The organism is Roseovarius spongiae (assembly GCF_003651245.1).
In the GTDB taxonomy this organism is placed as follows: domain Bacteria; phylum Pseudomonadota; class Alphaproteobacteria; order Rhodobacterales; family Rhodobacteraceae; genus Roseovarius; species Roseovarius spongiae.
This window is the reverse complement of record NZ_RAPE01000006.1, coordinates 56,731-114,401: the sequence shown is the minus strand read 5'-3', so window position 1 is coordinate 114,401 and position 57,671 is coordinate 56,731. Positions and strand designations below refer to the sequence as shown.

The 57,671-nt window shown below is 68.6% G+C and carries 47 protein-coding genes (2 of these 47 only partly in view); 26 read left to right on the top strand and 21 right to left on the bottom strand.

Going from position 1 to position 57,671, the window contains the following annotated elements; all coding sequences use genetic code 11:
* Both D6850_RS16990 and D6850_RS16985 read left to right on the top strand, forming a co-directional pair.
* Positions 1 to 31 carry the final stretch of a DUF6505 family protein gene (locus tag D6850_RS16990; protein WP_121168806.1) on the top strand. Its footprint begins 440 nt before the window's first position, so the window shows 31 of its 471 coding nt (coding positions 441-471); its start codon lies beyond the left edge, outside the window; the stop codon is at positions 29 to 31.
* 105 nt (positions 32 to 136) lie between these two features.
* Complete coding sequence (locus D6850_RS16985) at positions 137 to 643, top strand: superoxide dismutase family protein (RefSeq protein ID WP_121168888.1); 507 nt, start codon at positions 137 to 139, stop codon at positions 641 to 643.
* A 268-nt stretch (positions 644 to 911) separates the two neighbouring features.
* Here D6850_RS16985 and D6850_RS19565 read toward each other — a convergent pair whose 3' ends face one another.
* From D6850_RS19565 to D6850_RS16970, 4 genes are read right to left on the bottom strand one after another with little or no spacing between them, the layout of a single operon-like run.
* The gene (locus D6850_RS19565; RefSeq protein ID WP_166434105.1) at positions 912 to 1,064 is read right to left on the bottom strand and encodes a hypothetical protein; all 153 of its coding nucleotides are present in this window, start codon (positions 1,062 to 1,064) and stop codon (positions 912 to 914) included.
* A gap of 1 nt (position 1,065) precedes the next feature.
* Positions 1,066 to 2,313 (bottom strand): formate dehydrogenase subunit gamma, encoded by a 1,248-nt coding sequence (locus D6850_RS16980; RefSeq protein WP_121168805.1) that lies wholly within the window; start codon positions 2,311 to 2,313, stop codon positions 1,066 to 1,068.
* Positions 2,310 to 2,906 (bottom strand): formate dehydrogenase FDH3 subunit beta, encoded by a 597-nt coding sequence (fdh3B, locus tag D6850_RS16975; protein ID WP_121168804.1) that lies wholly within the window; start codon positions 2,904 to 2,906, stop codon positions 2,310 to 2,312. The genes D6850_RS16980 and fdh3B overlap by 4 nt, the downstream gene beginning before the upstream one ends.
* 9 nt (positions 2,907 to 2,915) lie before the next feature.
* Entirely contained in the window at positions 2,916 to 6,044 is a 3,129-nt protein-coding gene (locus D6850_RS16970) for a formate dehydrogenase subunit alpha (RefSeq protein WP_245964229.1), read from the bottom strand.
* A 599-nt stretch (positions 6,045 to 6,643) separates the two neighbouring features.
* Here D6850_RS16970 and D6850_RS16965 point away from each other — a divergent pair.
* The 3 genes from D6850_RS16965 to D6850_RS16955 all read left to right on the top strand — a co-directional run bounded on the left by D6850_RS16965 (position 6,644) and on the right by D6850_RS16955 (position 10,984).
* The gene (locus D6850_RS16965) at positions 6,644 to 7,270 is read left to right on the top strand and encodes a BON domain-containing protein (RefSeq protein ID WP_121168803.1); all 627 of its coding nucleotides are present in this window, start codon (positions 6,644 to 6,646) and stop codon (positions 7,268 to 7,270) included.
* A gap of 418 nt (positions 7,271 to 7,688) precedes the next feature.
* Positions 7,689 to 8,657, top strand: coding sequence for a ribokinase (locus tag D6850_RS16960; protein ID WP_121168802.1), 969 nt, complete (start codon positions 7,689 to 7,691; stop codon positions 8,655 to 8,657).
* The gene (locus D6850_RS16955) at positions 8,654 to 10,984 is read left to right on the top strand and encodes a glycoside hydrolase family 65 protein (RefSeq protein WP_121168801.1); all 2,331 of its coding nucleotides are present in this window, start codon (positions 8,654 to 8,656) and stop codon (positions 10,982 to 10,984) included. The genes D6850_RS16960 and D6850_RS16955 overlap by 4 nt, the downstream gene beginning before the upstream one ends.
* Before the next feature lie 124 nt (positions 10,985 to 11,108).
* Here D6850_RS16955 and D6850_RS16950 read toward each other — a convergent pair whose 3' ends face one another.
* Together D6850_RS16950 and D6850_RS16945 are read right to left on the bottom strand one after the other, a co-directional pair.
* Entirely contained in the window at positions 11,109 to 11,612 is a 504-nt protein-coding gene (locus tag D6850_RS16950) for a YciE/YciF ferroxidase family protein (RefSeq protein ID WP_121168800.1), read from the bottom strand.
* Between the two features lie 119 nt (positions 11,613 to 11,731).
* On the bottom strand, positions 11,732 to 11,962 hold the full coding sequence (locus tag D6850_RS16945) for a hypothetical protein (protein ID WP_121168799.1): 231 nt from the start codon (positions 11,960 to 11,962) through the stop codon (positions 11,732 to 11,734).
* 212 nt (positions 11,963 to 12,174) lie between these two features.
* Here D6850_RS16945 and D6850_RS16940 point away from each other — a divergent pair, with 212 nt between their 5' ends.
* From D6850_RS16940 to D6850_RS16930, 3 genes are all read left to right on the top strand, one after another.
* Positions 12,175 to 12,507: a hypothetical protein gene (locus D6850_RS16940; RefSeq protein ID WP_121168798.1), complete on the top strand. Its 333-nt coding sequence runs from the start codon at positions 12,175 to 12,177 to the stop codon at positions 12,505 to 12,507.
* A gap of 67 nt (positions 12,508 to 12,574) precedes the next feature.
* Positions 12,575 to 13,192 carry a hypothetical protein gene (locus D6850_RS16935; protein WP_121168797.1) on the top strand — a complete coding sequence of 206 codons (618 nt, stop codon included), beginning with the start codon at positions 12,575 to 12,577 and terminating at the stop codon, positions 13,190 to 13,192.
* Positions 13,193 to 13,307: 115 nt separating this feature from the next.
* On the top strand, positions 13,308 to 13,949 hold the full coding sequence (locus D6850_RS16930; RefSeq protein ID WP_121168796.1) for a BON domain-containing protein: 642 nt from the start codon (positions 13,308 to 13,310) through the stop codon (positions 13,947 to 13,949).
* Between the two features lie 435 nt (positions 13,950 to 14,384).
* On the opposite strand, the gene D6850_RS16920 is transcribed toward D6850_RS16930, so the two are convergent.
* Complete coding sequence (locus D6850_RS16920) at positions 14,385 to 15,188, bottom strand: Crp/Fnr family transcriptional regulator (protein ID WP_121168794.1); 804 nt, start codon at positions 15,186 to 15,188, stop codon at positions 14,385 to 14,387.
* Positions 15,189 to 15,424: 236 nt separating this feature from the next.
* On the opposite strand from D6850_RS16920, the gene D6850_RS16915 reads away from it, so the two are divergent.
* Entirely contained in the window at positions 15,425 to 16,063 is a 639-nt protein-coding gene (locus D6850_RS16915) for an HhH-GDP family DNA glycosylase (protein WP_121168793.1), read from the top strand.
* Positions 16,064 to 16,157: 94 nt separating this feature from the next.
* Positions 16,158 to 17,261, top strand: a complete 1,104-nt coding sequence (locus tag D6850_RS16910; RefSeq protein WP_121168792.1) for a S1C family serine protease — start codon at positions 16,158 to 16,160, stop codon at positions 17,259 to 17,261.
* A gap of 23 nt (positions 17,262 to 17,284) precedes the next feature.
* Here the strand turns inward: D6850_RS16910 and D6850_RS16905 are convergent, their stop codons facing one another.
* The 5 genes from D6850_RS16905 to D6850_RS16885 form a co-directional block, all read right to left on the bottom strand.
* Positions 17,285 to 18,250 (bottom strand): YihY/virulence factor BrkB family protein, encoded by a 966-nt coding sequence (locus D6850_RS16905; protein ID WP_121168791.1) that lies wholly within the window; start codon positions 18,248 to 18,250, stop codon positions 17,285 to 17,287.
* Positions 18,251 to 18,376: 126 nt separating this feature from the next.
* The gene (locus D6850_RS16900) at positions 18,377 to 19,159 is read right to left on the bottom strand and encodes a ZIP family metal transporter (protein WP_121168790.1); all 783 of its coding nucleotides are present in this window, start codon (positions 19,157 to 19,159) and stop codon (positions 18,377 to 18,379) included.
* A gap of 224 nt (positions 19,160 to 19,383) precedes the next feature.
* Complete coding sequence (locus tag D6850_RS16895) at positions 19,384 to 20,139, bottom strand: Crp/Fnr family transcriptional regulator (RefSeq protein ID WP_245964228.1); 756 nt, start codon at positions 20,137 to 20,139, stop codon at positions 19,384 to 19,386.
* 136 nt (positions 20,140 to 20,275) lie between these two features.
* A complete protein-coding gene (locus D6850_RS16890; RefSeq protein ID WP_121168789.1) occupies positions 20,276 to 21,202 on the bottom strand; it encodes a complex I NDUFA9 subunit family protein in 927 nt (308 codons plus the stop codon).
* A 280-nt stretch (positions 21,203 to 21,482) separates the two neighbouring features.
* On the bottom strand, positions 21,483 to 22,412 hold the full coding sequence (locus D6850_RS16885) for a LysM peptidoglycan-binding domain-containing protein (protein WP_166434103.1): 930 nt from the start codon (positions 22,410 to 22,412) through the stop codon (positions 21,483 to 21,485).
* A 319-nt stretch (positions 22,413 to 22,731) separates the two neighbouring features.
* Here D6850_RS16885 and D6850_RS16880 point away from each other — a divergent pair, with 319 nt between their 5' ends.
* From D6850_RS16880 to malQ, 7 genes are all read left to right on the top strand, one after another.
* Positions 22,732 to 23,610, top strand: a complete 879-nt coding sequence (locus tag D6850_RS16880) for a DMT family transporter (protein WP_121168787.1) — start codon at positions 22,732 to 22,734, stop codon at positions 23,608 to 23,610.
* A gap of 197 nt (positions 23,611 to 23,807) precedes the next feature.
* Positions 23,808 to 25,817, top strand: a complete 2,010-nt coding sequence (locus D6850_RS16875) for an alpha-1,4-glucan--maltose-1-phosphate maltosyltransferase (RefSeq protein ID WP_121168786.1) — start codon at positions 23,808 to 23,810, stop codon at positions 25,815 to 25,817.
* On the top strand, positions 25,814 to 27,322 hold the full coding sequence (locus tag D6850_RS16870) for a putative maltokinase (protein WP_121168785.1): 1,509 nt from the start codon (positions 25,814 to 25,816) through the stop codon (positions 27,320 to 27,322). The genes D6850_RS16875 and D6850_RS16870 overlap by 4 nt, the downstream gene beginning before the upstream one ends.
* On the top strand, positions 27,319 to 29,529 hold the full coding sequence (glgB, locus tag D6850_RS16865) for a 1,4-alpha-glucan branching protein GlgB (protein WP_121168784.1): 2,211 nt from the start codon (positions 27,319 to 27,321) through the stop codon (positions 29,527 to 29,529). Before D6850_RS16870 ends, glgB begins: the two co-directional genes overlap by 4 nt.
* Position 29,530: 1 nt before the next feature.
* Positions 29,531 to 31,615, top strand: coding sequence for a glycogen debranching protein GlgX (gene glgX / locus D6850_RS16860; RefSeq protein ID WP_121168783.1), 2,085 nt, complete (start codon positions 29,531 to 29,533; stop codon positions 31,613 to 31,615).
* Positions 31,612 to 33,390, top strand: a complete 1,779-nt coding sequence (treZ, locus tag D6850_RS16855) for a malto-oligosyltrehalose trehalohydrolase (protein WP_121168782.1) — start codon at positions 31,612 to 31,614, stop codon at positions 33,388 to 33,390. The genes glgX and treZ overlap by 4 nt, the downstream gene beginning before the upstream one ends.
* Positions 33,380 to 35,224, top strand: a complete 1,845-nt coding sequence (gene malQ, locus D6850_RS16850) for a 4-alpha-glucanotransferase (protein WP_121168781.1) — start codon at positions 33,380 to 33,382, stop codon at positions 35,222 to 35,224. The genes treZ and malQ overlap by 11 nt, the downstream gene beginning before the upstream one ends.
* Here malQ and glgA read toward each other — a convergent pair.
* Positions 35,152 to 36,627 (bottom strand): glycogen synthase GlgA, encoded by a 1,476-nt coding sequence (gene glgA, locus D6850_RS16845; RefSeq protein WP_121168780.1) that lies wholly within the window; start codon positions 36,625 to 36,627, stop codon positions 35,152 to 35,154. The genes malQ and glgA overlap by 73 nt on opposite strands.
* 153 nt (positions 36,628 to 36,780) lie before the next feature.
* On the opposite strand from glgA, the gene treY reads away from it, so the two are divergent.
* The 4 genes from treY to D6850_RS16825 all read left to right on the top strand — a co-directional run bounded on the left by treY (position 36,781) and on the right by D6850_RS16825 (position 43,953).
* Positions 36,781 to 39,111 carry a malto-oligosyltrehalose synthase gene (gene treY, locus D6850_RS16840; RefSeq protein WP_121168779.1) on the top strand — a complete coding sequence of 777 codons (2,331 nt, stop codon included), beginning with the start codon at positions 36,781 to 36,783 and terminating at the stop codon, positions 39,109 to 39,111.
* Positions 39,112 to 39,245: 134 nt separating this feature from the next.
* A complete protein-coding gene (locus D6850_RS16835; RefSeq protein WP_121168778.1) occupies positions 39,246 to 40,571 on the top strand; it encodes a sugar phosphate nucleotidyltransferase in 1,326 nt (441 codons plus the stop codon).
* A gap of 25 nt (positions 40,572 to 40,596) precedes the next feature.
* Positions 40,597 to 42,702 carry a maltose alpha-D-glucosyltransferase gene (treS, locus tag D6850_RS16830; RefSeq protein ID WP_121168777.1) on the top strand — a complete coding sequence of 702 codons (2,106 nt, stop codon included), beginning with the start codon at positions 40,597 to 40,599 and terminating at the stop codon, positions 42,700 to 42,702.
* 243 nt (positions 42,703 to 42,945) lie between these two features.
* Positions 42,946 to 43,953, top strand: a complete 1,008-nt coding sequence (locus D6850_RS16825; RefSeq protein ID WP_121168776.1) for an SDR family oxidoreductase — start codon at positions 42,946 to 42,948, stop codon at positions 43,951 to 43,953.
* 5 nt (positions 43,954 to 43,958) lie between these two features.
* Here D6850_RS16825 and D6850_RS16820 read toward each other — a convergent pair whose 3' ends face one another.
* Genes D6850_RS16820 through D6850_RS16800 form a run of 5 tightly spaced genes read right to left on the bottom strand, consistent with a single transcriptional unit; the run spans position 43,959 to position 49,431 of the window.
* A complete protein-coding gene (locus D6850_RS16820) occupies positions 43,959 to 44,465 on the bottom strand; it encodes a hypothetical protein (RefSeq protein ID WP_206019309.1) in 507 nt (168 codons plus the stop codon).
* Positions 44,462 to 46,315 carry a glycoside hydrolase family 15 protein gene (locus D6850_RS16815; protein WP_166434102.1) on the bottom strand — a complete coding sequence of 618 codons (1,854 nt, stop codon included), beginning with the start codon at positions 46,313 to 46,315 and terminating at the stop codon, positions 44,462 to 44,464. The genes D6850_RS16820 and D6850_RS16815 overlap by 4 nt, the downstream gene beginning before the upstream one ends.
* On the bottom strand, positions 46,308 to 47,957 hold the full coding sequence (locus tag D6850_RS16810) for a GMC family oxidoreductase (protein ID WP_206019308.1): 1,650 nt from the start codon (positions 47,955 to 47,957) through the stop codon (positions 46,308 to 46,310). The genes D6850_RS16815 and D6850_RS16810 overlap by 8 nt, the downstream gene beginning before the upstream one ends.
* Positions 47,954 to 48,574, bottom strand: a complete 621-nt coding sequence (locus D6850_RS16805) for a gluconate 2-dehydrogenase subunit 3 family protein (RefSeq protein WP_121168774.1) — start codon at positions 48,572 to 48,574, stop codon at positions 47,954 to 47,956. Before D6850_RS16805 ends, D6850_RS16810 begins: the two co-directional genes overlap by 4 nt.
* Positions 48,571 to 49,431: a hypothetical protein gene (locus tag D6850_RS16800; protein WP_147438917.1), complete on the bottom strand. Its 861-nt coding sequence runs from the start codon at positions 49,429 to 49,431 to the stop codon at positions 48,571 to 48,573. The genes D6850_RS16805 and D6850_RS16800 overlap by 4 nt, the downstream gene beginning before the upstream one ends.
* A 135-nt stretch (positions 49,432 to 49,566) precedes the next feature.
* Here D6850_RS16800 and D6850_RS19560 point away from each other — a divergent pair, with 135 nt between their 5' ends.
* The 3 genes from D6850_RS19560 to D6850_RS16790 are packed head-to-tail and all read left to right on the top strand — an operon-like array spanning position 49,567 to position 51,895.
* A complete protein-coding gene (locus D6850_RS19560) occupies positions 49,567 to 49,716 on the top strand; it encodes a hypothetical protein (RefSeq protein WP_166434101.1) in 150 nt (49 codons plus the stop codon).
* A gap of 10 nt (positions 49,717 to 49,726) precedes the next feature.
* Positions 49,727 to 50,101 (top strand): sensory rhodopsin transducer, encoded by a 375-nt coding sequence (locus D6850_RS16795; protein WP_121168772.1) that lies wholly within the window; start codon positions 49,727 to 49,729, stop codon positions 50,099 to 50,101.
* Positions 50,102 to 50,128: 27 nt separating this feature from the next.
* Complete coding sequence (locus D6850_RS16790) at positions 50,129 to 51,895, top strand: thiamine pyrophosphate-requiring protein (RefSeq protein ID WP_121168771.1); 1,767 nt, start codon at positions 50,129 to 50,131, stop codon at positions 51,893 to 51,895.
* 168 nt (positions 51,896 to 52,063) lie between these two features.
* Here D6850_RS16790 and D6850_RS16780 read toward each other — a convergent pair whose 3' ends face one another.
* The 3 genes from D6850_RS16780 to D6850_RS16770 all read right to left on the bottom strand — a co-directional run bounded on the left by D6850_RS16780 (position 52,064) and on the right by D6850_RS16770 (position 54,763).
* Positions 52,064 to 53,476 carry a dihydrolipoyl dehydrogenase gene (locus D6850_RS16780; RefSeq protein WP_121168770.1) on the bottom strand — a complete coding sequence of 471 codons (1,413 nt, stop codon included), beginning with the start codon at positions 53,474 to 53,476 and terminating at the stop codon, positions 52,064 to 52,066.
* Positions 53,477 to 53,587: 111 nt separating this feature from the next.
* Positions 53,588 to 54,571, bottom strand: a complete 984-nt coding sequence (locus D6850_RS16775; protein WP_121168769.1) for a DNA topoisomerase IB — start codon at positions 54,569 to 54,571, stop codon at positions 53,588 to 53,590.
* A gap of 6 nt (positions 54,572 to 54,577) precedes the next feature.
* Positions 54,578 to 54,763, bottom strand: a complete 186-nt coding sequence (locus tag D6850_RS16770; protein WP_121168768.1) for a DUF3008 family protein — start codon at positions 54,761 to 54,763, stop codon at positions 54,578 to 54,580.
* A gap of 272 nt (positions 54,764 to 55,035) precedes the next feature.
* Here D6850_RS16770 and D6850_RS16765 point away from each other — a divergent pair, with 272 nt between their 5' ends.
* Both D6850_RS16765 and D6850_RS16760 read left to right on the top strand, forming a co-directional pair.
* Positions 55,036 to 57,102: a catalase gene (locus D6850_RS16765; RefSeq protein WP_121168767.1), complete on the top strand. Its 2,067-nt coding sequence runs from the start codon at positions 55,036 to 55,038 to the stop codon at positions 57,100 to 57,102.
* A gap of 21 nt (positions 57,103 to 57,123) precedes the next feature.
* Positions 57,124 to 57,671: the 5' portion of an SDR family oxidoreductase gene (locus D6850_RS16760; RefSeq protein ID WP_206019307.1), read on the top strand. 307 nt of this gene lie beyond the right edge of the window; only the first 548 of its 855 coding nucleotides appear in the window; it begins with the start codon at positions 57,124 to 57,126; its stop codon lies off the right edge, out of view.

The window sequence follows — 57,671 nt, the reverse complement described above, 5'->3', positions numbered from 1 at the left end:
GCTGTCGGCTATCGCGAGCCACGGCTCTTAACGTACGGAAAGCGACCGACCGCGGACTGGCCGGAACATCCCCCACAGGGCGGCTGTTTTATCGAAGGACCGGCGCTCGTGCCGCTCCGAACCGATGGAGGATGACATGAAAACCCTTATCACGACTGCCCTTGTCGCCAGTCTCGCGGCTCCGGCGCTTCACGCCGCCGAGGCTACCGCCGATGTCCAGGACCGCGACGGCAACCGCCTGGGCGCAGTGCTGGTTCGCGATACGCCCTCGGGCGTTGCGCTGGCGACGCTGACGCTCAACGATCTTCCCGAAGGTGTGCATGGGGTTCACCTGCACGAAACCGGCGACTGTTCCGCCAACGATTTCAAGTCCGCCGGCGGCCATGTGGCAGGTGACCGCAAGCATGGCGTCATGGTCGAAGGCGGGCTGCACCCCGGCGACATGCCGAACCTGACGGTGAAATCCAATGGCGTCGGAGAGGTCGAGTACTTCTTGCCGTTCCTGAACGTGAGCGATCACCTTCTTGACGAGGACGGCGCCGCGTTCATCATGCACAAGGGCGTCGATGATTACGAAAGCCAGCCCTCCGGCGACGCCGGCGACCGGATCGCCTGCGGGGAGTTCACGGAGCGGACGGAGTAGAATCGGCACGCCGGCGGGCCAATCCCTGGCTCCTCGCCGTTTATCTTCGCAAGCCGTATCTCGCGATGAGCGCGAACCGCGAGATGCGGCGCGATTCCCGCCGCTTCGCCACCCGATGATCCCATCATTTTGACAGCCGATGCGCCATGGCCTTCGCCTGATCGTGCTGACGGGAGGTCAGCGCACGGCCCGCCGGCCCTTGGCTTTTGCCTACTGCGCAGCCTCGCGCGGTGTTACCCGCCACCGGCCCCGCGCGGATTCTCATGGCTCATTCCCAGCTTTCGCCACGGTCCTCGCCGTGAATGTTCACCGATGGCTGGTCATACCGCTCGATTGTGGTGACGGTATAGGTATCAAGCGTGATCCACGTCACCGCGAAAAGCAGCGCCGCCGCAGCGAGGCCTGTCAGAAACGCACCCATCTCAGCCGCTCCTTTCCTGTGTCGGCGTCCGGCCTTCGATCTCGGCCAGCCACAGTTCGTGATGCTCCTCGGCCCAGTTGCGATCCACTCGGCCGCCCCACATGGCCTCGATGGCGCCCTGCATCCCGACGGTGCCGATATAGATGTGACCGATGAAGATAGCGATCAGCAGCACGGCGATCACGGCGTGCGTCAGCATGGCCCAGCTCATGCCTTCGATGTCCAGCCAGTAGAATGGGAACATCAGCGTCACGCCGCTCACCACCATGATGACGCCGCCCAGTGCCGCCGACCAGAAGATCAGCTTCTGGCCGGCGTTGAACTTGCGCGCCGGCGGGTTGTCGGGACTGTCCGAGAAGAACCCGCCGCCGCGCGCCAGCCATCTGGCGTCGTAGCGCCCCGGCAGATTGCCCCAGGTCCAGCGCAGGATCATGAACAGGATGCCAAGCGCAAAGGGCGGAAAGAACAGCACATGGCCCCAGGTCGCCAGCCACCCCAGATCGCCCAGCAGCGGCTCGCTGAAGGGGCGGATCACCGTATCGCCATAGGCGATGACGAGGCCCGTCAGCGCCAGCCCGATGAAGCTGAGCGCCGTCATCCAGTGATTGGCCCGCTCCAGGAAACCGAAACGTTTCACCGTGCGCCCGCTGCGGCCCTTGGCGATCGGCACGCGACCGCGGAGCGCAAGCACCAGGGCCAGCAGCAGGCTGAAGCCGAGGATCGCCAGCGCCCCCAGATGGGTGGCGAAATCCGCGATGCCGAGGCGCCAGTCACGCCCGAACGGCCGCTCGAACACCTCCGCGCCGACATAGGGCAGCGATGATATGCCCGCCACCCGCTCGGAGCCGCGCAGCAATTCCAGCGTGTCCGAGCCGGGCCTTGCCCATCCACGCGTCAGATCACGCCCGGCGCCGCGTTCCATCGGGGCGTTAGTCAGCCATTGGGCCGCGCCGGTCGCGAAATCCGGCGCGTCCGAGGCCGGGGCCGGGCCGGAGCGGTACCGTTCGTCCTGAAGTCTTGTGCGGGCGCGCAGCACCTCGTGCGCCAGAAGACCGCTCTGATCGCCGGCAGTCGCCTCGCCATCAAGGGCGGCCACGCCCCATCGCACCTCGGGCACGGTGCGGTTGTCGCCGTCGAAGATCTCCCATATCTGCCAGCCCAGCAGGATCGCCAGCAGGACCGCCGCGATGGCGCCGCCGATACGGTAGGCCGTGAAATCCCGGCCGTGGACGCGGACTTCGCTGTTCATGGCCTTTCCTCCGGATAATATGCGGTCGACCAGCCCCACGCGCCCGAGCCGTATCCGCGTTTCACCACGCGCTCGCGGTAGATTTCACCGATGGTTTCGCCATCTCCGGCCAATAGCGCGCGGGTCGAGCAGACCTCGGCGCAGAGCGGCAGCTTGCCCTCGGCGATGCGGTTGCGTCCGTACTTCTCGAACTCGACCTCGCTGCCGTTCTCTTCGGGACCGCCGGCGCAATAGGTGCATTTGTCCATCGTGCCGCGCGATCCGAACAGGGTGGCGCGCGGGAATTGCGGCGCCCCGAACGGGCAGGCGTAATAGCAATAACCGCAGCCGATGCAGGTGTCCTTGTCATGCAACACGATGCCAAGGTCGGTCTGGTAGAGCGTCGAGACCGGGCAGACGGCGACGCAGGGCGCATCGGTGCAATGCATGCAGGATATGGCGATGGATTTCTCGTCCGCCTCACCGTCGTTGAGCGTCACGACGCGGCGGCGCACCATGCCCCAGGGCACCTCGTGTTCGTTCTTGCAGACGGTCGCGCAGGCGTTGCATTCGATGCAGCGGTCGCTGTCGCACAGGAATTTCAGTCGTGCCATGTCTCCTCCTTACGCCGGCTCGACCCGGCAAAGCGTCGCCTTGGTTTCCTGCATCTGCGTCACCGGGTCATAGCCGTAGGTCTGCACCGTGTTCGACGCCTCGCCGGTGACGAAGGGCGCGGCGCCCTCGGGGTAGCGGTGCGCGATGTCCTCCCCCATCCACATGCCGGCGAAATGGAACGGCATGAAGACCGTCCCCGGCCCGACGCGCGGCGTGACCAGCGCCTGGACCCGCACCGCCCCCTCGGGCGTGTGGACCCAGCAGAAACTGCCGTGGTCGATGCCGGCGCGCCCGGCATCGTCGGGATTGATCTCGGCGAACATCTGCTGCTGAAATTCGGCCAGCCACTTGTTCGAGCGGGTCTCGTCCCCGCCGCCCTCGAATTCCACAAGACGGCCCGAGGTCAGCGCCAGCGGGAATTCGGCGGCATGATCGATCTCCTGGATCGAGCGGTAGAGCGAGGGCAGCCGCCAGACCTTGCGGTCCTGGAACGTCTGATACTCGGGCAGCAGGTCGCGGCGCGGGGTATAGAGCGGCTCGCGATGCAGCGGCACCGGGTCGGGGAAATTCCAGACCATCGCCCGCGCCTTGCCGTTGCCGTAAGGAGCGAGGCCATGCGCGATGGCCACCCGCTGGATGCCGCCGGAGAGGTCGGTTTTCCAGTTCACGCGGCGCAGCTTGTCCGTCAGCGACAGGTCGTCGGACGCCTTGTCCTGCGGATTGTGCGCCAGATAGGCCTCGATCGCGGTCAGCGCGCGCTCGGGATAATCGGGGAACCGATCCTGCGCATCCGAACCCGCGATCTCAGAGCCGTCTTCGTGCGAGTTGAGCCAGGCTTCGTCCACCGGATCTCCGTTCGCCTCGCCGGTCGGGATGCTGTTGTCGCGCTCCGACTCGCGCTCCAGCGCGTCCATTGCCGATCCCGCGTCGTCTTCGGATATCTCGAACATCTCCCAGTGGAAGCGGTCCGCGGCGATGGCGACGATGATGAGCCGTTCGCGCGCCGTCAGTTCGCCCGCCCAGCCGAGCGCGTCGAGCATGCCGAGCGTCACCTCCGGGTAGCCGTCCTCGATCTCGGACCCTTTGGGATAGCTGTCTTCGGCCAGCAGGTTGCGCCCCTCGTGGCTCACTCCCCAGCGGGCGCGGAACGGCAACCCGCCCTCGGCCACGGGCTTTGACGTATCATAGAGCAGCGGCGTGCCGGGGTGGCCCAGTTCCGGGCGGCCCCAGCTTGGCCAGGGAAGACCGTAATATTCGCCCTTTACCGGCGCCGACTTGCCCAAAAGCGTGATGGAATCGAACTTGTCCTGATGCTCCATATGCCGCTTCAGGCGTTCGGGGCTCTGGCCCGTGTAGCCGATGGTCCAGGCGCCGCGGTTGATCTCGCGCAGGATGTCCTCGGCGCGCGGCACCCCGTCCTCGATGGCGATATGCTTGAACAGCTGATCCTTGAAGCCGAAGGCTTCGGCGAGCATCCGCACGATTTCGTAATCCGTGCGAGCCTCGAACGCGGGTTCCTGCACCTTTTCGCGCCATTGCAGCGAACGGTTGGAGTTCGTGACCGACCCGGCCATCTCAAGCGTCGTGCCCGCCGGCAGGATGTAGAGCCCGTCCTCGCGCTCGGTCTCCACCGCCGTTTGGGTGGGGTAGGGGTCGATCACCACCACGAGGTCGGCATCCTCCAGCGCGCGCTTGCGGTCCGGCCCGCGCGTCTGGCTGTTGGTCGCATGGCCCCAGAAGGTGATCGCCCGAAGCGGCGCCGGTTGGTCGAAATCCTCGGCGTTCTCGAGGAATCCGTCGGCCCAGCGGCTGACCGGCACGCCCGGTTTCTCCATCAACTCCTTCGAGCCAAAGCGCGACACCAGCCAGTCATACTCCACATCCCAGACGCGGCCCCAGTGGCGCCATGCGCTTTCGGTCAGGCCGTAATAGGCGGGCAGCGTATCGCAAGAGACGCCCAGATCGGTCGCGCCCTGCACGTTGTCATGGCCGCGAAAGATGTTGGCGCCGCCGCCGGACTTGCCGATATTGCCGAGGATAAGCTGCAGAACCGACGCCGCGCGCGTCTTGTTGTTGCCGACGCTCGATTGCGTCAGACCCATGCACCAGATCAGCGTGCCGGGCCGGTTCTCGGCCAGGATGCGCGCGACGCGCTCGGTCTGTTCCGCCGGGATGCCGCTGACGCGCTCGACCTCCTCGGGCGTCCATTTCTCGATCTCCTCTTGCGCGTCCTCCAGCCCGAACGCGCGGCTTTTCAGATAGTCGCGCTCCTCCCAGCCATTCTTCAGAATGACGCGCGCCAGCCCCCAGAGGAAGCCGACATCGGCGCCGGGGCGGATGCGCACGTACTCGTCGGCATGGGCCGCGGTGCGCGTGAAGCGCGGATCGACGACGATCAGCGGCGCGCCGTTCTCCTTGCCGTTGAGCACATGCAGCATCGAAACGGGATGCGCCTCGGCCGGGTTGCCGCCGATGATGATGATCGACTTGGAATTGCGTATGTCGTTGTAGGAATTCGTCATTGCGCCGTAGCCAAAGGTATTGGCCACGCCGGCGACGGTGGTGGAATGGCAGATGCGCGCCTGGTGGTCGACGTTGTTCGTACCCCAGAAGGCGGCGAACTTGCGAAAGAGATAGGCCTGCTCGTTCGAGAACTTGGCCGAGCCCATCCAGGCGACGCTTTCGGGGCCGGATTCCTCGCGGATGCGCAGCATCTCCGCCGAGATTTCCGAAATCGCCTGCTCCCAGGAGATTCGCTTCCAGGCGCCGCCTTCCTTCTTCATCGGATATTTCAGGCGCCGCTCACCGACAGCGGTCTCGCGCGCGGCGGCTCCCTTGGCGCAATGCGTGCCCTGGTTGATCGGGCTCTCGAAGACCGGCTCCTGCCCGATCCACACGCCGTCCTTGACCTCCGCCCAGATCGAGCAGCCGACCGAACAGAACGGGCAGATCGTCTTGCGCAGTTTGATGCTCGGGTCATTGACAGTCGCGGTGGCCGCCTGCACGCGCGGCGCGCTCCAGCCGGCGGCGCTGAGCGTAAAGCCCGCAAGCCCGCTGTTGCGTAGAAAGCTGCGGCGCGTCAGTCCCGGCGCCGTGAGGGAAGAGGAATGAGTGTGGCTTCCGACGCGTTTCAACATGTCTCTCTCCCTCGTCGTTCCCTTCTCGGCCCCGTCTTCTCAGTCCCGGGCCAGCCGGTAGAAGGTTCTTACGTGCTCTGTCTCTTGGAATGTCGGATTGAGCGGGTCGTCCGCGTGGACCGGTTCGGCCGCTTCGGCCGGCTCGGCTTCGGTCAACAAAAGAGCGCCCGCTCCAAGGAGCGGCGCGCCCGTCATCAGGCTTCTTCGCGTCTGATCAGGATGTTTCGACATGCCGTAACCCCCACTCCCGGAAGCGTGTCCAGCATGACCCAAACGCACTCCGCTTGCGTCGGTTCCTGAAGAATTTGCGAAAGTGAACCGGCGGGTCGGCCTCCTGACCTTCGTTTACGTCGATCGCGCTTCCAGGGCGGGTTTTCGCCCCCGCATCGGTATGCCACCGTACAGTCATCCTCGGCCATAGGAACAGCCGTTCGTCGATTGCGTTGCGCGTGAGATGCTCTCGACAATGGAGGTGACGACAGATGGCCAATCGAGATCCATATGACAACGGGTCCCGCGTGGGTCCGGAGCGAAACGATCCGCGCCGGGGGCGCCGGCGGGACGATCAGGGCGGGTATCCTTTGGAACAGGACTGGCAAATGGACGAGGGCGGCGACTGGCGCGGCGCCACAGGATACGGTGATCCGGCTGAACGCCATGAGGAACCCGTTTACGACCGCGGCGGACCGTGGCGTTACAGGCCAGCCGACTACCGCGGATATCGCGCCCAGCAGCGCGACTGGGAAGATGATCGCGATGACAGGCGGCGCTACGATTTCGCCGAGCAAGACCGCGTCTGGAGAGACCGGGCGAACGCAGGCTATGCAGGCAGCCGCGCGCGGCCCTACGAAGGCCGGCCCGAGGGCTTTCAGGGGGGCGGTTACCAAGGCTACGAAGGTCGGAGCGGCCTTCTGGGAGCGCGCCATTATGATGACGATTTGAGCGGTCCGTCACAACGCGGGCGCGGCCCCAGGAATTACCGGCGCTCGGACCAGAGGATCCAGGAAGACGTGTCGGACCGGTTGACGGACGATCGCCAGCTTGACCCCTCGGATATCGAGATTTCGGTTACGGATCGCGAGGTCACGCTGTCCGGGGAGGTCGATTCAAAATGGGCCAAGCGCCGGGCCGAGGATTGCGCGGATTCCGTCACCGGTGTCGAGCACGTGCAGAACAACCTGCGCGTCGCCCGCACGGCCGGGACGTCCGAGCGCGCGACGTCCTGACGATTTCATGCGCCGGGGGTTCAGGCGCCGGACGGCATCCGAACCCCGGCGCATGAACCGCGCAGCTACGGTCGGGCTGCGTCTTTCGGCCAGTAACCCAGTGCGAAGCAACGCCGCCAGCCGCCGCCCCTCGCGGGCTGGCGGCCTCGAAAGGGATTGGCTCCAATTCCGTCGACAGCGCGCCGCGGTCATCGTGATCCCTTGGTCGATAAGCGGTCTCATCGCGGAACATCGTGGCAGGTCATGCGGTTGGCCCCGCAACGGAGGGGCAAACCATGCGCGCGAAATGCAATTTCCAGCATCAAGACCGAACGCTCATGGCGGCGGAGGGCGATGGTGGGACAAGCGTCCCAAGTGACCGTGAAGTGGAAGGGTTGAGGTCCCAACGCGGTCGGGGCCAAATCCTGCCGGTGATCTCATGAACGCGGCCGACGAAGATCGGCCGCTCGTGCTGTCGCTGGGCAGCATCAACGCCGATTTCCAGATGCGGATCGACCGGCGCCCGGAAGTGAGCGAGACGCTCATCGCCCGTGATTTCCAGCGTCTTGGCGGCGGCAAGGCGGCGAATGTCGCCTATCTCGCCCGGCGGCTCGGCCGCGACGCGGTGCTGCTGGGGCGGATCGGGGATGATGATCTGGCCGAGCAGGCGCTCGCGCCGCTGCGCGAGGCGGGCGTTGATCTGCGGCATGTTGCGCGCGCGCCTGACGCGGAAACAGCCGTTTCCGTCATCACCGTGCCGCCCGACGGCAAGAAGGGGATCGTTCTGGCGCCGAATGCGAACGACGCATGGGACGAAGAAGACCCGGCCCAGCTGGACCGGGTCATCGCCGCTGCCCCCGCCGGCAGTGTCCTCGTGATCGACAGCGAGGTTCCCGGCTTCGTCACCGAGGCTGCGGCGCGGTCCGCGCGCCGCTGCGGCCTTCGCGTCCTGCTCGATCCGTCGCCGGCCGACCGGGTCTCGGACGCGCTTCTGTCGCTCGTGGACGTGGCGGCGCCGAACACATCCGAGGTCGAGACGTTGACAGGTATCGAGGTCGACGGCCCCTGTTCGGCGGCGCGCGCCGCCAGCGCCCTTGTCGATCGCGGCTGCGGCGTCGCTTGCGTCAAGCTGCCCGACGGCGGCTGCGTCGTCGCGGAGAGCGCGGAGGTCTGTCACGTCGCCACCGGCCAGGTCGACCCGGTCGACACCACCGGCGCGGGAGACGCGTTTGCCGGCGCCATGGCCGTCGCGCTCTGCGAAGGGCAGGGCATGGTCGCGGCCGCGGTGTTCGCGACCGCCGCCGCAAATCATGCCGTGACGGGCTATGGGTCTCAGCCGGCATATCCGGACCGCCATGACATCGAGAGGAAAAGCGCCACCATCACCACCTCGACATTAGGGAAATGACCGACGACGCACCTTGGAAGATCGGCTTTGACACCTATGATCCGCAAGCGGAACAGCAGCGCGAAGTGCTCTTCGCGCTCGGCAACGGCGTCGTCGTGCTGCGCAATGCCGCGCCTTGGTCCCGAGCGGGCGCACACCACTATCCCGGAACCTACCTTGCCGGCGCATACGCGCGTTTCCGCGCCCGGATCAATGGCGAGACCGTCGAGGTGGAGTCGCTCGCCAACCTGCCGAACCCGCTGCCCCTGACCTTCCGGATCGGGGATGGCGCGTGGTTCACGCTGGATGCGGCCGAAATCATCGACTACCGGCACGAGCTGGACATGCACGACGGCGTCGCCCGAAGGGAGCTCACCTGCCGGTGGGAAGGCCGGCGCCTGCGGCTGAGCGTGCACCAGTTCGTCAGCATGGCCCGCTGCGGTTTGGCGGGTCTGCGTGTCCGGCTCGTGCCGCTGGGCTGGTCCGGGCGGGTAGAGTTCCGCGCCATGATCGACGGTGGCGTCGAGAACCGGAATGTCGCGCGATACGAACCCTATCCCGCCCGCCACCTCGCCCCGCCAGACGCCTTCGTCGAAGGCGATGCGGGCTACGTGCACACCCGCCTCTTGGGGACCGGAACGAAGGTCGTCGTGGCGCAATCGCTCGCTGGGGCGCATGGCGACGCCAACGGTTGGAGCGTCGAGCATCGCCTGTGTCGCGACGCCGAAAGTGGCGTGGCGATCGACCTCTGCAAGCGGATCGAGGTCACGGCCGGCGCGGCCGAACCCGCCCGGTTGCGCAGCGCCCCGGATTTCGCAACGCTCGAGAGGGAGCATCGCGCCGCCTGGCGCACGCTCTGGGACGGTGTCGGGATCGAGGCCGACGATCCGGATATCGCGCGGCCGCTTCGCTTTCATGCGTTTCACCTGCTCCAGTCGGTCTCGCCCCTGTCCGGCGCGCTCGACAGCGGCATCCCCGCGCGCGGCTGGCACGGCGAGGGCTATCGCGGTCACATCTTCTGGGATGAAATCTTTGTCTTTCCGTTCCTCCTGGCGCGTTTTCCGGATCTCGCCCGGTCCAAGCTGCTCTATCGCTGGCGGCGCCTGACGGCCGCGCGCGAGGCGGCGCGCGCAAGCGGCCATCGCGGCGCGATGTATCCCTGGCGCAGCGCGAGCCGGGGGGACGAGGTAACGCCGCGCTGGCAGTGGAACATGCTGTCGCACCACTGGATGCGGGACCACACGCAGCGCGCGCGGCATATCGGATCGGCCGTCGTCTACAATTTCTGGCATTACTACCTGATGACCGGCGACACCGAGTTTCTCGCCAGCCACGGCGCCGAGGTCATCCTCGAGGTGGCGCGGTTCTGGGCCAGCAAGGCGGAGCGGAGCGCGGAGGACGGCCGCTATGACATCCGTGGCGTGATCGGGCCGGACGAGTTCCATGACCGCTATCCCGGCGCGAGATCGCCCGGCCTTGAAAACAACGCCTATACGAACCTCACCGCGGTCTGGACCCTGTGCCGCGCGCTCGAGGTGCTGGACCACGTGCCGGCCACGGCGGCCGCGGCGCTGCGGGAAAAACTGCGTCTCGGCGACGACGAACTGGCGTTATGGGACAGGATCAGCCGCCGGGTCCGGCTGGCGTTCCACGGCGATGGCATCCTCAGCCAGTTCGAGGGGTTCGAGCGGCTGGAACCGTTCCGCTCCGACACGCTGCCGCCGCGCTACGAGGGCCAGCGGCTCGACTGGGCGCTCGAGGCCAGCGGGCAGAGCGCGAACGCCTATCAGATCACCAAGCAGGCGGATACGCTGACGCTGTTCCACCTGTTCCGCCGCGAAGAGATCTGCGCGCTCATCGCGCGGCTCGGTTACAGTTTCGACGGCGATGCGCTGAAGCGGACGTGCCACTACTATTTCGACCGCACGACCCACCGGTCGAGCCTGTCACGCGTGGTTTATGCCGGCGCGCTGGCCGAGGTGGATCGCGACGCATCGCTCGACCTGTTCCGCGAGGCGCTCACCACCGATCTCGCCAGCAAGAAACCGCAAAGTGTGGCCGAGGGCGTCCACCTCGGGGCGATGGGCGGGACGCTCGACGTGCTTCAGCGGCGATATTTCGGGATTTATCCGGTGGTTGACGGCCTGCGCTTCGCGCCCTCGCTTCCGGACGGGCTCTGCCCGATGCGGATCCGGTTTGAGCTGCGCGGACTGACGTTCACCGCCGAAGGCAGGGAGGGGAGGGTCACACTCACGTCGCATGCCTCCAACCTGAGGCCGCTCGCGATCACCCATCCGGGCGGCGAATGCACCTTGAAGCCGGGCGAAAGCCTTGGCGCGGAGAACTGACTGGCACCTGGTCCGAGCCTGTCGGCAACAACCGCCCGGCGATCCGTCCGCGCCCCAGACGACCGAGACAAAAAATTGCAGCCGCCGCGCCCGAAAGGCGCGGCGGCTACAGATCATGCGCCTGCTATGCGGCCTTCCGGTTCAGCCGCTGTTCCGCGAGCTCCGTCAGTTTGGAGTCGGCGGCCTTCTCCTCGGAGAGCGTTTCTTCGAGCACCTGCGCACAATCATCGCGCCCAAGCTCCCGCGCCCATGCGACGAGCGCGCCATAGCGGGCGATCTCGTAATGTTCGACGGCCTGCGCGGCGGCTGCGAGCGCGGCGTCGAGCACCTCGGCATCCGTGATCTCGCCGGAGATGTCTTCCGCTTCTTTCACGATCCCGTCGATTGCGGGGCAGGTCACGGTCTTCGGTGTCTCGCCGTGCATCTCGAACACCCGCTCAAGACGGGACACGTGACCGTGCGTCTCTTCGAGATGCTCCGAGAACCCATCTTTCAAGGGACCGGCCGAGGCCTTCTCGATCATCTTGGGCAGGGCTTTCTCGATTTTCTTCTCGGCGTAGTAGATATCCTGAAGCGTATGAACGAACAGGTCGTTAATGGTCTGGATGTCTTTTGAGAACAGGGCCATCTGAAGCCTCCCTTTTACTGATCAGTGCAAGTAGTAAGAGGCGAACACTGCCGGCAGGGCTGAGTTCCGCAATGGCGCTTTGGGTGCGTTCCCGTACTGCGTTCCGCGCGTAAGGAAGCCTAGTAGTTCGCGGGGGGATCGCTGGCCGGAAAGGATTCGTCCACGGCCTCGTCGACCTCGTCCCAGTGTCGCGGCGGGTCGGCCATTTCGCGCCGGCCGGCGACGCGGACGCGGTTTCCGTCCGGTTTCGCCGGCGTGGCGGAGGGGAAAGGGCTTCGCCGGGACGCGCCGAAGAACAGCGCGGCCAGTAGGAAGCCGAACGAGAATGCAGCAACTTGTCGCGCGCGCATGGCCGGGCTCCTCAGCAACGTGGTGTCGACGCAACCCGTTACCCGTCACCCCGGTTCCGCAGATGTCCGCGCAATGCGCTCCGGCGCCGCGGACTGTACGGTTCCGACCACATCCACCCGGTCCGCTCTGCCGGAACCTATCCGTGACGCGGAGGTTTCGGAAGGGAACCGCGGCGGACCCTGCCGCCGCGCCCGACGATAGGAGAGCCGCCTTGAGCGACAAGAAGGACCCCGAGCACGCCGCGAGGCTTCGCGAGGACATCGACAGCGGAAAGGCCGGCGACAAGGTCGGGTTTCCCGATCCCGCGGCCGCGCCTCTCGGCACCGACGCCGAGGCCGGGGGCGCCACCCCCGGCAGCGAGGAAGTGCGCACCGCGCGCCGCCACGAGGTCGACGCGCGTCCCGACAGCGCAGAATCGGCGCAAGGTCCGCGTCCGGTCAGCGCCGGCGGGTCCGGTTCGCGGCGCGGTGCGTGGATGGCGGTCGCGGCGGTCGTCGCGCTGGCGCTGTTGGCGTTGATCCTCGTGTGGGTCATCGTGTCATGATGCCTTGGGGAGGCACCCACGCGGCGAGGCGTGCGGCAGGTGTGGCCCCGAAGAAGGAAAGCGCGTGATGTGGTCTTGGCTGAGCGAGCATTCTGCGTCGATCCAGGCGGCGGGCGGCATCGTCACCGCCTTCATCTGGATCGTCTACCTTCAAATCTTCGTGTCGAGCTTCCGCCGCCAGCGGCAGAGCGAAATCCTGATCTATACCGGCGGGACCAGCCGCGCGAACCCGCGCATTTTCGTCAGCAATCTCGGGTTCGAGAGCATCTACATCCTCGAGATCATGCTCACCCTGCAATCCTCGGAAGTCCGGGGCGAGGCATCTGTCATCGACCGCAACGAGATCGATGAACACGACCTGGCGTCGACCTACGATTCCACGCTTCAGGGGCCGCTCGACAGCGGTGGATACGTGGATATCGGCAGCCTCGACGACCTGCTGAGCCGGGCGCACAACAGCAACCCCGATGCGCCGACCGGCGATCAGACCGAAAGCATCGAGATCCGCGTCGCGGCCATCACCGCCGCCACCTCGAGCGTCGTCGCGGCGCGGCGGGAATTCGATCTATCCGCAGACGACGGGGGCCGGCGGGTCGTTCCGCGCACGCTTTATGCGAAACAGATCCGTTCATGGTGGGGCCGGCGCCAAATCGAGCGCGAGCTGAAGGAGAAGCTGGACCGCTGAAAGCGGCCCCTGGCGGCGCTTCGGTAGCCGGGACGCAGGAACATTTTCCGGGCCGCGTCTGTTTTTCTCATACGACCGCCGGTCAATTCGGCCGGCAGAGGAAAGGAGGATCGACATGGCAAGGCGACTTGATCAGATGACGGAAGAGGAGGCGCGCGCGGAACTTGCCCGGCGCAATCACCCGCGCGAGCGCCATGAATATCCACGCGAGGATGAACGCGCCTGGCGCGAACCGGGCGGCGATGCCCGCGGCGCGCTGTTCGGCGCGGGCTACGGCTGGCCCTACCTGCCGCCGCCCTATCCCGGCGCGAATTACGATCCCTACGCGATGCCCGAGGCCGGCTATGGCCCGAGCGCGCCGCCGCATTGGGGCGGGGGTCGGCGCGGAATGCCGCCGCAGGACCGGCGGGAACGCGACATGTTCGACCGCGCGGGCGACGAGATCGCGTCGTGGTTCGGAGACGAGGCCGCAGAGGCGCGCCGCGAGGCGGATCACCGCGGTCGCGGGCCGAAGGGCTATGTCCGTTCCGATGCGCGCATCGAGGAAGACGTGCACGACCGGCTGACCGACGATGCAGTGGTCGACGCGACCGAGATCTCCGTTTCCGTGCAGGACCGTGAGGTGACGCTTGACGGTACGGTGGATTCGCGCCGCGCCAAGCGCGGCGCCGAAGATTGCGTCGACTCGGTATCGGGCGTTCAGCATGTCCAGAACAATCTGCGCGTTCAGCCCGTTGAGGCCGGGGCGCGGTCGTAAGAGAAGCCCGCGGCGATCAACAAGGGTTGCTGGGGCGCGACGGCGCCCCGGTACCCCGGCCCGGTCGCCGCCTCTCTTGCGGCGTCATCCCATCTCTGCGTCTCGGCAGATGTCTTAAAGTGTTTTAATGAAACCGGTGCGAAGATTTCGGACCGTGCAGCGGTCGGAGTGGATGATTCTGACAAGCGCCCGACGATCGTGCAAAGTCCCTCCCCGACGTCGAGCATAGCAGAACGGTCTGCGGGGCGAGGTTTCAACCTGCAGATTGTGGCGCCCGCGCCGGACGGAAGGCGGGTAATTTTGAAGGCTCGGTGACCGTCAGGTTTCCCGAGAGATGGTAAACGGTATGTTTTCCGGCTGGTTACGGGGCAGGAGGCTACGCTGATCGGCGTAGCCTCCGCGCGGACCTAATGCGGCCCGGCTGTCCGACCGAGGTCAATCGTGTTGGCCCAGCGGCCCTGCCGCGCGCCATGTCATGTCGCCGACGCCGTGGGCCGGTTCGCTGTCCCCGGACAGATGCGGCGTGAACCCCATCGGCTCATGACCGATGATACGCTCCATTTCGGCCGGACGGCGAAGCAGCACCCTGCCGCCCTTGCGTTCGATGAAGCCTTCGTCGGAAAGCTGGCAGAGGGTCTTGCTGACCGAGACATTGGACAGCCCGACCAGATCGCCGAGTTCGGACTGGTTGAGCGGCACCTCGATGCCATCGCTTGCAGAGGCGCCGCCATTGCGGTCGCGCAGCATCAGCAGCAGCCAGATGATCCGCTCACGCGCCCCCATGCGGCCAACCGCCACCAGTGTGCGCATGATAAGCGCCTGCGTCTCGGCGGATTTGCGCAATAGGAACGCGGTCACGGCGGGCGTCACGAAGGCCGGTGAGGTCAGCGCCGCCACCGGGATCGGATAGACCACCGACGCCCGCAGGCTGCGCAGTGAAAACAGCGCCCGAGAGCCGCCCAGGTCGGACAGGCCGGCGATATCCCCGGCCATGTGCAAACAAAGCAGCTGGCGTTGCCCGTCGGCGAGGACCCCGTAGGAACACAACCAGCCCGATTTGACGAGATAGACGAAATCCGGCCGGTCGCCCTCGTGCCGGATATCGACATCCTTCTCGAAGGCGACCGGATGCGCATCGCATTCCCGCAAAGCCGCCTTCACCGCAGCGGCGAGGGACGTGTGGGGCGACGCCCGATCGATCGGGTCCAGGCAGTTCATGTGCGCGTCACCATGTTTCATGAGGTTGGCAGTTCAACACCGCCGGCCGCGCCGGGTTCCGTGCACAACCGCACGATCACGAATCGGCGCGCGTCTGTCGGCGCCTGCATCCCCTGCGAGGGATGTGCGACGATGTTAAAGCGCTTTAATGCCGATGATCGCGATCATGAGAAGCTGCCCGAAAGCGTTATGAGAAGCGGCGCGTCGGATCAGGAGGTCAACCGCCGGGCGGCGTCACGCGGCGCAGCGGTGAAGATATGGCAGACAGCGACACGATAATCGACCGGCTGCTCGACCGGCACGGGCGCACCTATTGCGACGAGTTGGGCATCGACATCGCGAAGAACACGCCGAGCCCGCTGTTCCGCTGGCTCGTCGCCGCGATCCTCTATTCCGCGCGGATCAGCACCGACAACGCGACGCAGGCGGCACGGGCGCTGACCGACGCGGGGCTGACCACGGCGGACAAGATGGCCGCGGCAAGCTGGCAGGACCGCGTCGACGTGCTGACAGCGAACGGCTACAAGCGTTTCGACGAAAGCTACAGCCGGAACCTCGGCGAAGCGGCGGAAACGCTGCGCGAGGAGTATGACGGCGATTTGCGGAAGCTGCGCGAGGCGGCGGACCGGGATGCCGACGAAATGCGCCGGCGGCTGAAGACGTTCAATGGCCTCGGGGACGTGGGGGCCGACATCTTCTTTCGCGAAGTGCAGGTGGCATGGCCCGAACTGCACCCCTTCGCCGACAAGAAGGCCCTGCAGACGGCCGCGAAACTGGGACTTCCGAAAACGGCGAAAGGCCTTGCCGGACGCGTCGGCGAGGCCGATTTCCCGCGCCTCGTCGCGGCGCTGGTCCGCACTGACCTGTCAAAGGACGAGGCGGCATTGAAAGGGTGAGGGTGATCCGGTTACGGATCATGCAGGCCTGCCGCCCGACTGACGGGATCGCCGGGAGCGTCAGGGCGGCAAGGATGAACGGGAAAGGATCGGTATGTTCCGAGACGCTGGCCGCCTGAGCGCGTTTCTCTTCGGTGTTCTTGCAGCGGGCGCCGTGGCGTTCCTCCTGCTCGACACGCTCCGCCCCGATCCGGCGCCGCGCCCCATCGCGCCGCGCGGCGATCTTGCCCCGCGCGAGGAAACCACGATCGCGCTATTCGAGGCGACGCGCGGTTCGGTCGTGTCGATCACGACCGAGGAGCGCGTGCTCGACCCGTGGTCGCGGCGCGCGGTCGACGTGCCGCGCGGGACGGGGTCGGGATTCGTCTGGGACGACCGGGGCCATATCGTCACGAACAACCATGTCATCGCCGGCGCGTCCGGGGCGCGGGTGCGCCTTGCCGATGGTCGCCTGTTCGGCGCCACGCTGGTGGGGACGGCGCCCGCGCATGACCTGGCGGTGCTGCGCGTCGATGCCGGGTCGCGCACCCCGCCGCCGCTGCCCATAGGGGAAAGCGGCCCGCTCCGGGTCGGCCAGTCGGTGTTCGCCATCGGCAACCCGTTCGGGCTGGACTGGACGCTGACCACCGGGATCGTCTCGGCGCTCGACCGCGAGATCCCGACGCGGGGCGGGACGATCGAAGGGCTCATCCAGACCGACGCCGCGATCAATCCCGGCAATTCCGGCGGGCCGCTGATCGACAGCGCCGGGCGGCTGATCGGGGTGAACACCGCCATCTTCAGCCCGTCCGGGACCAGCGCGGGCATCGGCTTTGCCGTGCCGGTCGATACGGTCAACCGGGTGGTGCCGCAGCTTGTCGCGACGGGAACCTACCGCCCGCCGTTCCTTGGCGTGCGGCATGAGGACCGGATCAACCGGCTCGCCGCGACGCAGGGGCTGGAGGGCGTGCTCGTGCTCGGGGTCACGACGGGTTCGCCCGCCGAGGCGGCCGGCCTGCGCGCCGCGCGCGAGGGCGCCGACGGGCGGCTCGTCCCCGGCGACGTCATCATCGGCATCAATGGCCGCGCCATCGCCACGTCCGCCGACCTCGAGAGCGCGCTCGACGCCCATTCACCCGGCGACACCGTCACGATCCTGGTGCGCCGCGACGGTGACGAGGTCGAGCTTTCCGCCGTTCTCGCCGAGCCGCGCTTGTGAGCGCGGCCCGCGGCGCCGGCATGTCACGCCTCGGGCCGCTCCTTGTTGGCGGCGCCGCGGCTCATCGCCTGCGCGAGGCTCCGGATCCTGAGCGCGCGGTTCAGCTCTCCTCCGAAGATCAGGACCAGCGCCGCGAGATACATGAAATAGAGGGCCGCGATGATCCCGGCCAGCCCGGCATAGTAGCTGGCATAGGTCGCGAAATTGGCGAGGTAGTAGGAAAAGGCCGCGGCGAGGAACGCCCATGCGATGGTGGTGAACAGCACGCCGGGCCAGATGGTCGCCAGCCGGGTGCGCCGGGCCGGCAGGAACCGGTGCGCCGCGAGGAGTGCGGCAATCAGGATGAGCGCCGCCGCCGGGTAGCGGATCAGCCGGATCGTGACCGAGGCGGGTTCGAACCCCGGCACCAGCATGTGCAGCCACGACCCGGCGCGCGGCGCCACGACAAGCAGGTAACCCACCAGCACCAGCACGAGGCTGGTCAGGACGACCATGCCGACCATCACCGCGTATTGCACGAAGGCCGAGCGGAATTCGCGGATCCCGTAGGCGCGGTTGAGCCCCATGCGCACGCCGTCGACGCCGCCGATGGCGAACCACACCGTCAGCAGGATGCCGAGGCTCAGTATCCCGCCGCGCTGCACGGTCACCACCCTTTCGACCTCGGACACGATCGGGTCGATCAATGCGGGCGGCACGATCGCGATCAGGAAGTCGATGAGCCCGCTGGCCATCGAGCGGTCGCCGATGAACGCCGTCAGCGAACTTGTGAAGACCAGAAAAGGGAACACCGCAAGCAGCGCGCGAAAGGCCACGTTCCCGGCCAGGCCGAACGCGTCGTCGCTCCAGAGCCGCAGGCTGGCTTCGCGCAGCACCGCCCAACCGACGCGCCACCCGCTGCCATGCAGCAGGTCCTCGGGGCGCTCGATCAGGATGCCGTGGGTCAGGACAGCATCGCGCGCCGTTTCATGATCGGGTCTTTCCTTCATCGCCCACTCCGCGCGGTTTCATCGCGGTCGCGCGAGGCATCATACCCGCCCCGCCGCATCCAGCGTACCGCCGACATGGAACGTGCCAAAGGCCCGAGAGGTTTCGCCGCGCCGGCCGCAGCCCCGTCACCCCAGCCAGACATCGAGGAAGAGCATCAGCACCAGCCCGACCGACAGGCCGAGCGTGGCGCGTTTCTGATGCCCGCGCCGGTGCGTTTCGGGGATGATCTCGTGGCTGATGACATAGAGCATGGCGCCGGCCGCGAAGGCCAGCCCCCAAGGCAGGAGCGGCTCGGACAGCGTGATGATCCCCGCGCCGAGAAGGCCGCCCACCGGTTCGGCCGCGCCGGTGAGCGCGGCGATGGTCCAGGCGCGCCCCCTGCCATAACCCTCGCCCAGCAGGGACACGGCCACGGCCAGCCCCTCGGGCGCGTTCTGCAGCCCGATCCCGATGGCGAGCGGCAGGCCCCCCGTCACGCCATCCGCGCCAAAGCCCACGCCGACGGCAAGGCCTTCGGGGAAGTTGTGGATCGTGATCGCGATGATGAAGAGCCAGACCCGCCGGAGCGATTCCGCCTCGGGCCCCTCAGGGCCGGTCTGGAAATGTTCGTGCGGCAGACGTTCGTTCATCAACGCCACCGCGCCCATCCCGAGAAGGATCGCGACGCAGACGATCGCCGCGGGCGCGGCGCCGCTTTCGTACCGCGGTTCGGCGGCGTCGAGCGCCGGAATGATGAGCGAGAAGAACGACGCGGCAAGCATCACGCCCGCCGCGAACCCCAGCGACAGGTCGCGCGTCGCTCGCGAGGGGACGCGCCCGAACAGTACCGGCACGGCGCCCACCGCGGTCAGCGAACCGGCGACGAGGCTGCCGAGAAAGCCGAGCATGACGGGAGAAAGTGTTTCCATGTTCTCCCTCAACCTGCCGAAGATGATGGTTACGCGATCCGCCCGGCAGTCTGCGCGTTTAACTCCGCGACGGCCGCAGCAAGTTCAACGTGACGGTTTTCGCGGCGTTCCCGGTCAAGCGGTTCGGTACGATACCGTACGAAAAGACGTTCGGGCACCCATACCCTTCGCCATCGGACCGCCATCACCGCCCGGCGGCGCGCGCCCACGGGTCATCGCTGCGATCACGGATCCGTCTTTGCGAGCGCGGCGCGTTGGCGGGCGCCCCGAAACCCGATGAGCCGCGCATATTCAGCTTCGGCCGCGCCGTAAGTATCGCGCGCCCGCTTTTCCAGGCCGGCACGGTCGAGGATGGTGATCCGCCCGCGCTTCGCCTCGATCAGTCCTTCGCCCTCCAGCACGTGCGTGCCCACCGTCACCCCCGCCCGCCGCACACCAAGCATGAGCGCGACGAATTCATGGGTCAGCGCCAGGTTGTCGTTGCCGGACCGGTCGTGGCACATCAAGAGCCACCCCGCGAGCCGCTCTTCCAGCTTGCTGTGCGCGTTCGACAGGGCCGTCTGCGCCATTTGGGCCATCATCGCCAGCACGTAGCGCGACAGATGACGCCGAAGCGACGCGCTCTGCCCGAGCAGGTCGGCCAGCCGGTCGGCGTCGATCGCAAGGCCGTCGCCTTCTATCTGGATGAAGGTATCGTTGATGGCATAGCGGCTCTGCAGGATGGATGCGATGCCCGACATTCCGTCGCAGCCGAACAGGCCGACCTCGATCTGCCGGCCGTTGCCGCCCTGCACCACGGTGGAACCGACGCCGGACCTCGGGAAATAGGCCCGTTCGATCGGCTGGCCGGCCCGCTCGAGCGCCATGCCCTTGTCCAGCTTGACCGTCTTCAGGTGGGGCTCGACCAACGCGCGATCCGCTTCGGGCAGGGTGAAAAGCAGGTTGTTTCGGCCAGGAGGACAGTCAAGTTTGCGGGTCATTTGTGCACTCTTTACGTTAGAACAGGCGTGTGGGGGACCAAACGCGGCCGCTCGCGCCCGCAACAGGAAAACCGGGCTTGGATCATTGGATGCCGGGGCAGGCGAGCCGGCTGCACAATGTCGCGGACCGACGCCATCAGACCTGCTCCTCGCTGCCGTCTTCGGTCCCGGCGCGGCGCTCGACCTGTTCGGTCATGCCGCGCGGCGCGATGCCGAGCACGCTCATCCCGGGCATGCTGCCCGAGGCGACGTTGTCGATCCGCATCAATGCGACTTGCGCGCGCGTAAGCGGCGCGCCGGGCAGGTGTTCGGCGAGGCCGGCCAGAGGTTGCCAGAGAGCGAAGGGCACCGGCACTGTCCGCGCCCGCGATCCCGTCGCTTCCGCCACACGCTCGACCAGCTGGCGATAGGTCACGATGTCGGCCCCGGCCAATTCATGCGGCGTCGCGCGCGCACCGGGTTTAAGCAGCCGCGCGACGGCCTCGGCCACGTCATCGACCCAGGCCGGCTGCAGGCGCGTGTCGCCCGCACCGAAGAGCGGGTAGACCGGCGACCGGCGCAGGATGTCGCGGATCGTCGACAGCAGCGCGTCACCCTCGCCGAACATTACGGCGGAGCGGGCGATCACCGCCTCGGGATGGGCGGCGCGAACGGCCCTTTCGCCCTCGCCGCGGGCGCGGACATAGCTGTCTTGCGCGTCCGGGTCCGCGCCGATTCCGGACATCTGGACAAACGCGCGCACCCCCGCATGCCGGGCAAGCGCGGCCAGTCTGGCGGCGGCGTCCACATGCACTGCATGATAGGTCAGATCGCCCTTTTCGACGTAGAGACTGGTCGCGTTGACCGCGCCGTCGGCGCCCTTCAGCGCGGCCGTCAGTGTGGCGGGTTCATGAAGATCGGCGCGACAGGCTTCTGACCGGTCATTCCGCAGAAGGTCGGGCTTGCGATCGGGATGCCGCGCCGCGACGCGCACCCGGCAGCCGCCCTGCAGCAGCCGTGCGACGATCCGGGACCCCAGAAAGCCGGTGCCTCCGAAAACCGTGATCAGACGTTCCTGCCGCATCGCTCCCTCCCGGACGCAGGTCCTTTATCAGGTGCAACCGCCGGGCGCGGCGCCGGGTTCCGCTATGCCTTGTGACACCGCCCATCGGCGAAGGGCCGCGAATCGCGCGGTCGCGTGGGGGTGAGACGACACCGCCCGGCCAGAGGCCGGGCGGGATATTCATTCAATGTCTTGGATAATGCGCGGCAGTCCGGGGCATGGGACGCGCATCGGGATCAGCGAAAGGATTTCTTCCGATCCGAGCGGTCCCGGCCCGCGGCGCCGCAGGCCGGGGGCTGGGTCACTGCGGCTGTACCTCGGTGATGGTGTCGACATCGACCGTTCCGATGCCCTGCTGGCAAATCGACATGTCGGCGCGGGCGCCTTCGATCTCGACATATTCGCCGGCGGTGAATTCCTCGCCGGTGAGCGACCACAGATCGCCGTCCGGCGTCGTCAGGGTGTAGCATTCGACCCCGTGGCGCACGCGACCTTCCAGCGCGATGGACTGGTCGTCATCGACATCGTCGCGCGCGACCACGTCGAAGTCGCGCGACTTGAGCGTCACGCCCCGGTCGGTGTCGATCACATAGGTCAGGATGTCGCCCGGGTCGGCCCAGTCGGGCACGCCCACATCGGTGCGCAACTCTCCATCCGCGGCCACCCGGACCTGGCGCAGGGCGCGCCACTCTGCGGCGGTCGGTCCGACGCCGACGGTGACGTAGTCGCCCGGCGTCAGGTTGCGCGCCTGCACGGTGACCTCACCGCCCGGCGGACCGGCCAGCGGACGGACACGGAACCCAGCCTGCCGGTCGCCGGTGGGAATGTCGAGGATTTCGCCCACCGCCAGCGCGAAGGGGTTCACGTTATCATTCTCGTTCAGCAGGGCCGCCACCGAGGTGCCAACCGCCTGAGCGATTGAAAAGAGCGTGTCACCCGACTCCACCTCATAGGTATCGCGGGCGGGAGCCTCGCTGTCATCAACCCCGTCCGGGCGAGACGCCACGCGGATCTCGGTACCGACGGCGATGTCGTCTATGTCGCCGATATCAGGATTGAGATCGAAGATCCGCGCAAGCGAAACGCGGCAGGCCTGGGACACTTGGTAGAGCGTGTCGCCCGGCTGCATTTCGTAACTCGCGCCGCAGCGGGTTTGCGCGTCCGCGGCCCCCGCACTCAGCGCGAGCCCGGCGGTCAGGACGGAAATTGCTGTCGTGTTTCGATAGGTCATCAGGTCCTCCTGTTTTCCACGTCCTGTCAACAGATGCATGGAGGATGTGTTCCAACTGTTTTCGTGAGTGCAGACGCCGGTAGAACCTCACTATTCGCACCGAAACGAGCCGCCTTCCGATCGGCTTCCGGCCCCTTGCGCTCTGCAACCGCAAGGCGGACAGCGAAAGAGAAGGACATAAAGGATCGCCAACGTCGGAAGCTGGCGCCGGAGATGCCCTGCGCGGCCATGACGTTACGGCGATTTTTTCGCACCGCATCGGGGGCAGAGATTGCCTTCCGGTCGGCCGAATGCTCTGTGACGGGTGTGGAGGGAACGCATGTCCAGGACGGGAATCGCTACCGGGCCGAACGCGCTGCGCGGCATTGTCATGATGTGCTTGGGCATGGCCTGCCTTGCGATCAACGATGCCTTCGCGAAATACCTCACCGACGTCTACTCACCGGTGCAGATCCTGTTCCTGCGCAACCTGATCGCGCTGCCCTTCGCCGTAATCATCGCCGTGCGCCTCGGCGGGTGGGACGCCATGCGCACGCGCAGGCCCGGCCTGCACCTGCTGCGCGGCACGCTCTGGCTGGCCGCGGCGACGCTGTTTTTCACCGGGCTTAGATACCTGGGCCTGGCCGAGGCGACCGTGCTCATCTTTGCCGCGCCGGTGATCATCACCGGCATCTCGGCGCTCTTCCTGGGAGAAACCGTCGGCTGGCGGCGCTGGTCGGCGGTGTTGGTGGGGCTGGTCGGCGTCATTGTCGTGGTGCGGCCGGGGGGCGACGCATTCCAGGCCGCGTCGCTCTTTCCGCTGGCAACGGCGTTTCTCTACGCCATCCTGATGATCTCTTCGCGCTGGGTTCCGGCCGAGGAAAGCCTCTGGACCACGATGGTCTTCCAGGTGCTTGCGGCGGGCGCGCTTGCGGGACTGGCGAGCCTCTGGTTCTGGACGCCGGTTGCGCTGTCGGATCTCTGGTTATTCATCGGCATCGCGCTGGCCGGCACATTGGGCATGACCCTTATTACCGAGGCGTTCCGGTTCTCCGAGGCGGCGGTGGTCGCGCCCTTCGACTACACGGCGCTGATCTGGGCGACGCTGCTGGGCTACCTGATTTGGAACGAGACGCCCGACGCGATGACATGGCTGGGCGCAGCGATCATCATCGGCAGCGGCATCTTCATCATCCTGCGCGAGGCGAGGCCGGGCTAGACGCACCCCGCGCGATCCCTGCATCCACACCCCAAGGACCGCCACCCGCGTCGCCGCGCAATGGGCCGTTTCCGCCTGCGCCGCCTGCCTTCGCGCCGATCCGGGCGCCGGTGATCGGACTCGTCCCCGGAAGGGGAACCAAATGCCAAAGGGACTTGTTGAGTTCGCAGATCGCAGAACGCTATCGGAGTCCGGGAATGGCAGATGCTCGCAGAAGCCGCGCGAAACTGGGGGAGGCCGCCCGATCCATCGCGCAGAGCCGTATCGCTTTCGAGAACATCTCGCATGAAATCGACGGCGGCCGGTTCGCGGCCAAGGTGGTCGCGGGGCGCTGTTTCACCGTCGAGGCGGACATATTCGGCGACGGGCATGACCGGATCCGCGCGGCCGCGCAACTGCGCCGCGACGGTGCCTCGAAGGCGGTGGAAACCGCGTTCAGTTTCATCGGCAACGATCGCTGGGCTGTCGAGCTGTCCGCGCCCGAGCCGGGGCTGTGGCGGCTTTCGCTGCTGGCGTGGCGCGACCTTTTCGCAAGCTGGCGCGACGACACCGCCAAGAAGATCGCCGCCGGGCAGGATATCGCGCTGGAGCTGGAGGAGGGGCGGCGCCTCGTCGATGCGGCGCTGAAGGCCGGAGAGACGCTGAAGGCGCGGCCGCGCAAGGCGCTGACGCGGCTGGCCGGTGAACTGGCGGACGCCGATGACGACCGGCGGCAATCCCTGCTCATAGCGGACGACACGCTGGCGCTGATGCGCGAGACCGGGCCGCGCACCAATCTCACACATTACGAATGCGAACTGCCCCTGCGCGTCGATCGCGAGGCGGCGGCGGTCAGTGCGTGGTACGAGATGATGCCGCGATCCTGGGGCCAGGACGGCGCGCATGGCACGTTTGACGATGTCATTGACCGGCTGCCCTACGTGCGCGACCTCGGCTTCGACGTGCTCTATTTTCCGCCCATCCACCCCATCGGGCGGACCAACCGTAAGGGGCCGAACAACGCGCTGACCGCAGGGCCGGACGACCCCGGCAGCCCCTATGCCATCGGCGCGCAGGAAGGCGGGCATACCGCGATCCACCCCGAGCTCGGCACGCTGGAGGATTTCGACCGGCTGGTCGCGGCGGCCGCCGATCACGGGCTTGAGATCGCGCTCGATTTCGCGGTCCAGTGTTCGCCGGATCATCCGTGGATCACGGAACATCCCGAATGGTTCGACTGGCGCCCCGACGGAACCATCAGGTTCGCCGAGAACCCGCCCAAGAAATACGAGGATATCGTCAACGTCCATTTCTACCGCGACGCGCTGCCGTCGCTCTGGCTGGAACTGCTGGACGTGGTGCTGTTCTGGGTCGAACACGGGGTCAGGATCTTCCGCGTGGACAACCCGCACACCAAGCCGTTCCCGTTCTGGGAATGGCTGATCGGGGAGGTGCAGGCGCGCCACCCCGACACGATCTTCCTGGCCGAGGCGTTCACCCGGCCCAAGGTGATGAAACGGCTGGCGAAGCTGGGCTTCACCCAGTCCTACAGCTATTTCACCTGGCGCCATTCCAAGGCCGAGCTGACCGAATATCTGACGGAACTCACGCGCGAGGAGTGCCGCCATTACATGCGGCCCAACTTCTTTGCCAACACGCCCGACATCAACCCGCGCTTCCTGCAGACCAGCGGGCGGCCGGGGTTCCGCACGCGGCTGGTGCTGGCGGCGACGCTGGCGGGCAATTACGGCATCTACAACGGCTTCGAGATCTGCGAGGGGCGCCCGGTGCCCGGCAAGGAGGAATACCTCGACAGCGAGAAATACCAGCTCCGCCAATGGGATTTCGACCAGCCGGGCCACATCAAGGACGACATCCGCGCGATCAACCGCATCCGCACCGGGCACCCGGCGATGCGCGATTTCACCAACCTGCGGTTCTACCCGGCGCATGACGACGACGTGCTCTATTACGGGCGCATGGACGCGGAGGCCGGCAGCTTCCTTCTGTTCCATGTCAACCTCGATCCGTTCGGCGCGCGCGACTTCGCGTTCGAGGTGCCCTTGTGGGAATTCGGCCTGCCCGACGATGCGTCGATCGAGGTGCAGGACCTGCTGCACGGCAACAGCTTCACCTGGCATGGCAAGGATCACACGCTGCGGCTCGACCCCGAAACGCGGCCCTACGCGATCTGGCGGTTGTTGCCGCCGGGCGGGGTTCGGCCATGAACGGGCCGGGGATCACCGAGGACAGCGCGCTCTGCCGTGCGCTGAGCGGGGAGGCGGGCCGCGCCTTCGCGCGCGACGTCCTGCCGGGATACCTGCCGGCGCAACGCTGGTTCGGCGCCAAGGAGGCGCGGATCGGGGACGTGGACCTGACGAGCTTCTGCGCGATGGACGAAGGGGATGCCGCGCTCTGCATCGCCGATGTGGCGCTGCCGGGCGGGGCGCAGCGCTACTTCCTGCCGCTGACGGCGCGGACCGACGACGCGGCGCGGCACCGGATCGGCCGGTTGCCGGACGGGCCCGCGCTTTTCGACGGGGCGGCCGACATGACCCTCGCGCGCGGCCTCTTGCAGGCGATGCGCGACGGTCAGACGGTGATGGGCCCCCAAGGAGGCGTCCGCTTCGAGGGCGAGGGCATCCCGCCCGCTGCGCAGATGGATACGCCGACGCCGCTTGCCGCCGAACAGAGCAACGTGTCCATCGCCTTCGGGCGGCAGGTGGTCCTCAAGGTCTACCGCCGCCTGCGCGCGGGGCCGCAACCCGATGTCGAGGTGTCGCGCCACCTGACCCGCGCCGCGCGGTTCGCCCATGCGCCCGCCTGGCTGGGCAGCGCGACGCTGGAACCGAAGGACGGGGAGGCGACGACGCTGGCCGCCGCCTTCGCCTATGCGCCCAACCGGGGCGATGCCTGGAGCCATTTCACCAGCCGTCTCGACGCGGTCGTCGCGCGCCGGGCCGGTCCCGCTGACCTGGCCGAGGATGCCGCGCTCTGCCGGTTGCTCGGGCAGCGGACGGGCGGGTTGCACCGCGCGCTGGCGGCGGAAACCGCCGATCACGCCTTCGCGCCCGTCCCCGTCACGCGCGCCGACCTTGCGGCATGGACGGCGGAGGCGCTGGCCGACATCGACGACGCGCTGGGGATGATCGCGCCCGTCGCGCGCACCCCCGGCGCGTTGGCGGCGGTCGCCGGCGACGTCATGGCGCGCGGGCCGGTCCTGAAGGCGCGGATCGAACGGGTGGCCAGCGCGGCACCGTCGGGCCTGCGCACGCGGATCCACGGCGATTATCACCTGGGCCAGGTGCTGGTCACGCCGGATGACGATTTCGCCATCATCGATTTCGAGGGCGAGCCGCGCCGCGACCTGGCCGCGCGGCGCGCGAAGATGTCGCCGCTGCGCGACGTGGCGGGCATGCTGCGCTCGATCGACTACGCCGCGCGGTCGGCGGTGCTTCGCGCCGCGCAGAGCGGCGCCGATCCCGCCGACGCGGCCGCGCGGGCCGACGACTGGCACGCCGCCGCGTCGCGCGCGTTCATGGCGGGATACCGCGACGAGATGGCGGGATGCGCGGCCGCCCCCGAGGCGGCGCTGGAAACCGCGCTCCTCGAGCTGTTCCTCTTGCAAAAGGCGGTTTACGAAGTGAGTTACGAATTGTCCAACCGGCCCGACTGGGCCGTCGTTCCGATGGCCGGGGTGCTGAAACTGGCCGACGCGATGAGCGCGCCATGACCCCACCGACCCACGATCATGCGCCCGAACCGGCCGAGATCGAGGCGATCCTGCGCGGTCGCCACTCAAACCCGTTCTCGGTGCTCGGGATGCACGCGCGGGACGGGCGCCCCCCGGTCGTGCGCGTCTTTGCGCCGGAGGCGGCCGAGGTTTCCGTCATCGACGCCAAAACCGGACGCACGGCCGCGACGCTTGACCGAGTCGATGCCGAAGGGTTCTTCAGCGGCGCGATGGGGCGGCGGCGCAAGCCGTTCTCCTATCGTTTGCGCCTGCGGGCCGGGGACGCGGAATGGGAGCGGCCGGACCCTTATGCCTTCGGCCCGGTGCTGGGCGAGCTTGACGAGCACCTGCTGGCCGAGGGGCGGCACGAGGAACTCTACCGCCGGCTCGGCGCGCATCCGGTCACGCATGAGGGTGTCGACGGCGCCGCCTTCGCCGTCTGGGCGCCGAACGCGCGGCGCGTCAGCGTCGTCGGCGATTTCAACGCCTGGGACGGGCGCCGCCACCCGATGCGCCGCCGGCTTGGCGGCGGGGTGTGGGAACTGTTCGTCCCCGGTCTCGGGACAGGCGCGATCTACAAGTACGAGATCCTCGGCGTGCATGGCGAGGTGCTCCCGCTCAAGGCCGATCCGGTCGCCTTCGCCGCCGAACATCCGCCCGCCACCGCGTCGGTCATCGCCGGGCTGCCTAGGCGCGACTGGCAGGACGAGGCGTGGATGCGGGCGCTGCCCGAGGGCACGCCCACGCAGAAACCGGTGTCGATCTACGAGGTGCATCCGGGGTCCTGGCGGCGCGCCGACGGCGACCGGGTGCTGTCCTATGCCGAGCTGGGCGAGCAGCTGGCCGATTACGCCACGCAGATGGGGTTCACGCATGTCGAATTCCTGCCGCTGAGCGAACACCCCTTCACCGGCTCATGGGGCTATCAGCCCACGGGCATGTTCGCCCCTACCTCGCGCCACGGCAGCCCGGCGGATTTCGCGGCGATGGTCGATCGGCTGCACCGCGCGGGGGTCGGCGTGATCGTCGACTGGGTGCCGGCGCATTTTCCCTCGGACGCGCACGGGCTGGTGCGCTTCGACGGCACCGCGCTTTACGAACACGAGGATCCGCGCCTTGGCTTTCACCGCGACTGGAACACGCTGATCTACAATTTCGGCCGCGCCGAGGTCGCCAACTTCCTGCGCGCCAGCGCGCTCTACTGGTTGCGCGAATTCCACGTCGACGCGCTGCGCGTCGATGCGGTGGCCTCGATGCTCTACCTCGATTATTCGCGCGATCCCGGCGAATGGGTGCCCAACCGGCATGGCGGGCGCGAGAATCTCGATGCCATCGAATTCCTGCGCGGGACCAATGCCAGTGTTTCCGAACGCGCGCCCGGCGCGCTGACGATGGCCGAGGAATCGACCGCCTGGCCCGGTGTCAGCCGCCCCGTCGACCAGGACGGGCTGGGTTTCGATTTCAAGTGGAACATGGGCTGGATGCACGACACGCTGCAATACATGGCGCAGGACCCGGTGCACCGGAAATACCATCACGACAGCATGACCTTCGGCCTCCATTACGCCTTTTCCGAGAATTTCGTCCTGCCGCTGAGCCATGACGAGGTGGTGCATGGCAAGGGGTCGCTGCTGGGCAAGATGCCCGGCGACCGCTGGCAGAGGTTCGCGAACCTGCGCGCCTATTTCGGCTTCATGTGGACGCATCCGGGCAAGAAGCTGCTCTTCATGGGAGGCGAGTTCGGGCAGGAGCGCGAGTGGAACCACGACGCCAGCCTCGACTGGCACCTGCTGGACGATCCCGCCCATGCCGGGCTGCAACGGCTGGTGCGCGATCTCAACCGGCTCTATCGCGAGACGCCGGCGCTTCACGCCCGCGACTGCGTGCCCGAAGGGTTCGAATGGATCGACGGGGGCGATGCGGAAAACAACGTGTTCTCCTACCTGCGTCGCGGCGCGGAGGGCGACCCGCCGGTGGCGGTGATCGCCAACATGGCCCCCGTCCTGCGCGAGGGGTTCCGCGTCGGCCTGCCCGCCGAGGGACGCTGGCGCGAGGTGATGAACACCGACGCGGAGGAGTACGGCGGATCGGGCGCGGGCAATGGCGGCCGCGTGTTCGCCACCACGCCCGGCGCCCACGGCCGGCCGGCCGCCGCGACAATGACGCTGCCGCCGCTTGGCGTGCTCGTCCTGATACCGGAGGAATGACATGGTCGTGAAACAGACGCCGCTGGAAGGCTCGGACTGGCCGCTCGGGGCGACATGGGACGGATCAGGCGTGAATTTCGCGCTGTTCTCGGCCAATGCCACCAAGGTGGAACTGTGCCTGTTCGACTCGTCCGGCCGGCGCGAGACGGACCGGATCGAGCTGCCCGAGAACACCCACCAGGTCTGGCACGGCTACCTGCCCTGGGTCCGGCCCGGCCAGCGCTACGGCTACCGCGTGCACGGGCCTTACGCGCCGGAAGAGGGGCACAGGTTCAATCCCAACAAGCTTTTGATCGACCCTTATGCGCTGGCGCTCAGCGGGCGGTTGAAATGGCATGACGCGCTTTTCGGTTACAAGATCGGCCACAAGAAGGGCGATCTCAGCTTCGACCGGCGCGACAGCGCCTTCGTGATGCCGAAATGCGTGGTGGTGGACACCGCGCATACCTGGGGCGGCGACATCAGCCCCAACCGGCCCTGGCAGGACACGATTATCTACGAGGCCCATGTGAAGGGCATGACCGCCCGCCACACCGACCTGCCCGAACGCGTGCGCGGCAAGTTCGAGGGGCTGGCGAGCCGCGCGACGATCGACCACCTCGTCGACCTCGGCGTCACCGCCGTCGAATTGCTGCCGGTGCAGGCGTTCTTCGACGACCGGAACCTGGTCGACCGGGGACTGACGAATTACTGGGGCTACAACACGCTCGGTTTCTTCGCGCCGGCGCCGCGCTACCTGACCCGCGACGGCGCGATCAACGAGTTCAAGCTGATGGTCCATCGCCTGCACGATGCGGGGATCGAGGTCATCATGGACGTGGTCTACAACCACACCGCCGAGGGCAACGAGATGGGCCCGACTCTGTCGTTCCGCGGCATCGACAACGCGAGCTATTACATCCTCGCCGACGACCGGCGCTATTACTACGACACCACCGGCTGCGGCAACGCTCTCGACATGCGGCACACGCGGGCGTTGCAGATGGTCATGGACAGCCTGCGCTACTGGGTCGAGGAATGTCACGTCGACGGCTTCCGCTTCGACCTCGCCGCGACGCTGGGCCGCGAGCGCGAGGCGTTCGACATGCATGCCGTGTTCCTTGAGGCCACCCGCCAGGACCCGGTGCTGAGCCGGGTGAAGCTGATCGCGGAGCCGTGGGATACCGGGCCGGACGGTTATCAGCTTGGCCGGTTTCCGCCCGGCTGGGCCGAATGGAACGACCGCTGGCGCGATAGCGTGCGCGCCTTCTGGCGCGGCGACGAGGGTAGTGCCGCGAACCTGGCCGACGGGCTGCTGGGGTCGTCGCAGCTTTTCGAGCACGAGGGCCGCCGGCCCTGGGCCAGCGTCAATTTCGTGACCGCGCATGACGGTTTCACGCTCATCGACCTGGTGAGCTACGACGGCAAGCACAACGAGGAGAACGGCGAGGACAACACCGACGGGACCGATCACAACCTGTCGTGGAACTGCGGCGCCGAGGGGCCGACCGACGATGAAGACATCCGCGCGCTGCGCAACCGGCAACGCCGTAACCTGATGACGACGCTGATGATCTCGCAGGGGATGCCGATGATCCTGATGGGCGACGAACGCGGGCGCAGCCAGCACGGCAACAACAACGCCTATTGCCAGGATGTCGAATTCAACTGGCTCGATTGGGATCCGGACGGCCCCGGCGACCCGGAGTTCGAGGCGTTCACCAAGGGCCTGATCGCCATCCGCCGCACGCGCCCCCTGCTGCGGACCGAGAAATTCATCCATGCCGAGCCGCGCGGCGGGTTCGATGTCTGCGCGCGCTGGCTGCGCCCCGACGGAGAGGAAATGACGCGCGAGGATTGGGACGACCCCGAAAACCGCAGGCTCTGCCTACACCTGTCGGGACCGGATGGCGCGTTCCTCGCGCTTCTGAACGCCGATGCCGACGCGGTCCGGTTCGACCTGCCCGAGGGGCTGTCGGGGCAATGGCGGGTCCTGGTCGACACCGCGCGCGGCATCGCCACGTCCGAAGGCGAGGGCAGGACGGTGGACCCGTCGATCGAGGTCGCCGGGCGGGCGATCCTGCTGCTTGAAGGGGGTGCGCCGTGAGCGGCGACGGACGGCAGGACTGGGGGCCCGTCATCGGCGCGAGCGAGGTCGGTTTCGCGCTCTGGGCGCCGGCGCAGGAGAGGCTGGCGCTGCGCATTGGCGGGCGGGACATCGCCATGACCGCGCAGGGCGACGGCTGGTTCTGCTGCGAGGCGCCGCTGTCGGAGGCGGGCGCGGAATACGCCTACCTGCTGGAGGACGGCCGCACCGTACCCGATCCGGCCGCGCGCGCGCAGGCGCGCGACGTGCACGGGCCATCGCGGCTGGTGGACCCGGACCGGTACGAGTGGAGGCACGACCGGCCCGGCCGGGCGTGGCGCGAGGCGGTGATCTACGAGCTGCACATCGGCGCCTTCACGCCCGAAGGCACCTTCGCCGCCGCCGCGGAACGCATGGGCGCGCTTGCCGATCTCGGCGTCACGGCGATCGAGATCATGCCGGTGGCGCAGTTCGCCGGGGATCGCGGCTGGGGCTATGACGGGGTGCTTCCTTACGCCGTGCATCCCGCCTACGGCACGCCCGACCAGATGCGCGCGCTGGTCGACGCGGCGCATGGCGCGGGGCTGATGGTGTTGCTTGACGTCGTCTACAACCATTTCGGGCCGGAGGGGAATTACCTGAACCTCTACGCGCCCGAGTTCTTCCACCCCGAACAGCACACGCCTTGGGGCGCCGCCATCGCCTATGACCGCGAACCGGTGCGGCGGTTCTTCGTCGAGAACGCGCTTTACTGGTTGCGCGATTTCCGGCTGGACGGGCTGCGGCTGGATGCCATCGACCATGTGAAGGACGACTCCGACCCCGAGATCCTGGTCGAGATCGCGCGGGAGGTGCGCCGCGAATTTCCCGACGCGCACCTGACGACCGAGGACAACCGCAACATCACCCACCTGCACGAACGCGAGGACGGGCGCGCGCCGCTCTACACCGCCGAGTGGAACGACGACTGGCACAACGCCGCCCACGTGATCGCCACCGGCGAGGACGAGGGCTATTACGCCGATTTCGCCGACACGCCGCATGCGCATCTGGCGCGCGCGCTGGCCGAAGGGTTCGCCTACCAGGGGCAGGTGTCGCCGCAGAAGGACGCGCCGCGCGGCGGCCCGAGCGCGCATCTGCCGCCCGTGGCCTTCGTAGATTTCCTTCAGAACCACGACCAGGCCGGCAACCGCGCCTTCGGCGAACGGATCGACGCGCTGGCCCCCGCGCCGGCGGTGCGGGCCTTGCGCGCCATCCTGCTGCTGTCGCCGCATATCCCGCTGATGTTCATGGGCGAGGAATACGGCGAGGAGCGGCCGTTCCTCTTCTTCACCGATTTTCACGGAGACCTCGCGGACGCGGTGCGGCAGGGGCGGCGGCGCGAATTCGCGGGTTTCGCCGCCTTCGAGGACGGCGCGACCGATGCGATCCCCGACCCCAACGCGCCGGAGACCTTCGCGGCGTCCCGCATCGACTGGGCAAGGCGCGACGGCGCGGGACAGGCGCGGCTCGAGGAAACGGGCGCGCTGCTGCGGGTGCGCCGGCGCGAGATCGTGCCGCTTCTGGCGGGCGCCGGGGCGCATACGGGCCGCGTGATCGACGCGGAGGCGGACGTGGTCGCGGTGGACTGGCGGCTGGATGGCGCGCGCATCTCGCTGCGCGCCAACCTCGGCGACGGGGACAGGGCCGCGCCCGCCGCGCCGGGCCGGGTGATCTGGGGGCCGGTCGGGGCGCGGACGTGGCTCGGCCCGTGGCAGGTGCGGTTCACCCGTCAGGAGGGCCTTCATGACGCATGACCTCGATCGGCTCAGCCGCGCGCACGGGATCCCGCCGACCTACACCGACGCCCACGGCGACCGGCGCGCCGTGCCCGCCGCCACCCGCCGCGCGATGCTGCGCGCCCTCGGCGTCGATCCGGAGAGGGACGCGCCGGACGATGGCGTGCCCGAGCGGCGGATGCGGGCGCCCGACGACGCGCGCTGCTTCACCCCGGCGGGGCTGCGCGACGCGCCGGCCTGGGGGATTTTCTGCCAGCTCTACGAACTGCGCTCGGGCCGGAACTGGGGGATCGGTGATTTCCGTGACCTCGGCGACCTGGCCGGGATCGCGGCGCGCGCGGGGGCCGATTTCGTCGGCGTCAACCCGCTGCATGCGCTGTTCCTGGCCGCGCCCGAGCGGTGCAGCCCTTTCGCGCCATCGAACCGCGCATTTCTCAACCCGCTCTACATCGCAGTCGATGATGTGCCGGGCGCGGGCGACGCGCCGCCCGACCTGCACGATCTGCGCGCGGCAAGCGAGGTGGATTACCCGCGCGTCGCGGCATTGAAACTGGGCGCCCTGCGCGAGATTTTCGACTGCGCGCCCTTCGCGGACGAGGCCGCGCGCGCCGACCATGACAGTTTCAGGGCCGAGCGGGGCGACGCGCTGGACCGGCACGCAACGTTCGAGGCGCTGTCGCACCACATGACGGCCGAGGGGCGCGGCGCGGGCTGGCGCGGCTGGCCCGCGCCGCTCCGGCAACCGGACGGCGCGCCGGTGCGCGACTTCGCCCGCGCGCACGCCGACGAGGTCGCGTTCCACGTCTGGCTGCAGTGGCTGGCGGACCGGCAACTGGCCACCGCGCAGCGACGGGCTCGGGAGGCGGGGATGCGCGTCGGGCTCTATCTCGACCTCGCGGTCGGGGAGGCGCCGGACGGCTCGGCCGGGTGGGGCGGCGACGTCATGCTGCGCGGGCTGCGCATCGGCGCGCCGCCGGACCTTTTCCAGACGCAGGGGCAGGACTGGGGCCTTGCCGCGCCGTCGCCCGAGGCGCTGGAGGCGCGCGATTTCGCCCCCTTCCGCGACATGATCCGCGCGCAATTGTCCCATGCCGGGGCGCTCCGCATCGATCATGCGATGCTGCTGTGGCAACTGTTCCTCATCCCCGATGGAATGAGCGCGATCGAGGGCGGATATCTGCGCTACCCGATGCCGCAGATGCTGCGGGCTCTGGCCGAGGAATCCCACGCCGCCCGGGCCATCATCGTGGGCGAGGATCTCGGCTCGGTCCCGCGCGGGTTCCGGGGCGTCATGCGCGACGCCGCGATCCTATCCTATCGTCTGCTCTACTTCGAACAGGGCAAACGGGGGTTCACGCCGCCGCGCCGCTATCCGGCCTGCGCGCTCGCCTGTCTGTCAACGCATGACCTTCCGACGCTGGCGGACTGGTGGCAAGGCCGCGACATCGACGACCGGGAGCGGTTCGGGTTGGTCGACGCCGAGACGTCGGCACAGCATCGCACGCAGCGCGAGGATGAGCGGCGCGACCTCCTGGCCGGCCTGTCCCTTGCCGGGGAACTGTCGGAGGCGGATCGCCGGACGGCCGCCGGATCGGCGGAGTTGCCCGAACCCGTGATGCTGGCCGCGCATGCCTTCCTGGCGCAGACGCCGTCGCTGCTGATGGCGGCCCGGCTGGCCGATATCGCGGGGCCGCAGGCGCCGACGAACATCCCCGGCACCACCGACGAATACCCCAACTGGCGCAAGCGCAGCCCGACGCCGATCGAGGCGCTGGAGGATCATCCCCGCTTTGCCGCGCTGGCGGCGCGGCTTTCGCGGATCCGGCGGCGCCCGTCGACCAGCCCGGCATAGAGCGCGGCATAGCGCCCCGCGCTGGACGACCACGACACGTCGGCGCCCATCGCGTTGCGCATCATCCGCGCGTGGCGGTTCGGCTCCGCCATGATCTCGGCCAACCGGCCGAGCGCCGCGCCGATCCCGCGCGCCGACACCTCGCGCAGGTGGATGCCGGTCGCGACGCCCGCGTCGAGCGAGGCGGGCGTCGCGTCGATCACCGAATCGATCAGCCCCCCGGTCGGCGCAACGACGGGCAGCGCGCCGTAGCGCAGCGCGCAAAGCTGGGTGAGCCCGCAAGGCTCGAACCGTGACGGCACCAACAGCGCGTCGGCGCCCGCCTGGATGCGGTGGGCCAGCGCCTCGTCGTAACCGACATGGACGCCGATCCGCCCCGCGTGCCGCATCGCGAGGTCATGGGCCGCGGTTTCCAGTTCCGCGTCGCCGGCGCCCAGCACGATCAGGTTGAACCCCCGCGCGACGATGTCGTCGGCGGCGTCGAAGATCACGTCGATCCCCTTCTGATGGGTGAGCCGGCTGATGACGGAGACAAGCGGCCGTTCGCCATCCAGCGCGAAGGCCGTGCAGAGCGCGCGGCGGTTCGCTGCCCTGCGCCCCATGCTGCGCGAGCTATAGCGCCGTTCGATCAGCGGGTCGGCGCCGGGATCCCATTCGCCCGTGTCGATCCCGTTCAGGATGCCGGTGAAATCGCCGGCGCGCGCCCGGAGCAGCCCGTCGAAGCCGTGGCCGAATTCGGGCCGCGTCAGCTCTTCCGCGTAGGTGGGGCTGACGGTGGTGATCGCGTCGGCAAAATGCAGCCCCGCCTTGAGAAAGCTCACGCCGCCGTGAAACTCGACGCCCTCCATGTCGTAATACCCGGCGGGCAGGCCGAGGTCGCCGAAGATCCCGGCCGGGAACTGGCCGGCAAAGGCGATGTTGTGGATGGTCTGCACGCTCGGCACGTCGCAGCCCCCGGCGCGCAGGTAGGCGGGAACGAGGCCCGCCTGCCAGTCGTGGCCGTGCACGGCGTCGGGCGTCCACCCCTCCGCGCCCTCGCCGGCGATCCGCGCCGCCGCCTGCGCCAACAGCGCGAAACGCCTCCAGTTGTCGCCATGGTCGCGCCCGTCCGTGTCCTGGTAGGGGCCGCCGGGGCGGTCGTATAATCCCGGCGCATCCAGCAGCCAGACGGTCCCGCCCGCCACCTCGCACCGCCTGAGCGTCGCCGTCCCGAGCGGCAGGCCGAGCGGAACGCCGCCCGCGCAGGGCCCGCACAATTCGCGCGCGCCGGGATAGGCGGGCAGAAGGACGCGCATGTCCACGCCCTGGCGCGCCAGGGCGCCGGGAAGCGCGCCGCAGACATCCGCGAGGCCGCCGGTCTTGGCCAGTGGATACATTTCGGACGTGACCGACAGGACCTTCATGGTCGTTTCCCCCGCTAGGTCTACCTTGTCCTACAAACCGGCGAGACCGGCGCGGGTTCCGGCCGGGGGGAACCGTGCGCGGCCCCCGGCGTTCAGGATGTGCCGCGCCGGTCGGTGCGGCGCGGCCCGCCGATCTCATTCCACGGAGCGAAAATGCGACAACTGCCAGCGTCCTGCTATCGTCTGCAACTGCGCGGCGGCATGGATTTCGAGGCGGCGACAGGCGTGCTGCCCTATCTTGGCGGGCTCGGTATAAGCCATCTCTACCTTTCGCCCGTCTTCGCCGCCCAGCCGGGGTCGAGCCACGGCTACGACGTCATCGACCCGACCGCGATCGACCCCGAACTCGGCGGGCGCGAGGGGTTCGGGCGGCTCGCCGCCGCCGCGCGCGCGCATGAGATCGGCATCGTGCTGGATATCGTGCCGAACCACATGGCCTTCACGCTGGACAATCCGTGGCTGCGCGACCTCCTGGCCAATGGCGACGCCAGCCGCTACCGCGCCCATTTCGACATCGCGCCGGACCGGCGGCTGATGCTGCCGATGCTGCAGGCGCCGTTCGAGGAGGTGTTGCGGGACGGCGGCATCGCGGTCGAGATGGACGAGGCGGGCGCGGTCCTCGTCCACGGGCCGCTGCGGGTGCCGCTCGACGCGCGCACCCTGCCGGAGACCCTGCCGCGGCCGGACGATCACGCGGCCATCCGGGCGCTGCACGACCGGCAGTTCTGGCGGCTCTGCCATTGGCGCGCCGAGCGCGACGCGATCACCCATCGGCGGTTCTTCAGCATCAGCGGGCTGATCGGCATGCGCATCGAGGATCGCGCGGTCTTCGAGGACACGCATCGCCTGATCTTCGATCTGTGCGACAGCGGCGCGGTGGACGGCCTGCGGGTCGATCACGTCGACGGGCTCGCCGATCCCGGCGAATACCTCGCGCGGCTGCGGGACCGGCTGCCCGAAACGCCGGTCTGGGTGGAAAAGATCATCGCGCCCGGCGAGTCGCTGCCAGACTGGCCGATTGCGGGGACGACCGGCTATGTCCTCGCCCGTGACCTAGCGCAGGTCCTGACCTCCGAAAGCGGCGCGCGCCGGATCGATGATTTCTACCGCCGCGTCACAGATCGGCGCGCCGCGTTCGGCGAGGTCGTGGAGCGTGCGAAACGCATGATGCTGGAAACTGAGCTCGCGGCCGAGCTGTGGCGGCTTCAGGCGATGGTAGCGAAGGCCGCCGCCGTCGACCCGGTGGCGTCGGAATACGGCCCCGAGACGTGGCGCCGCGCCATCATCGGGCTAATCACGCATCTGGACCGCTATCGCACCTATCTAGGTGGCGGCGCGGTGCGCCCCGAGGACGAGGCGGCGCTGCGCGAGGCCGCGTCTGCCGCGGCGGCGCAGGACGGCGGGCGGCGGGCGCTCGATTTCATCGTGGACCGGCTGCTCGACGTGGAGGCGGACGCGGACCTGCCTCGGCGGTTTCAGCAGGTCTCCGGCGCCGTCATGGCGAAGGGGCAGGAGGATACGGCGTTCTACCGGCACAACGCGCTCATCAGCGCGAACGAGGTCGGCGCCGAGCCGAGTATGCCGGCGATCGACGCCGCGCGTTTCCACGCGCAGATGCAGGCGCGCGCCCGCGACATGCCCCACGGGCTGAGCCTGACCTCCAGCCACGACACCAAGCGGTCCGAGGATGCGCGCGCCCGGATCATCGCGCTCAGCCACCACCCGGACGCGGCGGAAGCCTTGTTCGATGCGGCCTCGGATGTATCCGGGGCAGGGCGGGTCGACCCGAACCTGCGCTGGTACCTCGCGCAATCGCTCTGGGCGATGCTGCCGGGCGGCGAGGGGTCAGAGGCGCTGGAAACGCGCCTGTGCGATCACGCGACCAAGGCGATGCGCGAGGCCAAGGACGGCACGACATGGCAGGATCCGGACGCGGAGTATGAAGGCACGGTGCTGGACTACGCGCGCGCGCTCGTGCCCGCCTTCGACCCGCCCCCCGCCGAAACCGACCCGGCGGCGCGCACCGCCGCGCGGCTGTCGCTGGCGCAGTTGGCGCTGAAGCTGACCGTTCCGGGGATCCCGGACATCTACCAGGGTTGCGAGATCGGCAACTATCGCCTGACCGATCCCGACAACCGCGCGCCGGTGGATTTCGCGCGGCTTGCCGCGGCGCTGGAGGATGCCGGCACGCTGGCAAGCGGCGCGGACCGGCAAAAGTTCGATCTGACGCGCGGGCTTCTGATGCTGCGCCGCGATGACCCGGCGCTGTTCCGGGACGGCGATTACCGGCCCGATGACGACGCGCCGGGCGGCACGGTCGGGTTCCGCCGCGTCTTCGGCGACAGGGCGCTGCGCGTGCTGGTCGCGGCGCCGGCGCCGCTCGATGCGCGGGCGTTGGACCCGCGCGAGGGCGAGGCGCGCATCTGGCCGCCGCCCGACGCCGCGATATCCGACGCCGCCGCTGCGATCTTCCTGCGTAGATGACGCGGCGTTGAGTACGTGAGCGTACCGTCGCCCATGCACGCCTGCGGTTGTGGAACCGGGCGCCCTCACGAATTGTTACCCTCACGAACAGTCTGAAACATGCCCGTGCGGCATGTCAGCCAAGGGAACAAGCCATGCAGATTTTGCCGAACGCCTTCGGGGCGGATGAAGATGTTATGTCCGATTGTCCGGTCGTCCTACTGGCCGGGGGCAAGGGAACGCGCCTGCATGAACTGGCGCAGGAAGAATGCAAACCGGCGGTCCGGTTGGGCAACCACGCGCGGATCGTGGATTTCAGTCTCTGCAACGCGCGCAATTCCGGGTGCCGCCACATCATCGCGGCCACCCAGTATCAGCCGCGCACGCTGCATCGCCGGTTGACCCAGTTCTGGCGCCCCATCTTCGAGAGCAAGGGCGGCCGTGTCGAAGTGCGCTATGGCCCTGACGTAAATGGCCATCCCGACGGCTATGTCGGAACCGCGTCGGCCGTGACCGACAATATCGACCGGATCGATGCGCTCGCGCCGCGCGACGTGCTGATCCTCGCGGCGGATCACGTCTACCGGATGGATTACCGCGTCATGCTGCAGCGTCACCGCCGCTCTGACGCCGATCTCACCATCGCCGCCGCCGCCGTGCCGATCGACACCGCCAGCGCCTTCGGGATCATCGACGCGGATAAGGACGGCAAGATTACCGATTTCCTGGAGAAACCGGACGATCCGCCAGCCATGCGCGACGATCCATCGCGCGCCTTCGCCAGCATGGGGATCTACATCTTTCGCTGGAAGGCCCTGCGCGAGGCGCTGCTGCGCGACCGCGAGCGGGAGGATTCGCGGCATGATTTCGGCTTCGACGTCGTCCCGCCATTCGTCGACTCCGGGCGGGCCGTCGTGCACCAGCTGGACACGCCGGTGCAGGGCGTCCAGCCCTACTGGCGCGATGTCGGGACGCTCGACGCCTATCTCGACGCGCATCTCGATCTCGTCCACCGGGCGGAGGACAACGCGCGGCTCGACCGGGAGTGGCCGGTGCTGCCCGCGGCGCTCGGGGATTTCGCGCAACGCGCCGGTGCGGCGGGCGGCGAATGGGCGCCGCGGGGCGTCAGCGACGCCTATGTCGCCTCGCACAGCGTCATCGGGCGCGGCGCCTCCATCACCGGGTCGGCCGTCATGCAAGGCGCCGTGGTCGGGGCGGGCGCGCGGATCTCGCGATGCATCCTCGCGCCGGGCACGGTGATCGAACCGGGCATGGTGATCGGCGAGGACCCGCAGGAGGATGCGCGCTGGTTCCGGCGGACAGAGCGCGGTACGGTGCTGGTCACCCCGGCGATGCTGCTGGCGCGCCGCAACAACACGCCGCTATCGGCGGCGACGGCGGATCAGCGCGGGCTTGGCCGCACCGGCGCGCGCGAAGCGGCGGACGACCGGCCGAGCCTTGCAGGGCAAAGCCGCCACTGAGCAACGACCGCCGGAAAGGTGACGGATGCCGAATAAACGCGACCGCGCCGATAACCCCAGGGGCCCCGGACCGGGCGCCGCCGACGGTCGCGTGGCGGAACTCGAACGGATATCGATGCTGCACCAGGCGCGGCAGGCGGCGCGCGCCTACGGGGGCGCCGCGCGCATGTGGCGCCGCCCCTTCGCCGCCTCCCAGCCCCGCACGGCAAGCGCGGTCGCCCCGGTCTGGATCACCACTTACCCGGCCTCCGTCATCACGCGAGAGGGCGCGTCGGTGCTGGCCACGCTCGGCGATGCGACGCTCTGGCAGGCGCTGTCGTCCATCGGCATCCGCGCGATCCACACCGGCCCGACCAAGCGGGCGGGCGGTTACCGGGACGGGCGCTACACGCCCACCATCGACGGCAATTTCGACCGTATCGGCTTTGACGTCGATCCGGCCTTCGGCACGCGCGAGGAATACATCGCCCTGAGCGCGCAGGCCGCTGCGCACAACGCCGTGGCCATCGACGACGTGATCCCGTCGCATACCGGCAAGGGGCCGGATTTCCACCTCGCCTGCATGCGCCACGGCGACTATCCCGGCCTCTACCACATGATCGAAATCGCGCCGGACGACTGGGAAATGCTGCCCGACGTGCCGGAGGGGCGCCAATCGGTCAACCTGCCCCCCGCTACCGTCGATCTGCTGGCCGAACGGGAATACATCACAGGGCAGCTGCACCGCGTGATCTTCTTCGAGCCGGGCGTGAAGGAAACCGACTGGAGCGCGACCGCCCCGATCAAGGGGGTCGACGGGGAAACGCGCCGCTGGGTCTACCTGCACTACTTCAAGGAGGGGCAGCCGAGCCTCAACTGGCTCGACCCGTCCTTCGCCGCGCAGACGATGATCGTGGGCGACGCGCTGCATTCATTGGACCAATTGGGCGCGCGGGGGCTGAGGCTGGACGCCAACGGGTTCCTCGGGATCGAGCGGCGCGAGGACGGCACAGTCTGGTCGGAAAGCCACCCGCTGTCGGTCACCGGCAACAGTCTGCTGGGCGGGATCGTGCGCAAGGCCGGCGGCTTCACCTTCCAGGAACTGAACCTGACGGTGGACGACATCGCCGCGATGTCGGGGCATGGCGCGGACCTGTCCTATGACTTCATCACGCGGCCCGCCTATCATCACGCGCTGGTCACCGGCGACACCGAGTTCCTGCGCATGATGCTGCGGATGGTGCATGACTACGGCATCGACCCCGCGTCGCTGATCCACGCAATGCAGAACCACGACGAACTGACGCTGGAGCTGGTGCATTTCTGGACGCTGCACGCCAACGACGTCTTCGACCTGGGCGGGCAGACATGGCAGGGCCGCACGCTGCGCGACCATGTCCGCGAAACCATGTACGAGGCGATCAGCGGCCCGCGCGCGCCCTACAACCTGCGGTTCGTCACCAACGGCGTCGCCTGCACCACGGTCAGCCTCATCGCCGCCGCGCTGGGGCACGAGGATCTCGATGCGCTGGACTCCGCGCAGGTTGAGGAGATCCGGCGCGCGCACCTTCTGCTGGTGATGTACAACGCGTTCCAGCCCGGCGTCTTCGCGCTGTCCGGCTGGGACCTGGTGGGCGCGCTGCCGCTCGATCCGCAGGAGGTCGAGCACCTGATGGCCGATGGCGACACGCGCTGGATCGCGCGGGGGGCCTACGACCTGACCGACGCGGTGCCCGACGCGACCCATTCGGCCGACGGTCTGCCGCGGGCGCGGGCGCTCTACGGGCCGATCACGGCGCAACTGGATGACCCCGACAGTTTCGCCAGCCGGCTCCGGCGGCTACTGGCCGTGCGCGACGCGCACGGGATCGCGGCCAGCGAACAGGTGGCGATCCCCGATGTCGAGGCGCCCGGCCTGCTGGTGATGGTGCATGACCTGCCGGACCGGCGCGGGCTGCAGGTCACGGCGCTGAATTTCGGCCGCGAGCCGGTGGACGAGACGCTGACGCTGGACGTGCCGCGCCCCGGCCCGGTCGTCGACATGATCGCCGAAACTATCGAGGGCGAGGTCGGCGAGGACGGGCGCCTGCGCGTGCGGCTGGACCCGCTGGAGGGGCGTTCGCTGCGCATCGCCTACCCGTTGCCGGTCTGACGGCGTTGCAATTCACGGCCGGGGCGATCCTCTCATCCTCGGCGTCGGCGCTTCTGCCGGTGGCGTGAACGCGCTGGCGTCCCGGCTTGCGATCATCGACGACGGGCCGGCTCTCGCCGATCCATCCGCGCGTTGCGTCCCATCCTCGGTGTGACGGGGGGAACCGTCCGACGCTCTCCACCGTTGCGATTCCACCCCCGGCGCCGGCGGCGTCCGGGGTCTTGGCAACGCGGAGGAAGGGAAATGGACGATTCCGTCGTGGTCGTGACCGGCGCTTCCGCCGGAGTTGGCCGCGCGCTGGTGCGGGCGCTCGGGGCGCGCGGCGCGCGGGTCGCCCTCCTGGCGCGCGGGCCGGTCGGGCTCGAGGCCGCGGCCGCGGAGGTGCGCGACGCGGGCGGCGAGGCGCTGGTCCTGCCGACCGACGTGGCCGATGCGGACCAGGTCTTCGCCGCCGCCGATGCCGTGGTGGAACGCTGGGGGCGGATCGATCTCTGGATCAACAACGCCATGACGACGGTGTTTTCCCGCGCCTGGCAAGTCACGCCGGAAGAATTCCGGCGCGTGACCGAGGTGACATACCTGGGCCAGGTCAACGGCGCCCTGGCCGCGCTGCGCCAGATGCGGCAACAGGGGCGCGGGCGGATCCTTCAGGTCGGCTCCGCGCTTGCCTACCGCTCGGTACCGCTGCAATCGGCCTATTGCGGCGCCAAGGCGGCGGTGCGCGGGTTCACCGATTCCCTGCGGACGGAGCTGGAGCATGAAAACAGCGCAATCCGTCTGACGATGGTGCATCTTCCCGCCGTGAACACCCCGCAATTCGACTGGGCGCGCACGAAGATGGGCGCGGCGCCGCAGCCGGTGCCGCCGATCTACGCGCCGGCGGACGTGGCGCGACAAATCCTGCGCGCCGCCGATACCTGCCCGCGGGAGATGTGGATCGGGGCTCCTGCCGTCGAATCCATCCTCGGCACGCTGGCCGTCCCCGCGATCATGGACCGGATGATGGCCCGCGACGCCTGGGACAGCCAGATGGGCGAGGCGCTGGAAACCGGCGCGCGCCCCGACAACCTCTTTACCCCCGTCGATCGCGACATGGGCGCCGATGGCCGATTTGGATCGCGCACGCGCGGCGACGTCACCGCCTGGCCTGCGGGCGCCGTACGGCTCGGGCTTGCGGCGGCGGGCGTGGTGGGCGTGCTCGGCGCCGGCTGGCTGGTGGCGCAGGCGGCGAAGCGGGGGCGCGGGGCCTGAGGCGCTCAGCCCGCCGAGAGGGCGTAGCCCGCGCCGAACAGCACCCCGAACAGCACCTGCGCCGCCAGCGTCGTCACCGGCGTCGCATGGCCGTAGTTCAGCCCGAACGGGCCCGGCGGCTCCAGCCGGGTCAGCGCGGAGGGGCCATCGTAATGGGTCGCGATGTTCGGGTGAACGAAGGGCAGCAGCGGCAGGAACACGGTGACGAGGAAGACGCCATGCGCCAGCCCGATCAGCCCGCCGGCCCACCAGCTGCCGCCGCCGGTCATCTCCAGCACCAGCGCGTAGAGAACGGCAAAGACCCAGCCCCCCAGCAGGTAGGCGACATAGCCCAGCACCATCGCCCGCGCCCGCCGCATGGTGAAGAAGGCGCCGAAGAGGAACGGCAGGCTCATCCGCGAGAAGCCCAGCAGGCGCGACCCCTCCAGCACCGTCGCCATCGCGCCCGACGCGATCAGCCCCCAAAGCGTGATCGCGGGCCATGCCGCCATGATATCCTGCCAATGGTTCACATCTTTTCCTCCGGTTCGCGGCCCTCGATCTGCCGCGCCAGCGTCGCCGCCGCGCGGATCAGGCCGGCATGGGAAAACGCCTGCGGAAAATTGCCCAGCATCTCGCCCGTCTCGGGGTCGGTCTCCTCGGACATGAGGCCAAGGTCGTTGGCATTGTGCAACAGCTCCTCGATGCGCGCATGCGCCTTGTCCACGTCACCGCGCCGCGCGAGGTAGTCCGCCGCCCAGAACCCGCAGGCGGTGAACGTGCCTTCTGTCGAGTCGAACCCGTCCATCCCATCGGGATAGCGCCGGACCTGCGCGCCGTGGCCCAGCTCGCGCTCGATCCGCTCGAAGGTCGCCACCATCATCGGATCGTCTGCCGCGATCAACCCGATGCGCGGCAGCAGCAAGAGCGCGGCATCCAAGTAGTCGCGCCCATAGGCGCCGGTAAGCGTCGGCTGCGTCGGGCTGCGCCCATGCGCCAGGATGTTGGCGCGGATCGCATCACGCTCGCGCTTCAGGCGCTTCGTATCCAGGCGGAGGTGACCCATCTCGCAAAGTTGCAGCACCGAATCCAGGGCCGCCCAGCACATCGCCTTGGAATAGGTGTGATGGCGCCGCTCGTCGCGCATCTCCCACATGCCGTTGTCGGGCAGCGTCCAGCTTTGGCAGATCACGTCGGCAAATTCGCGCAACCGGCGGCGCTGCGTGAAATCGAGCGTGCCCCCCGACTTGACGTAAAGCAGCGCGGAATCAGCGATCTCGCCATAGACGTCCAGTTGCAACTGCCCCTGCGCACCGTTGCCGGTGCGCACCGGACCCGACCCGCGCCAACCTTCGAGCGCGTGGCGGACGCGTTCGGGGACCATGGTATGGCCGAAGACGTCATAAAGCACGTCAAGCCGCGGCGCGGTCAGTTGCGTGGCGTGGATCAGCCAGCGAAAGAACGCCTCGCCTTCGGTCTGGTAGCCAAGGTCGAGGAAACTGCCCAGGATGAACGAGGAATCCCGCAACCAGCAATAGCGATAATCCCAGTTGCGCGCGCCGCCCACCGCTTCGGGCAGGCTGGTGGTGGGGGCCGCCAGCACCGCGCCCGACTGGCTGAAGGTCAGCATGCGCAGCGTGATGAAGCTGCGAATGATCTCCTCCTCAAACGGGCCGTGATACGTGCATGTCGCGCAGAAGCCCCGCCACCAGTCCAGCGTCGCGTCCCGCGCCGCCTCGCAGCCCGCCAGCGGCGTCAGCACGCCGATATCGCTGCGGCAGAAGGACAGCGTGAGGTTGCGCCGCTCGCCCTCGGCAAGGCGGGTGCGCGCGTCCAGCGTGGCCTGCGCACTGCGTTCCAGCGGGACGTCGGATTGCAGCGCGAGGAAATCGCGTCCGTCGCTCATCGTCCAGAGGTTCGCGTTGCGGCGGTCCAGTCGCGGCAGCACCTCGCCGAAGGACGGGCGGGGGGTGACGTGCACAACAAGCTCGGGCGCGCCCTCGACCGCCTCGACCATGCGGACCAGCCGCCGGGCGGCCGCGACGTCGCGCTGGCGGCCGCCTTCGGGGATCGGCATGAAATCGGTGACGCGCAGCACGCCGTCGGCGGTTTCGTGCGTGGTCTCCAGCACCGGCGAGTGCGGCAGGTACCGGCGCGTCGTGCGCGCGTCTCGCCCCGGCCCGACGAAGAGACAGCCGCCCCGTTCCGCATCCAGCAGCTCGGCGAACAGCGCCTCGTCGTGCATGTCGGGCAGGCAGAGCCAGTCGATCGCCCCGTCGCGCGCCACCAACGCGGCGGCGTGTGTGTCGCCGATCAGGGCGTAGTCGGCGATCGGCGCATAGCGTGCGCGCCAGCCGTCCGTCGGCGCCGCGTCCTCAACCATGCGCGCGCTCCGGTTCATGCTGCGCGGCCAGGGCCCCGATCCGGTCGGCGATGCGCGCGGCGTTGGCCATGATCGTCATCGACGGATTGACCCCGCCCGCCGTCGGCATGAGCGAGCCATCGCAGATCCAGAGGTTCGGGATGTCCCATGTGCGCCCGTCGCTGTCGGTGACGCTGGTTTCGGGATCATCGCCCATCCGGCAGCCGCCCATCAGGTGCGCGGTGGCGCCTGTCTCCAGCAGGTCGCGGCCGCCCGCCGCCTTCAGCATCCGGCCCATGAAGTCGCGGGCATGGCGCTGCATCCGGCGATCATTGTCGCAATGGGAAAAGGCGACGCGCGCGCGCGGCAGGCCGAAATCGTCGCGCTCCTCCGCCAGCGTGACGCGGTTGCTGGCCTGCGGCATCGTCTCACCCACCATCTTGAGCCCCGCCATGCGGTTGTAGAGCGTCATCTGGCGGCGCAGGTCATGACCGAAGACGCCTTCGTTCGTGACCAGCGTCCGGGCGAAATCGGTCGGCAGCGGGCCTTGGGACATGAAGGAGTAGCCGCCGTCGAAATCCTTGTCGTCGGTGTAGTTCCAATGCTCGCAACAGGCCATGGAGGGCGGGCCCTTGTACCAGCGGATTTCCTCGTCCATCACGCCCCAGACGGCATCGTTCAGATGCGCCATCAGGTAGCGCCCCACAGTGCCCGACGAATTGGCGAGGCCGTGGGGATGTGCGCCATTGGCCGAATTGAGCAGCAGGCGCGGCGTTTCGATCGAGTAGCCCGCGCAGACCACGTTGCGCGCCCGCTGGAACCGCCATTGCCCGTCGCGGTGATACTCGACGCCGGTGGCGCGGCCGTTCTCGGTTTCGATCCGCCCCACCATCGCGGAATCGCGGATCTCCGCGCCCGCGTCCAGCGCGCGGGGGATGTAGGTGATCAGCACGCTCTGCTTGGCGTTGGTCGAACAGCCGATCTTGCACATGCCGCGATAGACGCAGGGCGGGGACTTGCCGCGCGGGGCGGAAACGGTCGCCAGCGGCGTCGGCGCCCAGGGCACGCCCATCGCCTCGGCCCCGCGCGCGAGCACCTGCCCGGCGGCGTTCACCTCGTGCGCGCGGTAGGGATAGCGCCGTTTCGGCCCCCACGGGTAGTTGGCGGGACCGGAGATGGCGCAGGCGCGTTCGACCTCGTCGTAGTAGCGCCACATCGTGCGCCAATCGACGGGCCAGTCGACGGCGTAGCCCAGCCGCGACCGCGCGGCGAACCAGTCGGGGCGGAACCGCAGAGCGACCATCTGGAAATGCACGGAGGAGCCGCCGACGGCGCGGCCGGAATTGTTCTGCCCGAACTCAAGCGGATCGTCGCCGCCGGAAATGCGCGGATCGAGCCAGTAGAGCTTTTCCTGCTCGCGCTCGTCCGAGGCGAAATCGCTGAGCGGCCGCCAGAAGGGGCCGGCGTCGAAGGCGACGACGGAAAATCCCGCCTCGGCCAGCTTGGCCGCCAGCACGCCGCCGCCGCAGCCGGCGCCGACGATGGCGAAATCCACCTCTTCGCGGTCGGGGAACTGGCGCATGGCGACGCTGCCGTCGCGACTGAAGACATCCGGCGCGCGGCCGTCCACCGCGCGCGGGCCGGGGCGGTCGGGGATTGTCACGGCGTATCCTCCCACGCGCCCGGCGGGGCCTCCCACGGGTCGGCGCGGCCCGGTTGCAGGCGCACGTAGCCGCGGGGGCTGGCCGGGCCGCCAAAGCCGATCTCGCTCTGCCCCGCCGGGTGGGAATAATAGATCGCGACGACCTCGGCCATGACGAGGTTGCGCAGGAAGCGGCGCGCCGGGAGCCCCTGCCAGTCGGCCCGCAGCCGCCCCGCGTCCACGTCGCGCAGCAGCGCCGCCCGCGCATCGGCGCCGAGTAATGCGAAATCCGCCGCCCCGCGCGCCCGCGCCTCGGCATCGAGCGCGGCGAGGCCGAGGCGCCAGGCTTCGGGCGGGGCGGGCATGTCCGCGCGGCGCGTGCCGTTGCCGCGCCCCTCGTGCAGCGTGGCGTCGATCCAGTTCGCGAGCGGCACCGGGTCGGCGCGGTCGTCCTGCGGCAGAACCGTGTCGCAAAGGGCCTCGACCGCCGGCCATTCCCCGGCGGTGAAGAACCGCCGCGCCGGCACCTCTTGCAGCCGCTTGCGCAGCACCTCGCGCGTGGCGTCGTTGAAGGACGGGCTGTCCCATTTCTCCAGCACGTTCCAGCCGGGATAGGGGCGGTGGACCGTCTCGCTCATGGCCGGTCCCCGATCAGGTCCAGCGCCGCGTCGCCCGCCAGCGCCAGCGCGGTGAAGCTCGACGGGGCGGGGACGGGCGGGCCGGCAAAGGCCGTCTGGCGCCAGTTGCCCCAGCCTCCCATGCCGCGGCTGACCCCGTAGACGTGGAAACCCGTGCCGACGATCCCCATCGCCGCCATCGCCCGCAGCGCTCCCCGCGTGATCCGGCGGGTGGCGGCGCGGCGGCGCAACGCCTGGTCCAGCAGCAGCGCGGCGGTGACCGGGGGCAGGGTGACGGGGATAAGCATCGCCGGGTTGTGCCACGCGCCGCGGTCGTGCAGCAGCGCCACCTCGCCGGTTTCCGCCAGTGTCCCCAGCGCGATGAACCCGCCCAGAAGCCGCCCGTCGCCGCGCGTGCGCGCGCCCTGCGCCAGCGCCAGCGCGCCGGTGACGGCCAGCCCGCCGGGCGCGCCGATGGGGGCGGCGTAGTAGAGGTTGTTCCGGCTGACCCCGCCGGGCCGCTTGAGGATGTTCCACGCATGGAACCCGAGGCCCGCCGCGCCGACCACGACGGCCGCCGCATGGATCGGCCATGTCCGGCGCGGGCGTCCCGCCGCCGCCACCGTCGTAAGCGTCGCCAGCGCCGGCGCGGCATACATCACCGGGTTGTGAAAGCCGCCGCGCGCGTGCTCCATGGCGCTGTCGGTGATCACGCTCGCGCCCAACGTCCGCGCCGCAAGCTGCGTCTTGCGCCGGGGGGACAGACGCCGGCGCCGCCTTGCGCGGATCGCGACGCCGCCCAGCAGCGCAAGGGCCGCCAGTCCCAACGCGGCGCTTCCGTAATCGCGGTGCGGGGTGTTGCGGGCGATGGTCCTCATGTCGTGATCCTGCGATCCGTCCGAAGGCAACTGTCGCCCAACGGATGGATGTGCGGTTTCGTTCCGAGGACGCCCCGGTGCGGAACATTCCCACGGAAGGTCGCGTTTGCCGGAAACAACTACCGGAGAGTTCCGATGAAGACGCTGGATTGCGCGCGGCGCGCGGACCTACCGAAGCCGCACCCCCATGTCGTCGTCCCCGGGCGGCGCGGCGCCGCGCATGGCGGCAACCCGCGCCGCCGGACCGCCGTTGAGACGGGGCTGGCGCTGCTGACCGGCGAATAGGAGGCTGTCCATGTCATCGCCGCCGGGACATGAACGCTGGTCCATCGCGGAGGGGTACATCCCCGAAACCGGCACCGGTCCGGAGCCGGAGATGACCAGCCACGAAACCGTCTGCATCCTGAACGCGGGCGAAGAGGACGCGAACGTCACGCTGACGCTCTACTTCGCCGACCGCGACCCGGCCGGGCCCTATCGGCTGACGGTCCCGGCGCGGCGCACGCTGCACCAGCGGTTCAACGACCTGGACGATCCCGAACGGGTGCCGCGCGGCGCCGATTACGCCTGCGTGCTCGAATCCGACAGGCCCGTCGTGGTGCAGCACACGCGGCTGGATTCGCGGCAGGCGGAAAACGCGTTGCTGACGACGATGGCCTCTCCGGGTTGATCGCGAACAGAGAAAGGACACGGAAAAATGGCTGACACGGTTGGAGATTTCATTCTGAAACGGCTGCATGAATGGGGGGTGCGGCGGATATATGGCTATCCCGGCGACGGCATCAACGGGCTAGTGGGCGCGCTGGGGCGCGACGACACCATCGACTTCGTCCAGACCCGGCACGAGGAAGAGGCCGCCTTCATGGCCTGCGCGCACGCCAAGTGGACCGGCGAGGTCGGCGTCTGCATGGCCACGTCGGGCCCCGGCGCGATCCACCTGCTGAACGGGCTCTACGACGCCAAGCTCGATCACCAACCGGTGCTGGCCATCGTCGGGCAACAGGCCCGCGCCGCGCTTGGCGGCAATTACCAGCAGGAGGTGGACCTGCAGGTGCTCTTCAAGGACGTGGCCAAGGATTACGTGCACACCTGCATGGCGCCCGCGCAGGCCCGCCACCTGATCGACCGCGGCATGCGCATCGCGATGGCCAAGCGGCTGCCGACGGCGCTGATCTTTCCCAACGACGTGCAGGAGGCCGACGCGGTCGAGGAGCCCGCGCACGCGCATGGCACGGTCCATTCCGGGGTCGGTTTCGCCGCCCCGCGCGTGGTCCCCGAACAGGCCGACCTGACCCGCGCGGCCGAGGTGCTGAACGCCGGCAAGAAGGTCGCGATCCTGGCCGGTGCGGGGGCGCTGAATGCTGCCGAGGAACTGACCCAGGCGGCCGACCTGCTGGGCGCGGGCGTGGCCAAGGCGCTGCTGGGCAAGGCGGTGCTGCCCGACGACCTGCCTTTCGTCACCGGGCAGATGGGCCTTCTGGGCACGGAGCCGTCGGACTGGATGATGCAGCATTGCGACACGCTCCTGATGATCGGATCGCGCTTTCCCTACTCGGAATTCCTGCCCAAGGAAGGCCGCGCCCGCGCCGTGCAGATCGACATTGACCCGGCCATGGAATCGATCCGCTACCCGATGGAGGTCAACCTCGTCGGCGACGCGGCCGCCACCCTGCGCGCGCTGATCCCGCACCTGAAGGCGCGCGGGGACAGCCGCTGGCGCGAGGATATCGAGAAGCGCGTCGCCAAGTGGTGGGACGGCGCCGAGGACCGCGCGCATCAGAAGGCCGACCCGATCAACCCCGAGCGGCTGTTCTGGGAAGCCTCGCCGCGCCTGCCCGACAACACCATCATCGCGGCCGATTCCGGAACGGCCGCGAACTGGTTCGCGCGCGCGATCAAGGTGCGGACGGGCATGAAGGCGTCGCTGTCCGGCACGCTGGCGACGATGTGCCCCGGCGTGCCCTACGCGACGGCGGCCAAGTTCTGCTTTCCTGAGCGGGCGGCGGTCGGTTTCGTCGGGGACGGCGCGATGCAGATGCTGGGGATCAACGGGCTCATCACCATTTCGAAATACTGGCGTGAATGGGCCGATCCGCGGCTGGTGATCGCGGTGCTGAACAACCACGACCTGAACCAGGTGACGTGGGAGTTGCGCGCGATGGGCGACAGCCCGAAGGTGCCCGAAACGCAGGACGTGCCGCCGTTCAACTACGCCGATTTCGCCGCTTCGCTGGGGCTGAACGGCATCCGGGTGGAAAGCCCCGATCAGATCGCCCCGGCCTGGGACGAGGCATTCGCCGCCGACCGGCCCACGGTGATAGACGCGCGCACCGATCCCGACGTGCCGACCCTGCCGCCGCATATCAGCATGAGCCAGGCCAAGAGCTATGCCAAGGCGCTGGCCGCGGGCGATCCCGACGCCGGCGGGATCCTGTGGCAGACGTTCAAGCGCGTTACGGGATAGCGCCGTGCGCGACGTGCCGACGCTGGGGGCGCCGCGCGTCACGGTGGCGCGCGTGCCGACCGACGCGCCGGAATCCGATGGCACGCTGCAGTGGGACACCACCACCATCGTGATGGTCGAGGTCGACGCCGGCGGGGCTGGGCCGTGCCTGCTCCCGCGCGCTCTGGATCAGTCCAGCGCCTCGGCGCCGAGGGCATCGCAGCCGGCGAGGTCCGAAACGCTGCAGGGCGGCAGCTCGCGCGCGATCTCGCGCAGCGCCGAACGCAGCCCTTCCTCGACCGTGGGGTGGTAGAAGGGCATGCGCAGCAGGTCATGCACCGTCAGTTCCCGGCCGATCGCCAGCGCGAGGAGATGCGCCAGGTGTTCGGCTGCCGGCGCCGCCATCTCCGCCCCGAGCAGGCGGCCGTCGCTGCGCCGCGCGTGGATCCGCAGCAGACCGCGATCCTTCAGCATCAGCCGCGCGCGGCCCTGGTTGGAAAAATCCACCTCGCCGACAAGGCATTCGTCCGGGTCCAGCTCATTCGCGCCCTGCCCCACGGACGCAACGCCCGGATCGCAGAAGACCACGTTCATCGGGGTGCGGCGCGAAAGTTCGACGGTCTCGCCCCCCGCGTTGAGCCCGGCGATATGCCCGTCATCGGCGCCTTCGTGCAGGATGGGTTCCATGCCGTTGGCGTCCCCGGCAAGCAGGACAGGCGTGTCGCCGATGCGCATCGTGTTCGGATCGACCTCGGGCATGCCATTGTCGTCGAGCGGCACGCCCAGCGTATCGAGGCCGAGATCGCCGACATTCGGCTTCCGCCCCACCGCGACGAGCACCGCATCGACCTCCACGCGGCCATCCTTCCAGCTGATTTCGGCGCCGTCATCCGCTTCGGCGACATCGACCTCCACGCCGAGATGAACGGTGAATTCCTTCTCCAGCGCGTCGCGCAGGGACCGGGCGATCCTGTCGTCGACGATGCCGGCCATGTGGTCGGACCCGTCAAAGCCGTGCACTTCGAGACCGAGCCGCGCCAGCGCCTGCGCCAGTTCGACCCCGACGGCGCCCAGCCCGATCACGCCGATCCTTCGCGGCAGATCCGTCGCCTCAAAGATCGTGTCGGTGGTGAGGATGCGGTCCCCGAGCGCCTGCCAGGGTTTCGGGACGACGGGGCTCGATCCCGGCGCAAGGACGATCTGGCGCGCCTCGATCTCGCGGTCCCCGACGATCAGCCGGTTCGGCCCGTCCAGACGCGCGCGCCCGTCGATCCGGCGCGCCCCGAGCTCGTCGGTCTTGTCCAGCACGCCCGCCACGAAATGATCCCGAAGCGCGCGCACCCGTTCCAGCACCGCCGGGATGTCGACGCGGAGGTGGTCGCCGCCGCTTATGCCGAATTCATCGAACCGGGTGCGCGCGTGGAACGCGTCCGCCGCCGCGATCAGCGCCTTGGAGGGCATGCAGCCCACGCGGGCGCATGTCGTGCCGTAGGGCGGTGAATTGACGAGGACGAAGTCGTCGGTCCGTTTACGCACCTCGCGCAGCGCGGCAAGCCCCGCCGTGCCGGCGCCCACGATTGCAACATCCACCCGTTCCGTCATCTTCCATCCTCCTGCCAAGGTCGCGGGGCGTCCCGCATCCTTGGAAAACGCGGGCCGGGCGGAAGGGTTCCGGCGGCCGCCCCGGGGCGGTCGTCCACACCGACGCGCCGCTTACGCGCTTTCGAGGAAGGCGATCAGCCGGCCCTCCCGCGCGCGCAGCCGGGCGAGCGATGGCGGCCGCAGCGCCCGGAGGCGGGCGGCGCGGTCGGCGTCGGACAGGTCGGCCAGCGCGATCACCTGCGGATGGATGTAGCTGCCGCGCGCGATGGCGGGCGTGTTATTCAGCCGGTCCGCCGCCGCGTCGGCCATGTCGGCGATGCGCAGCGGTCCCTCCTGCGCGGCGCGGGCAAAGGCGGCATGCGTCCCGTTCCATGTGCGGAACGTCTTGGCGGTGGCGCCTTCGCCGCAGATCTCGGCCAGCGCAGCGTTCACCTCGTCCGAGCGCAGCGCGCGCGGCGCGCCGTCCTCGTCGGTCCAGGCGATGAGGTCCGCGCCGGGCAGATCTTGGATCTTGTGCAGCGCGCGCTGCAGGCGCGGCCCGTGCAGGTGGCAACTGACGGGCGCGCCGCGCTTGCCCGGAAAGTCGAGCGTCACGCCGCCGGCGTCGAAGCGGACATGGCGATCCAGCAGCGTCGTCGCGCCGAAGCTGCCGTTCTCGCGGGCGTAATCCTCGTTGCCGATGCGCAGCGCGGCGCGATCCAGCAGCGCCAGCACCGCCGCCAGCGCCAGGTCGCGCGATCCCCTGGGCGCGCGCAGCCCGGCGGCGATGCGCCCGCGCAGGCGCGGCAGGCTGCGCCCGAAGGCGGCGAGGCCGTCATACTTGCGCTGCGCCCGCATCGCCGCCCAGTCCGCGTGATAGCGGTATTGCTTGCGCCCCTTCGCGTCGCGCCCCGTGGCCTGCAGGTGGCCCATCGGTTCGGGCGTGATCCAGACCGACGCATAGGCCGGGGGCACGGCGATGGCATTGATGCGGGCGCGTTCGGCCGCGTCGCGGATCAGCGCGCCGCCGGGGGCGTAATAGCTGAAGCCACGCCCCCGCCGACGCCGGGTGATGCCGGGGCGATCATCCGGGAAATAGACCAGCCGGGGCGACATCGCGGGTCAGTCGCTGTCATGCTCGGGCTTGCCCTTGCGCGGGGTCTCGGCCATCTCTTGGAGCTCGTCCTCGGTCATCGAGTCGTACATGTCGCGGGACGCGCCTTGCAGGTCGTCCACCTTGGTTTCGCCGCGCTTGGCCGCGAGCGCCGCGCCTGCGGCCTTCTGTTGGGATTTGGACTTCGCGGGCATGTCTGTCACCTTTCCTGTGAGGATTTGCCACGTATCGTCCGTAACATCCGGCGGCGGCGTTCTGTTCCCGGCACGGTTTCAGCCGCGTCCGCGTTCCACCCGCCGGCACGTCCGATCCCCCGTCCCGAGCGGGAACCATCCGCCCGATCAGATGTTGACACCGACAATCCACGCGCGTCGCCCACTTGTCTCTCAACGCTACCCGAGCACCGGAAAAAGGGCTTCGCGCGAGCGCATCTTGCCGGCCGGGTAGAACTACCGGGAGAACGATCATGGACAGGAACGATCTGGGAAAAGGCGGCGAGCCGCGCCAGCAGGCTTCAAAGCGCGAGCGCACGATGACCACGGCCCAGGGCGGGCCGATCGCCGATGATCAGAATTCGCTGAAGGCGGGCGCGCGCGGGCCGAGCCTGCTCGAAGATCACGTGATGCGCGAGAAGATCTTCCATTTCGATCACGAGCGCATCCCCGAACGGGTGGTGCACGCGCGCGGCTACGGCGTCCACGGACATTTCGAGCTGACCGAGGCGATCCCCGAACTTTCCTGCGCCGACATCTTCCAGCGCGTCGGCGAGAAAACCCCGACCTTCACCCGGTTTTCCACCGTGGCGGGCAACAAGGGGTCCTTCGACGTGGCCCGCGACGTGCGCGGCTTCGCGACCAAGTTCTACACCAAGGAAGGCAACTGGGACCTGGTCGGCAACAATATCCCGGTCTTCTTCATCCAGGACGCGATCAAGTTCCCCGACCTCGTCCATTCGGTCAAGCCGGCGCCCGACCGGGGCTTTCCGCAGGCGCAGAGCGCGCATGACAATTTCTGGGATTTCATCTCGCTCTCGCCCGAGGCGGTGCACATGACCATGTGGCAAATGTCGGACCGCGCCATCCCGCGTTCCTTCCGCTTCATGGAAGGGTTCGGGGTGCACACGTTCCGCCTGGTCAACGCCGAAGGGCAATCGCATTACGTAAAATTCCACTGGAAGCCGAAACAGGGCCTGCAATCGGTGGTCTGGAACGAGGCGCTCAAGATCAACGGCGCGGACCCGGATTTCCACCGCCGCGACATGTGGGACGCGATCGACGCGGGCGATTTCCCGCAATGGGATCTGGGCATCCAGGTCTTCGACGACGATTTCGCCGACCGGTTCGAGTTCGACATCCTCGACGCGACCAAGATCATTCCCGAGGAACAGGTGCCCGTGCGCATCATCGGGACGCTGACGCTGGACGCCAATGTCGACAATTTCTTTGCCGAGACCGAGCAGGTGGCGTTCTGCACCCAGAACATCGTACGCGGCGTTGACCACACCAACGACCCGCTGCTGCAGGGGCGCAATTTCTCCTATCTCGACACGCAGCTCAAACGCCTGGGCGGGCCGAACTTCACCCATATCCCGGTCAACGCGCCGAAATGTCCCGTGCACCATTTCCAGCAGGACGGGCACATGGCGATGCACAACCCCAAGGGCCGCGCCAATTACGAACCCAACAGCTGGGGCGAAGACGGCGGCCCGCGCGAAAATCCCGAGATCGGGTTTCAGAGCTACCCGGCCGAGGTCGAGGGCGAAAAACAGCGCACCCGCACCGAGACCTTCGCCGACCATTACAGCCAGGCGCGGCAATTCTGGATCAGCCAGACCGAGGTGGAGCAGCGCCATCTCGCCAGTGGCTACATCTTCGAGCTGTCGAAATGCCAGGAGGAACGGATCCGTCTGCGGATGCTCAGCCACCTGATGAACGTGCATGACGACCTCGCGCGGATGGTGGCCGAGGGGCTGGGCGTCGGCGACATGCCCGAACCCGCCACGCCTGCGCGCGCGCCGATCACCGACCTGCCGCCGTCGGACGCGCTCAGCATCCTCAAGAACGGGCCGGACAGCTTCAGGGGGCGCAAGCTGGGGCTCTACCTGAGCGACGGGGCGGATGCCGAACTGGTCACGGCGCTGGAAGACGCATTCCGCGCCGAAGGGGCGATGGTCGCCATCGTGGCGCCGCATATCCAGGGCGTCACGCTGTCGGACGGCACCGCACGGGCGGCCGACGAGAAGATCGACGGCGGCCCCTCGGCCGTGTTCGACGCCGTGGCGCTGGTGTTCTCCGACGACGCGGGCCAACGGGTCGCCGGCAATCCGCCGTCGCAGGATTTCGTTTCCGACGCCTTCGCGCACGCGAAGTTCATCGGCTGGACGCAGGCCGCCATGCCGCTTCTGCAGGCGGCGTGCGTGGCCGCGACCATGGATGACGGAATGATCGAGTTGAGCCGCGACAGCGCCGGCGACTTCGTCAACACCTGCCGCAAGCTGCGCTTCTGGGAACGCGAGGCGGAGCTCGCCTGGTAACGCAAAGAGAGGGGAAAAACGATGAGCGACAAGGACTTTGACGCGATGGACAGCCCGCAGGACCAGCCGGGCGCCGAGGCCGAAATGGGAACACAGCCCGACTACGCGCCGCGCTATCCCGGATCGGGGCGGCTGAAGGAGAAGGTGGCGCTGATCACGGGCGGCGATTCCGGTATCGGGCGGGCGACCGCGATCCTTTACGCCCGCGAGGGCGCGCGGCTCGGCATCCTTTACCACAGCAATACCGAGGACGCCGAGGAAGCCCGCGCCGAGATCGAGCAGGAGGGTTCCGAGGCGCTGCTGATAAAGGGCGACATCGGCGACAAGGCGTTCTGCGAGGACGCGGTGGCGCAGATGATCGACCGGTTCGGTCAACTCGACGTCCTGGTCAGCAACGCGGGCGAGCAGCACGCCGTGGACGCCCCCGAGAATATCGAGAAGGAGCAGATCGAACGCACCTTCCGCACCAACATCTTCGGCACGATCTTCATCACGCAGGCGGCGCTGCCGCACCTGGAACGGGGCGCGCGCATCATCTGCGTCACCTCGGTGACGGCGTGGAAGGGGCA

Bases quoted from the DNA above. Each gene is read 5' to 3' on its own strand.
- D6850_RS16985 (WP_121168888.1), top strand. From the start codon at position 137: ATGAAAACCCTTATCACGACTGCCCTTGTCGCCAGTCTCGCGGCTCCG.
- D6850_RS19565 (WP_166434105.1), bottom strand. From the start codon at position 1,064: ATGGGTGCGTTTCTGACAGGCCTCGCTGCGGCGGCGCTGCTTTTCGCG.
- D6850_RS16980 (WP_121168805.1), bottom strand. From the start codon at position 2,313: ATGAACAGCGAAGTCCGCGTCCACGGCCGGGATTTCACGGCCTACCGT.
- fdh3B (WP_121168804.1), bottom strand. From the start codon at position 2,906: ATGGCACGACTGAAATTCCTGTGCGACAGCGACCGCTGCATCGAATGC.
- D6850_RS16970 (WP_245964229.1), bottom strand. From the start codon at position 6,044: ATGTTGAAACGCGTCGGAAGCCACACTCATTCCTCTTCCCTCACGGCG.
- D6850_RS16965 (WP_121168803.1), top strand. From the start codon at position 6,644: ATGGACGAGGGCGGCGACTGGCGCGGCGCCACAGGATACGGTGATCCG.
- D6850_RS16960 (WP_121168802.1), top strand. From the start codon at position 7,689: ATGAACGCGGCCGACGAAGATCGGCCGCTCGTGCTGTCGCTGGGCAGC.
- D6850_RS16955 (WP_121168801.1), top strand. From the start codon at position 8,654: ATGACCGACGACGCACCTTGGAAGATCGGCTTTGACACCTATGATCCG.
- D6850_RS16950 (WP_121168800.1), bottom strand. From the start codon at position 11,612: ATGGCCCTGTTCTCAAAAGACATCCAGACCATTAACGACCTGTTCGTT.
- D6850_RS16945 (WP_121168799.1), bottom strand. From the start codon at position 11,962: ATGCGCGCGCGACAAGTTGCTGCATTCTCGTTCGGCTTCCTACTGGCC.
- D6850_RS16935 (WP_121168797.1), top strand. From the start codon at position 12,575: ATGTGGTCTTGGCTGAGCGAGCATTCTGCGTCGATCCAGGCGGCGGGC.
- D6850_RS16930 (WP_121168796.1), top strand. From the start codon at position 13,308: ATGGCAAGGCGACTTGATCAGATGACGGAAGAGGAGGCGCGCGCGGAA.
- D6850_RS16920 (WP_121168794.1), bottom strand. From the start codon at position 15,188: ATGAAACATGGTGACGCGCACATGAACTGCCTGGACCCGATCGATCGG.
- D6850_RS16915 (WP_121168793.1), top strand. From the start codon at position 15,425: ATGGCAGACAGCGACACGATAATCGACCGGCTGCTCGACCGGCACGGG.
- D6850_RS16910 (WP_121168792.1), top strand. From the start codon at position 16,158: ATGTTCCGAGACGCTGGCCGCCTGAGCGCGTTTCTCTTCGGTGTTCTT.
- D6850_RS16905 (WP_121168791.1), bottom strand. From the start codon at position 18,250: ATGAAGGAAAGACCCGATCATGAAACGGCGCGCGATGCTGTCCTGACC.
- D6850_RS16900 (WP_121168790.1), bottom strand. From the start codon at position 19,159: ATGGAAACACTTTCTCCCGTCATGCTCGGCTTTCTCGGCAGCCTCGTC.
- D6850_RS16895 (WP_245964228.1), bottom strand. From the start codon at position 20,139: ATGACCCGCAAACTTGACTGTCCTCCTGGCCGAAACAACCTGCTTTTC.
- D6850_RS16890 (WP_121168789.1), bottom strand. From the start codon at position 21,202: ATGCGGCAGGAACGTCTGATCACGGTTTTCGGAGGCACCGGCTTTCTG.
- D6850_RS16885 (WP_166434103.1), bottom strand. From the start codon at position 22,412: ATGACCTATCGAAACACGACAGCAATTTCCGTCCTGACCGCCGGGCTC.
- D6850_RS16880 (WP_121168787.1), top strand. From the start codon at position 22,732: ATGTCCAGGACGGGAATCGCTACCGGGCCGAACGCGCTGCGCGGCATT.
- D6850_RS16875 (WP_121168786.1), top strand. From the start codon at position 23,808: ATGGCAGATGCTCGCAGAAGCCGCGCGAAACTGGGGGAGGCCGCCCGA.
- D6850_RS16870 (WP_121168785.1), top strand. From the start codon at position 25,814: ATGAACGGGCCGGGGATCACCGAGGACAGCGCGCTCTGCCGTGCGCTG.
- glgB (WP_121168784.1), top strand. From the start codon at position 27,319: ATGACCCCACCGACCCACGATCATGCGCCCGAACCGGCCGAGATCGAG.
- glgX (WP_121168783.1), top strand. From the start codon at position 29,531: ATGGTCGTGAAACAGACGCCGCTGGAAGGCTCGGACTGGCCGCTCGGG.
- malQ (WP_121168781.1), top strand. From the start codon at position 33,380: ATGACGCATGACCTCGATCGGCTCAGCCGCGCGCACGGGATCCCGCCG.
- glgA (WP_121168780.1), bottom strand. From the start codon at position 36,627: ATGAAGGTCCTGTCGGTCACGTCCGAAATGTATCCACTGGCCAAGACC.
- treY (WP_121168779.1), top strand. From the start codon at position 36,781: ATGCGACAACTGCCAGCGTCCTGCTATCGTCTGCAACTGCGCGGCGGC.
- D6850_RS16835 (WP_121168778.1), top strand. From the start codon at position 39,246: ATGCAGATTTTGCCGAACGCCTTCGGGGCGGATGAAGATGTTATGTCC.
- treS (WP_121168777.1), top strand. From the start codon at position 40,597: ATGCCGAATAAACGCGACCGCGCCGATAACCCCAGGGGCCCCGGACCG.
- D6850_RS16825 (WP_121168776.1), top strand. From the start codon at position 42,946: ATGGACGATTCCGTCGTGGTCGTGACCGGCGCTTCCGCCGGAGTTGGC.
- D6850_RS16815 (WP_166434102.1), bottom strand. From the start codon at position 46,315: ATGGTTGAGGACGCGGCGCCGACGGACGGCTGGCGCGCACGCTATGCG.
- D6850_RS16805 (WP_121168774.1), bottom strand. From the start codon at position 48,574: ATGAGCGAGACGGTCCACCGCCCCTATCCCGGCTGGAACGTGCTGGAG.
- D6850_RS16800 (WP_147438917.1), bottom strand. From the start codon at position 49,431: ATGAGGACCATCGCCCGCAACACCCCGCACCGCGATTACGGAAGCGCC.
- D6850_RS19560 (WP_166434101.1), top strand. From the start codon at position 49,567: ATGAAGACGCTGGATTGCGCGCGGCGCGCGGACCTACCGAAGCCGCAC.
- D6850_RS16795 (WP_121168772.1), top strand. From the start codon at position 49,727: ATGTCATCGCCGCCGGGACATGAACGCTGGTCCATCGCGGAGGGGTAC.
- D6850_RS16790 (WP_121168771.1), top strand. From the start codon at position 50,129: ATGGCTGACACGGTTGGAGATTTCATTCTGAAACGGCTGCATGAATGG.
- D6850_RS16780 (WP_121168770.1), bottom strand. From the start codon at position 53,476: ATGACGGAACGGGTGGATGTTGCAATCGTGGGCGCCGGCACGGCGGGG.
- D6850_RS16775 (WP_121168769.1), bottom strand. From the start codon at position 54,571: ATGTCGCCCCGGCTGGTCTATTTCCCGGATGATCGCCCCGGCATCACC.
- D6850_RS16770 (WP_121168768.1), bottom strand. From the start codon at position 54,763: ATGCCCGCGAAGTCCAAATCCCAACAGAAGGCCGCAGGCGCGGCGCTC.
- D6850_RS16765 (WP_121168767.1), top strand. From the start codon at position 55,036: ATGGACAGGAACGATCTGGGAAAAGGCGGCGAGCCGCGCCAGCAGGCT.